Annotated in this window: 37 protein-coding genes; 28 read left to right on the forward strand and 9 right to left on the reverse strand. The window is 55.2% G+C overall.

Annotated features, from left to right (window positions below; all coding sequences use genetic code 11):
* The first annotated feature begins 324 nt into the window (after positions 1 to 324).
* The 5 genes from AC4FIC_RS12045 (at position 325) to AC4FIC_RS12065 (ending at position 8726) form a co-directional block, all read left to right on the forward strand.
* A complete protein-coding gene (locus AC4FIC_RS12045; protein WP_100258753.1) occupies positions 325 to 1134 on the forward strand; it encodes a class II glutamine amidotransferase in 810 nt (269 codons plus the stop codon).
* 179 nt (positions 1135 to 1313) lie between these two features.
* A complete protein-coding gene (locus AC4FIC_RS12050; protein ID WP_273286019.1) occupies positions 1314 to 2975 on the forward strand; it encodes an AMP-binding protein in 1662 nt (553 codons plus the stop codon).
* 192 nt (positions 2976 to 3167) lie between these two features.
* On the forward strand, positions 3168 to 7001 hold the full coding sequence (gene hrpA / locus AC4FIC_RS12055; protein WP_420541403.1) for an ATP-dependent RNA helicase HrpA: 3834 nt from the start codon (positions 3168 to 3170) through the stop codon (positions 6999 to 7001).
* Complete coding sequence (locus tag AC4FIC_RS12060; protein WP_100257489.1) at positions 6998 to 7915, forward strand: alpha/beta fold hydrolase; 918 nt, start codon at positions 6998 to 7000, stop codon at positions 7913 to 7915. The genes hrpA and AC4FIC_RS12060 overlap by 4 nt, the downstream gene beginning before the upstream one ends.
* A gap of 169 nt (positions 7916 to 8084) precedes the next feature.
* A complete protein-coding gene (locus AC4FIC_RS12065) occupies positions 8085 to 8726 on the forward strand; it encodes an SGNH/GDSL hydrolase family protein (RefSeq protein ID WP_100257488.1) in 642 nt (213 codons plus the stop codon).
* Between the two features lie 41 nt (positions 8727 to 8767).
* On the opposite strand, the gene AC4FIC_RS12070 is transcribed toward AC4FIC_RS12065, so the two are convergent.
* Positions 8768 to 9241: a DUF6691 family protein gene (locus AC4FIC_RS12070; protein WP_100257487.1), complete on the reverse strand. Its 474-nt coding sequence runs from the start codon at positions 9239 to 9241 to the stop codon at positions 8768 to 8770.
* Positions 9242 to 9243: 2 nt separating this feature from the next.
* Positions 9244 to 9699 carry a YeeE/YedE family protein gene (locus AC4FIC_RS12075; protein WP_100257486.1) on the reverse strand — a complete coding sequence of 152 codons (456 nt, stop codon included), beginning with the start codon at positions 9697 to 9699 and terminating at the stop codon, positions 9244 to 9246.
* Between the two features lie 358 nt (positions 9700 to 10057).
* Between AC4FIC_RS12075 and rarD the strand changes: the two genes are divergently transcribed.
* On the forward strand, positions 10058 to 10969 hold the full coding sequence (rarD, locus tag AC4FIC_RS12080; protein WP_100257485.1) for an EamA family transporter RarD: 912 nt from the start codon (positions 10058 to 10060) through the stop codon (positions 10967 to 10969).
* 14 nt (positions 10970 to 10983) lie between these two features.
* Here rarD and AC4FIC_RS12085 read toward each other — a convergent pair whose 3' ends face one another.
* Positions 10984 to 12597: a SulP family inorganic anion transporter gene (locus tag AC4FIC_RS12085; protein ID WP_100257484.1), complete on the reverse strand. Its 1614-nt coding sequence runs from the start codon at positions 12595 to 12597 to the stop codon at positions 10984 to 10986.
* Between the two features lie 9 nt (positions 12598 to 12606).
* Positions 12607 to 12933 carry a protein tyrosine phosphatase family protein gene (locus AC4FIC_RS12090; RefSeq protein WP_100257483.1) on the reverse strand — a complete coding sequence of 109 codons (327 nt, stop codon included), beginning with the start codon at positions 12931 to 12933 and terminating at the stop codon, positions 12607 to 12609.
* Positions 12934 to 13138: 205 nt separating this feature from the next.
* On the opposite strand from AC4FIC_RS12090, the gene AC4FIC_RS12095 reads away from it, so the two are divergent.
* Complete coding sequence (locus AC4FIC_RS12095) at positions 13139 to 14005, forward strand: MBL fold metallo-hydrolase (RefSeq protein ID WP_100257482.1); 867 nt, start codon at positions 13139 to 13141, stop codon at positions 14003 to 14005.
* 231 nt (positions 14006 to 14236) lie between these two features.
* On the opposite strand, the gene AC4FIC_RS12100 is transcribed toward AC4FIC_RS12095, so the two are convergent.
* The 3 genes from AC4FIC_RS12100 to AC4FIC_RS12110 form a co-directional block, all read right to left on the reverse strand.
* Positions 14237 to 15121, reverse strand: a complete 885-nt coding sequence (locus tag AC4FIC_RS12100; RefSeq protein WP_100257481.1) for a hypothetical protein — start codon at positions 15119 to 15121, stop codon at positions 14237 to 14239.
* A gap of 64 nt (positions 15122 to 15185) precedes the next feature.
* Positions 15186 to 16250, reverse strand: a complete 1065-nt coding sequence (locus tag AC4FIC_RS12105) for a patatin-like phospholipase family protein (protein ID WP_273286020.1) — start codon at positions 16248 to 16250, stop codon at positions 15186 to 15188.
* A 36-nt stretch (positions 16251 to 16286) separates the two neighbouring features.
* Positions 16287 to 17036, reverse strand: coding sequence for an inositol monophosphatase family protein (locus AC4FIC_RS12110; protein WP_100257479.1), 750 nt, complete (start codon positions 17034 to 17036; stop codon positions 16287 to 16289).
* Between the two features lie 223 nt (positions 17037 to 17259).
* Between AC4FIC_RS12110 and AC4FIC_RS12115 the strand changes: the two genes are divergently transcribed.
* Both AC4FIC_RS12115 and cysE read left to right on the forward strand, forming a co-directional pair.
* Entirely contained in the window at positions 17260 to 18036 is a 777-nt protein-coding gene (locus AC4FIC_RS12115) for an RNA methyltransferase (protein WP_319418045.1), read from the forward strand.
* 1 nt (position 18037) lies between these two features.
* Positions 18038 to 18820, forward strand: a complete 783-nt coding sequence (cysE, locus tag AC4FIC_RS12120) for a serine O-acetyltransferase (RefSeq protein ID WP_100257478.1) — start codon at positions 18038 to 18040, stop codon at positions 18818 to 18820.
* Between the two features lie 37 nt (positions 18821 to 18857).
* Here cysE and AC4FIC_RS12125 read toward each other — a convergent pair whose 3' ends face one another.
* On the reverse strand, positions 18858 to 19736 hold the full coding sequence (locus AC4FIC_RS12125) for a hypothetical protein (protein ID WP_100257477.1): 879 nt from the start codon (positions 19734 to 19736) through the stop codon (positions 18858 to 18860).
* 120 nt (positions 19737 to 19856) lie between these two features.
* Positions 19857 to 21686, reverse strand: coding sequence for an ExeM/NucH family extracellular endonuclease (locus AC4FIC_RS12130; RefSeq protein ID WP_100257476.1), 1830 nt, complete (start codon positions 21684 to 21686; stop codon positions 19857 to 19859).
* Between the two features lie 247 nt (positions 21687 to 21933).
* Between AC4FIC_RS12130 and AC4FIC_RS12135 the strand changes: the two genes are divergently transcribed.
* The 19 genes from AC4FIC_RS12135 to der all read left to right on the forward strand — a co-directional run bounded on the left by AC4FIC_RS12135 (position 21934) and on the right by der (position 40939).
* On the forward strand, positions 21934 to 23418 hold the full coding sequence (locus AC4FIC_RS12135) for a SulP family inorganic anion transporter (RefSeq protein ID WP_100257475.1): 1485 nt from the start codon (positions 21934 to 21936) through the stop codon (positions 23416 to 23418).
* Positions 23418 to 24314: a universal stress protein gene (locus AC4FIC_RS12140; protein WP_100257474.1), complete on the forward strand. Its 897-nt coding sequence runs from the start codon at positions 23418 to 23420 to the stop codon at positions 24312 to 24314. Before AC4FIC_RS12135 ends, AC4FIC_RS12140 begins: the two co-directional genes overlap by 1 nt.
* A 182-nt stretch (positions 24315 to 24496) precedes the next feature.
* Entirely contained in the window at positions 24497 to 24988 is a 492-nt protein-coding gene (gene iscR / locus AC4FIC_RS12145) for a Fe-S cluster assembly transcriptional regulator IscR (protein WP_100257473.1), read from the forward strand.
* Positions 24988 to 26163, forward strand: a complete 1176-nt coding sequence (locus AC4FIC_RS12150) for an aminotransferase class V-fold PLP-dependent enzyme (protein WP_273286022.1) — start codon at positions 24988 to 24990, stop codon at positions 26161 to 26163. The genes iscR and AC4FIC_RS12150 overlap by 1 nt, the downstream gene beginning before the upstream one ends.
* Positions 26160 to 27599: a Fe-S cluster assembly protein SufB gene (sufB, locus tag AC4FIC_RS12155; protein ID WP_100257471.1), complete on the forward strand. Its 1440-nt coding sequence runs from the start codon at positions 26160 to 26162 to the stop codon at positions 27597 to 27599. The genes AC4FIC_RS12150 and sufB overlap by 4 nt, the downstream gene beginning before the upstream one ends.
* Positions 27600 to 27652: 53 nt before the next feature.
* A complete protein-coding gene (gene sufC, locus AC4FIC_RS12160) occupies positions 27653 to 28402 on the forward strand; it encodes a Fe-S cluster assembly ATPase SufC (RefSeq protein WP_100257470.1) in 750 nt (249 codons plus the stop codon).
* Positions 28403 to 29689, forward strand: a complete 1287-nt coding sequence (sufD, locus tag AC4FIC_RS12165; RefSeq protein ID WP_100257469.1) for a Fe-S cluster assembly protein SufD — start codon at positions 28403 to 28405, stop codon at positions 29687 to 29689.
* Positions 29686 to 30906: an aminotransferase class V-fold PLP-dependent enzyme gene (locus AC4FIC_RS12170; protein ID WP_287418517.1), complete on the forward strand. Its 1221-nt coding sequence runs from the start codon at positions 29686 to 29688 to the stop codon at positions 30904 to 30906. Before sufD ends, AC4FIC_RS12170 begins: the two co-directional genes overlap by 4 nt.
* A 36-nt stretch (positions 30907 to 30942) precedes the next feature.
* A complete protein-coding gene (locus tag AC4FIC_RS12175; protein WP_100257467.1) occupies positions 30943 to 31314 on the forward strand; it encodes a HesB/IscA family protein in 372 nt (123 codons plus the stop codon).
* Positions 31314 to 31841, forward strand: coding sequence for a putative Fe-S cluster assembly protein SufT (sufT, locus tag AC4FIC_RS12180; RefSeq protein WP_100257466.1), 528 nt, complete (start codon positions 31314 to 31316; stop codon positions 31839 to 31841). The genes AC4FIC_RS12175 and sufT overlap by 1 nt, the downstream gene beginning before the upstream one ends.
* 40 nt (positions 31842 to 31881) lie before the next feature.
* On the forward strand, positions 31882 to 32313 hold the full coding sequence (locus AC4FIC_RS12185; protein ID WP_100257465.1) for a SufE family protein: 432 nt from the start codon (positions 31882 to 31884) through the stop codon (positions 32311 to 32313).
* A 179-nt stretch (positions 32314 to 32492) separates the two neighbouring features.
* Positions 32493 to 32918 carry a nucleoside-diphosphate kinase gene (gene ndk, locus AC4FIC_RS12190; RefSeq protein ID WP_100257464.1) on the forward strand — a complete coding sequence of 142 codons (426 nt, stop codon included), beginning with the start codon at positions 32493 to 32495 and terminating at the stop codon, positions 32916 to 32918.
* A gap of 168 nt (positions 32919 to 33086) precedes the next feature.
* Positions 33087 to 34247 carry a dual-specificity RNA methyltransferase RlmN gene (gene rlmN, locus AC4FIC_RS12195; protein WP_100257463.1) on the forward strand — a complete coding sequence of 387 codons (1161 nt, stop codon included), beginning with the start codon at positions 33087 to 33089 and terminating at the stop codon, positions 34245 to 34247.
* Positions 34244 to 35038, forward strand: coding sequence for a type IV pilus biogenesis/stability protein PilW (pilW, locus tag AC4FIC_RS12200; RefSeq protein WP_273286024.1), 795 nt, complete (start codon positions 34244 to 34246; stop codon positions 35036 to 35038). Before rlmN ends, pilW begins: the two co-directional genes overlap by 4 nt.
* Complete coding sequence (gene ispG, locus AC4FIC_RS12205) at positions 35035 to 36153, forward strand: flavodoxin-dependent (E)-4-hydroxy-3-methylbut-2-enyl-diphosphate synthase (RefSeq protein WP_100257461.1); 1119 nt, start codon at positions 35035 to 35037, stop codon at positions 36151 to 36153. Before pilW ends, ispG begins: the two co-directional genes overlap by 4 nt.
* 39 nt (positions 36154 to 36192) lie before the next feature.
* Positions 36193 to 37443, forward strand: coding sequence for a histidine--tRNA ligase (gene hisS, locus AC4FIC_RS12210; protein ID WP_227003832.1), 1251 nt, complete (start codon positions 36193 to 36195; stop codon positions 37441 to 37443).
* A 108-nt stretch (positions 37444 to 37551) separates the two neighbouring features.
* The gene (locus tag AC4FIC_RS12215; RefSeq protein WP_158524354.1) at positions 37552 to 38184 is read left to right on the forward strand and encodes a YfgM family protein; all 633 of its coding nucleotides are present in this window, start codon (positions 37552 to 37554) and stop codon (positions 38182 to 38184) included.
* Positions 38185 to 38212: 28 nt separating this feature from the next.
* Positions 38213 to 39343, forward strand: a complete 1131-nt coding sequence (locus AC4FIC_RS12220) for an outer membrane protein assembly factor BamB family protein (protein WP_100257458.1) — start codon at positions 38213 to 38215, stop codon at positions 39341 to 39343.
* A 216-nt stretch (positions 39344 to 39559) separates the two neighbouring features.
* Positions 39560 to 40939: a ribosome biogenesis GTPase Der gene (der, locus tag AC4FIC_RS12225; RefSeq protein WP_100257457.1), complete on the forward strand. Its 1380-nt coding sequence runs from the start codon at positions 39560 to 39562 to the stop codon at positions 40937 to 40939.
* The last annotated feature ends 60 nt before the right edge of the window (positions 40940 to 40999 follow it).

The following is a 40999-nucleotide window of genomic DNA, read 5'->3' on the forward strand; positions in this document are numbered from 1 at the left end:
AGCGGACACCCCAGAAGCGGCGGGCTTAGCAGATATCCCGGAGCTCAACGAAGAAGAAGAGGCGCTCTTTGACATCAGCAGCATCGATGATGATTTGGCCAAGTTGGAACTTGAGATGGATGCTGAGAATGATCCGCCGGCTGCTGACAAGCCAGAATAGAGCGTGGGCTAAGCTTACGGTCCTGGCGGCGATTGCGCGGCCAGCTAGAGATCACCCTCGGCCGCCGGGAATATCGCGAACCTTTTTGGCCACCCTATCGGGTGGCCTTTTGTGTATTTCTCAAACCAATTATCTATACTTTAAAAAAGGCATGGGATCTTGCTATGTGCGAACTGCTGGCCATGAGTGCCAATGTACCCACAGATATTTGTTTTAGCTTTACCGGATTGATTCGTCGCGGTGGTGCAACCGGCCCCCATGGCGATGGCTTTGGTATCTGCTTTTATGAATCGGGTGGTTTGCGCGAATTTAAAGACTATCAAGCCAGTGCCACCTCAGCCATTGCCGAGTTTCTGCGGACTTACCCGATTCAAAGTAAAATTGCCCTGAGCCATATCCGCCAAGCCAATGTCGGTGCGGTTAATTTGCAAAACACCCATCCGTTTCAGCGCGAGCTTTGGGGCCGCGCTTGGACCCTGGCCCATAATGGTCAAATCGACCTTAGCCGCGTACCGCAGGCCAATTTCTATTGCCCAGTAGGCACGACAGACAGTGAAAAAATATTCTGCTGGTTACTCGATAAGCTGCGCGAGCAGGCCACCGAGCAAACCCCATGGAGCGAATTAGCGCAGTTGTTGCAACACTATTGTCAGCAATTGAACCAGTTGGGCGTCTGCAATTTGCTGTTGTCTGACGGCAATGGTCTGTTCGTATTTTGTTCCACCAAGCTGTCTTGGTTATGTCGGCAAGCACCGTTCGGCCCGGCCCATTTGTGCGATCGGGACCTTACCGTGGATTTCTCCTCGGTGACCCACATTGACGATCGGGTAGCCGTCATCGCGACTCAGCCGCTGACCGATAATGAGGATTGGCACGCGATGCAATCGGGCGAGGGACGCCTCTTTTGTGACGGCGTCTCTACCTGGCAGAGCTTAGGGCCATCTGTGGTGCACCCGAAGGGCTCAGGACTTTAGCGCGGCGGGAGTCGTTTATTGAGCCCGGTGGCTCTTTGAATGGTGAGGCTAATTCACTTAAGTGTTGAACTCGACTATGGTAAAGGTGACAATCATAACTCTATTTCAGCCTGCCGGTAGCGCGATTGGGGGCTTGAAAGAAGGTTGCCCAATACAATAAACGCCAGTTAGGAGGCCCCATGTCTGAAGGTTATCTGCACAGCCAATATCCCGGTAAAATGAAGGCGTCGATCGATCCAGACGCTTACGACACCGTACTGGACCTGTTTAACGCCAAGGTAACCCAATATGCCGATAAGGACGCCTTCAGTTGCATGGGTAAGACCCTGACCTTTGGCCAATTGGATCAGCTGTCGGCGCAATTCGCCGCTTACCTGCAAAATGAAACCGACCTCAAACCGGGCGATCGCATCGCCTTGATGATTCCGAATTTGCTGCAATTTCCCATTGCCGCCTGGGGCGCCTTGCGCGCCGGGCTGGTGCTGGTGAACACCAATCCGCTCTATACCGAGCGTGAATTAGAGCATCAAATGAATGACTCCGGTGCCAAAGCCATGGTGGTTTATGCCGGCATGGCGGCGACGGCGCTTAAGGTTCAGTCGCGCACCGCCGTGACGCGCATCATTGTCACTGAGATCGCCGATCAACATCCACCCCTAAAGCGACTCTTGGTCAATACCGTCGTTAAACGGGTCAAGAAAATGGTTCCAGACTACGACAAGACTCGCACCACTTCATGGCGCAGTGCACTGCAAAAAGGTGCGTCGTTTAGCTATCGTCCGGTTCAAAGCGGACACAATGACGCCATCGTATTGCAATACACCGGCGGCACCACCGGCGTCGCCAAGGGCGCCATGCTGACCAATCGCAACCTGATCGCCAACATGTTGCAGTCCTATGAGTTTTTTGGCTTGGCGTTGGAGGACGGCCAGGAAGTGGTGATTTCACCGCTGCCGCTCTACCACATTTATGCCTTTACCGTGCATTGCATGGTCTTTATGTATACCGGCAATCACAGTGTATTGATTCCCAACCCCCGTGATATTCCTGGTTTCGCCAAGGAACTTAGTCGGCATCGGTTTAATTGCTTTGTCGGTTTGAATACCTTGTTTGTCGCTCTGTGCAACAACGAGTCTTTTAATAAACTCGATTTCAGTGCGTTGAAACTGACCGTCTCCGGTGGCATGGCACTGACTCATGCGGCCGCTGAAAAGTGGCACATGGTGACCGGTTGCCAAATCAATGAGGGCTACGGCATGACCGAGTCCAGCCCGGTGGTCAGCTTTAATCCGCCCGGTTTTACCCAGTTGGGGACCATTGGTATTCCGGCACCCAGTACCGAGGTGAAGGTTATTGGTGATGACGGTCAGGATCTGCCCAGCGGTGAACCTGGTGAACTCTGTGTTCGCGGTCCGCAGGTAATGAAGGGTTACTGGCAACGGCCCGACGACACCGCCAAGACCATCGTCGATGATGGCTGGCTCTTGACCGGTGACATTGCCGTGATTCAGGCCGATGGCTACATGAAAATAGTTGATCGTAAAAAAGATATGATTGTCGTGTCCGGTTTCAATGTCTACCCCAACGAAATCGAGGACGTCCTAGCTGGTCACCCGGCCGTGGTGGAAAGTGCCGTGGTGGGTGTGCCGAGCGAGAAAAGCGGCGAAGCCGTCAAGGTCTTCCTGGTCACTAATAACGCCATCAGCGATGACGAACTGATTGCCTTTTGTCGGGAGCATCTGGCTGCCTATAAGGTGCCACGGCTGTTTGAACGGCGCGAATCCTTGCCGAAAACCAACGTCGGCAAGGTGTTACGGCGCGAATTGCGTACCCCTCAGTAAGCATCCTGGCAGTGCTCTGGGCACCGATTAACGCCGAATAGAAAAGACCCTCCGCCCTGGAGGGTTTGTTATTGGGCCCGTGCCCCCTATACTCCCCCCCATTCCATAAATTACTGGTCGTTCATGTCCACTCTGGTCCATATTAAAGACGTCTTATCATCTCTTGATCAATGTTTAGTCAAAGATCGACATGTGCTGCGTTCGCTGTGCAAAAAAGCCAAGGCTCTGCCCGCCGGGGATGCCAGCCGCGCCAAGTTGGACAAGCAAATTGCCGATCGTTTTGCGCAATCGACGCACAAGTTTGCCACCCGGCAGAAACAGGTTCCGGCGATTACACTGGTTGCCGACCTGCCGGTGTCAGAGCAGGGCGATGAAATTCGCCGAGTACTGGACAGCCACCAGGTGGTGGTGATCGCCGGCGAGACCGGCTCGGGCAAGACCACGCAAATTCCCAAACTGTGCTTGCTGGCCGGGCGCGGTCTATCGGGCCTGATTGGTCACACCCAGCCCAGGCGGCTGGCAGCTCGAGCCGTGGCCGAGCGGATCGCTCAGGAGTTGAATACGCCCCTCGGTGGCCTAGTCGGTTATCAGGTGCGCTTTTCCGATCAATCCAGCGAGCAGACGCTGATTAAGTTGATGACCGATGGCATCCTGCTCAATGAGATCCAACAGGATCCCTATCTAAATCGTTACGATACCCTAATCATCGATGAGGCCCACGAACGCAGCCTCAATATTGATTTTCTGCTCGGCTACATCAAACAACTGCTGCCGCGTCGACCGGATTTAAAGGTCATTATTACCTCGGCGACCATCGATGTGGACCGCTTCTCGCGCCATTTCAACGACGCGCCGGTGATTGAAGTGAGCGGTCGGTCGCATCCTGTCGACCTGCTATATCGGCCCATGAGTGCCGAAGAGGAAGACTATTCTGCCGATTTGCCCGGCGCGATCTTGGATGCAGTCAATGAAATTGACCAGCTGGAGCGTGCCGGCCAAACCCATGCGCGCGGGGGCGACATCCTGGTGTTCTTACCCGGTGAACGGGAAATTCGTGAAGCCTTTACCATCCTCAAGCGGGCCGACTTGCGTGGCACCGAATTGCTGCCGCTCTATGCGCGCTTGAGCAACAGCGAGCAGCAACGCATTTTTTCTGGACACAGCGGCCGGCGCATCGTCTTATCGACCAATGTCGCCGAAACCTCGCTGACCGTGCCCGGCATTCACTATGTTATCGACAGTGGCTTGGCGCGCATCAGCCGCTACAGTTACCGCTCGAAGATTCAACGCCTGCCGATTGAACCGGTCGCCCAAGCTTCGGCCAATCAGCGCGCGGGTCGTTGTGGGCGCATCGCGCCGGGCCTGTGCATTCGGCTCTTCAGTGAAGAAGACTACAATGCTCGGCCGGGCTTTACCGATCCGGAAATACTGCGCACCAACCTGGCCTCGGTGATCCTGCAAATGCTGCATATGCGCTTGGGCCTGGTCGAAGACTTTCCCTTTTTGGAAGCCCCCGATCAACGCATGATCAAGGACGGTTACACCCTGCTCAATGAACTGGCGGCGGTCGATGAACGTGGCACCCTGTCGGCCATCGGTAAGGAGCTGGCGCGCTTGCCGGTCGATCCTCGGATTGGCCGTATGGTGATTGCCGCCAATCAGCACAAGGCACTCAATGAAGTATTGATCATCGCCAGTGCCTTGTCGGTGCCCGATCCGAGGGAGCGGCCGCAGGAAAAACAACAAGCCTCGGCCGAAAAACACGCCCAGGATAAGGACAAGGATTCCGATTTTTTGGCCTTCTTAAACCTGTGGCAACGTTACGAAGGCCATCGCCAAGAGTTGTCGGAAAATAAATTACGCAAATTTTGTAAGGAACAGTTCCTCAACTATTTGCGCATGCGCGAATGGCGCGATATTCATCGTCAGCTGCACCTGATGTGCAAGGAGCTGGGCTTTAAACTGAACCAGGAACCGGCCGGTTATGAATCGATCCATCGCGCGTTGGCCTCAGGTTTATTGAGTCATATCGCCAACCACAAGGAAGAGCGGACTTACAACGCCGCGCGCGGCCGGGCCTGTATGATTCACCCGTCCTCGGTCCATGCCCGACGTGGCCCGAAGTGGTTGGTCGCCGCGGAGCTAGTCGAAACCAGCGCGGTCTTTGCTCGGGTGGTCGCTAAGATCGAACCGGCTTGGCTGGAAACCCTGGCCCTGCATTTGGTCAAACGTAATTATTCCGAACCGCATTACGAAAAGAAGGCCGGGCAGGTGACGGCGTTAGAAACCCTATTGCTCTACGGTTTGCCAATAGTGGTCAACCGCACGGTGCAATTCGGTCGCATTGATCCAGTGCTCTCGCGCGAGTTGTTTATTCGCGCCGCGTTGGTGGAAGGAGAACTGGTTACCCGAGCACCATTCTTTAAATACAATCAAGGCTTGCTCGAAGCGGTGTTAGACCTGGAGGATAAGGCTCGGCGTAAAGATATACTGGTCGATGAAGAAACCCTGTTTCAGTTTTATGATGAAAAGATCCCCGCGGACATCGTCAACAGCGTTGGCTTCCACGCCTGGCTTAAAAAACAACCGCAGGATAGCTTGAATTTTGATCCGGATTTTTTAATCTCGGACCGTTCAACTGGCATCAATCGCAACGCCTTTCCCGATACCTTCAGTTTTCAGGGCATGTCTTTGCCGCTCGATTACCGCTTTGAACCGGGCCATCCGGCCGACGGTGTGACCATCAAGGTGCCCGCAGCGGCCCTGTCGCAATTGCCGGAAGGGCGCTTACAGTGGTTAGTGCCTGGTCTGTTAAAAGAAAAGATCACCGCGCTGCTCAAGGGCTTGCCTAAGAGTTATCGCAAGAATTTCGTCCCAGTGCCGAACTATGTAGAGGCATTGATGGCGTCCTTAGCGCCGAGCGATGTTGCCTTGCATAAGGCCATGGCGGAAAAACTGTTCCGCATGACCGGGGTTCGGGTACCAGACGATCAATGGCCGATTGAGAGCATTGGTGAGCACCTGCAGTATCGCTTCGAGGTGGTCGACGATAGCGGCAAGGTGATCACCCAAGGTCGTAATATCGAGCAGATGTTACGACCGGCTAATGAAACCGCTCAGCAACAGGCCAAGCAGAGTTCAGTGCAAGCCGCGCAAATGCAGTCTGCGACGACCTGGCAGTTTGACGACCTACCCGAATTCGAACTGCGTCGGCAGGCCGGCATCGAGGTGAAGATGTATCCGGCCCTGGTCGATAAGGTTAACAGCGTGACCCGGGAAAGCTTTACCGGTGCCCGCTGGTCATCAGAGCAGCATAAATTGGGCCTGTGGCGCTTAGCCTCTTTTTATTGGCAGGAGCCGCTCACCTATCTGGCCAAAAGATTGCCCCAGTTTAGCGAATCGGCCCTGCTGTTTGCGCCCTATGGCAAGGCCGATAGCCTGAAACAGGATATACTGATGGCGGCTGTGCGCCTGAGTCTGCCGTTAGTGGCGGGCAGCTATCCGCGCACCGAGGCCGACTTCAAGGCCTGGTTGGAGCGCCATCGGGGTGAGTTGGTGGCCTGCGGCGAGCGAGTGGCGCGCCAGGCGCATGCCATTCTGTTGGCCCACCACCAAGTGCGTAAGCAACTCAAGGGTAAGATCAGCTTTGCCGCGGCCTTTATTTATGCCGATGTGGCCGGTCAGCTCAACCAGTTGGTGTATCCAAACTTCTTAACGCAGACGGCGCCCACTTGGCGGGATCAATTGATACGCTATCTGCAAGCCGCCGATAAGCGGTTAAACCGTAGCGCCGGCATTCCGGCTGCGGAAAACATGGTGGTCGATGAACTGCACAAATGCTGGCAACGTTACGTCGATCGACAGAAGTCGATGAACGAAACCCAGCAGTTCTCTGCCGAATTGATGGAATATCGTTGGATGATGGAAGAATATCGGGTGTCTCTGTTCGCTCAAACACTGGGCACCCGTTTCCCGATCTCAGCGAAACGCCTCGACAAACAATGGCACAAGGTTATCGCTGAATGACTTCGACGATTCGAGAAGAGCGTTTAAAGGTTCCGACGATCAACGGTGGACAGCTTTTTATGCGCCACCTAGAACACCCCAAGGCCCATGCGGCGGTCTTGATGTTGCATGGTTTGGGCACCAGCGGCGAGACCTTTTTTAAAGAAGACCACGGGCTGGCCAACTATCTCAGCGAAATGGGTGTGGCCTGTTTTGTGCCCGATTTGATCGGCCACGGTGAGAGTTGGCCCCATCTCAGTCGCAATTTGACCCATAGCGTGCACGATATCATTGCCCAGGATCTGTTGCGTGTTATCGACGAGGTTGAGCGACACCTCAAGGGCCGACCGTTATTTTTGCTTGGCCAGGGCTTTGGCTCGGTATTGCTGCTCTCCGCCTATGCCCGGCATGCAAAAATTCGCCAACTTACCCAGGGTTTTGTGCATTTTAACGCTCGGCGCAGTTCAATGATCAGTGGTATCTCACACTCGAGTCTGTCGCGTTTGTTCTGGCGCAAGGTAATGCCATTGTTTGCGGCCATGCGCGGCGACGTGCCGCTGCACTGGACCGCCGAGTTTGATCAACCTGAGGTCAGTAATTTGTACCAGACCTATTTGGCGTGGACCGAAGGCGATTGGATAGACCCGGTCGACGGCTTTGATTATGGCGCCCAATTGCGCTCGTTAAACGTCGCGCCGAGCCTATATTTTGCCGCGCGCAGCAACGGGTATCTGGCCAACACCGGCGACGTGCGAGAATTCATGCGCGAGATTGGGACCCACAACGGTCGCCTGCTTATCTTGGCCAAGGGCGATGGCAATTTGCGTAATTACAATGTGCTATCGATGCTGCAACACGACGATGCCTGGGTAGACCATTTTCCGGTCGTGCTCGACTGGTTGAATGAGCGCATCCTGCTGCAAGACTTAGCATGACCCCGGTACCGATCTGGCCCCCCGATCCAAGGCGTGATGGCCGGATCGGCGCTGGCCAGTTCGCAGCTCACGAGCCAATCCTTTTCGTGCCACCGTTTATTCAACACAGATAACACAGGGGCCTGTTGCTGACCAGCGGTCGATCAATGGATGTAAAGGAGGAAGGGCGATGCCCAAATTGGTTTTTTTAGGCGATTCGGTCACCGATTGTGCGCGTAAGCGGGCAATGCGTTATCAAGGCACTCAAGCGGGATTGGGCACCGGTTGGGTGCGACACCTGAATAAAGACTTGGGCGCAGAGTACAATGGTCTGGTGTGCTGGAATCGCGGATTCTCTGGCTGTCTCAGCGCGCAGCTGATGCAGCAATCGGATTGGTGGCCCGATCAAACCGAGGGTGTGCCCGAGTCGGTTGATCTAACGACGCTGCTGATCGGCATCAATGATATTTGGCACCCCTTCTGGCGCAAGACCCCGCACAATCTGACCCGATCGTTGGCCGGTTTCAGGCGGCTGATCGAGACGGTTCAACTGCGCAGCGAGCGCGTGCTGGTGTGTGAACCCTTTGCCTTGCCCTCAGATCAGGTCACAGCAGACTGGTGGCCACTGCTGCAGGCCCTGTCAGCCGGTCAACGCAGTATCTGCAATGAGTTAGGGGTGCATTGGTGCCCGATGCAAGCAGAGCTGCTGGTCACGGCCGAGGGCCACCCGAGCGATTATCTGGCCGATGGCATTCATCCGACGGACCTGGGACATCGTTGGTTGGCCGGTCGATGGCGCAGCTATACGGCGGATCATAAACTGCTCGCCTGAGCACTGTCAGGGTGCAGAGCGCACCCTAATCCTAGCGAGTCCTAGCCGACACAGGCCTCTTCTGCCGCATGCTCAATATGGCGCGCCGCTTCAATACGGGCGATCACCCATTTGGTCACCAGAGTACCGACAACGTATGCCGCCAAGGAGATCAGAATATCGCTGTTGGCAAAGCTCAGCGAGGTCAGCAACGGTCCGGGGCAGTAACCGGCAATGCCCCAGCCGATGCCGAACAGCACGCCGCCGCCAATGATTTTAGCATCGATTTGAGACTTGGCTGGGACCCGAAATAGATTATCGAACAGGGGTCGCTCGCGTTTCAAGATCAACGGCGTTGCCAACGCATTGATCGCCAAGCCAACCGCCAATACGACCATCAAGGACGGATCCCATGGGCCCAATGGATTTAAGAAGTTGATCACCTTGGCCGGATCAATCATCTGGGCAATGGACAGGCCGAGGCCAAAAATAACGCCCGCTAGTAAGGCAAAAAATAATCGCTGTATACCCAACATACTTAAACCCCTACCAGTTGACGGACAATAAATACGGTTACCAGGCCGGCACCGACAAAACTCAGGGTCGCCGCGAGGGACCGCGTGGTGCCGCGGGCCAGCCCGCAAATACCATGGCCAGAGGTGCAGCCGGTACCGATGGTGGTGCCGACGCCGACCAATAGGCCACCGACTATCAGCCACGGCCAACTGACGGCGGCTTGAATATGGTCGATGCCTTTAAACAAGCCGGTGGTGCTGGTGCCGCTGAGCCATTGATAGATCAGACCACCTAGGATTAGACCGACAACGAAAACAACCCGCCATAGGATTTCGCCACGCACTGGGTAGATAATACCACCGGCGATGCCGGACACGCCGGCAATGCGGCCTTTGGTCAGCAGCAAGAGCAGGGCCGATAAGCCAATGAGAGCGCCGCCTAATGCGGCCGATCCGGGCGTAAAATTAATTATTTCCATACTGCAGGTGTCCATTCATAAGATTAATATAAGATATCTCTAATATTACGGTTTTTATCGTCAATTACAAGCGATTACAGTGAGCAAATTTTTGAGCCTCCGATTGGTCGGTGCGAAACGCCCCTCAATGAGTCGGGTCAGGGGCCAGCTGGCGCTATTTTTGAGCTCAGCGAAAAGATGCTAACCCTTTGCTAAGACGCGCCATAGCCAGCAGCAGAGAGGATGGGCGGTAGATAAGACTAGGTATTTTGCCGTTGTAGGTCATAATGGCCGGCGCGCCCCTTTGTCAGGATGGGATCCGCTCATTGTCTATCTATCCAATCTTAACCTGGCCTTCAATCTTCAGGACAATCAAGCTATGAGAGGCATGTGGTACGCATTGGCGGCTTATGTAATATGGGGCTGTTTTCCGCTGTATTTTCGTTTATTGGTCGGCATCGACGCCATGGAAATACTCTCCTACCGGGTAGTATTTGCCTTTCTGTTAGCCTTTGTACTCTTAGTTATGATGAAGCAATTGGGCGGCTTTGGGCGCTTATTGCGTAACCGAAGGGTCCTGCTGTGGAGTTTTTTGGCGTCAATCCTAATCAGTACCAATTGGTATGTCTTTATCTGGGCGGTGGCCGAGCATCGGGTGCTGGAAACCAGTCTGGGCTACTTTATAACCCCCTTAGTGAGTTTGTTGATTGGCCGATTGGTGCTTAAGGAGCAGATTAACAGCTGGCAATGGTCCGCCGGCGGGGTCGCGGCCTTGGCGATTCTCTTCGAACTCATCGCCATGGGCGGCATACCTTGGGTGTCCTTGGCTTTGGCGCTGAGTTTCGGCTGCTACGGGCTGGTGCGTAAACTGCAGCCCGTAGAAAGTTTGCTTGGGCTTGGTCTGGAAACGCTTTGGGTACTGCCGATAGCAACCTTGGTGATCGGCAACGGAATCATTGACGGTGGCGACAGTCATAGCCTGTGGCAATATACGCTGTTGTTCTCGTCAGGTGTGGTCACTGCGGTGCCATTACTCTTGTTTGCCTCGTCGTTGCGGCGCATCAACCTAGTTGTCGCCGGTTTCATTATGTATGTTAACCCGATGATCCAATTTGTGATTGCCATTTGGGTTCTGAACGAGGCCGTGCCAATGCAGCGTTACCTGACCTTTGGTCTCGTCTGGGTCGCCATGGTGTTGTTTGTGATCGGCTTAGTCACCAAGGCGAGGCAGCTCAAACGGCATACCAAGAACTCATTGGCCGAGCCGCTGCCCATCGCACCACCGCTTTAGGTTTTCTGCAGCTCTTAGCCGCTGGTCTCCGAGACCTTTGATGTGATCAGAGTCTGGGCCAGGCGTTTTTCGCTCCACGGCAGGCGTACCCCCATTTGCCGGGTCAGCAGCTTGAGTTCCGCAGAGGCGCCACTGATCTCAACCACGACGCCGCGCAGGGTGCACTCTGCCAGAAAAGCCAATAAAGCTTGAACCGCGGCGACGCGGCAATGGTGAGCATGACTTAAATCGAGCACCAGATGGTGGGTGTCGCTGAGCAGTTCATTGAGGCGTTCCGGCAGTTGCCGGGCGGCTGCGAAATACAGACTGCCCGAAATCTGAATCAGGCGTGGCTGGGATGGTGCATCCCGATCGCTCGGCGTGCTTAAGCCGCCATTGGCGTCCACCACAAAGGGCATCAATTTCGTCTGACTGGTTTGGAAGAGAAACAGCATGATGCCCAACATCGAACCCAAGAGAATGGCCTCATGAAAGGTCAGCACCAGGGTGCTGATCAGGGTGACCAGAAACAGGATGCGGGTCTGATGGTTGACCGTTAACATCTGTTTGATGGCCGCCGGCTTGAGCATCGATAGGGCGGTGGCAATCAGTAAACCCGAGATAACCGGCAGCGGTATGCTGCGCACGGCTGCTGCACCATAGAGAATAATGGGGATCAGCATCAGGGCGGCCAAAAAGGGTGCCCAGCGAGTGCGGGCACCGCCGAGATCGAGCAATACTGAGCGGGTCAAGGAGGTGCTGGCCGGAAAGCCGCCGATAAAGCTGCCGACCATATTGGCGCAACCCTGACTGCCCAATTCACGCCGCAAGAGGCGGTGTTCTTGACGATTGCGCAGGGTCACAATCAATTCCAGTGAGCCGATAAAGGCAACCGCAAAGCCGGGCACTATGAGCGTTTGAATCATATGCCAGCTGGGCAGCCGATGATTAAAACTCGGCCAACCGTCGGCTACCACCGAGCTGTCACCCACGGTGACCCAGGCGTGGCTAAAGTCGGCCAGGTCAAACCAGACCCAGGCCATGCTGACCACCAACACCAAGAGCGGAATGGGCCAGCGTGGGGCGAACTTATGGCCGAGCACCACCGCCACCAATGCAAGGCTGCCCAGCACCAGGCTGGGGATGTTCAGAGCCGACCCGGTAAAATGGCTCAGCATCCTGACTTCATCGACCACGTTACGCACGCCTTGAAAGGGGGGTCCGAGCAGCTCATCGATTTGCATCAAGGCGATGATCACCGCAGCCCCGGTTGCGAAACCGACCATGACCGCTTCAGGAACAAAGTCGAACAGCCGTTCGGCTTTCAACAGTACTATGACGAGACGAGACAAACCGGCTAAGAAGGCCAGGGTGGCCATCGCGGTGAGCAGTGCCTCGGGTTGGTTGGCCCAGGGGATCAGGGCGGTGAGGATGACCAGGCCGGTGGTATTGGTGGGGCCCACCGTCAGGGCGGGACTCTTACCGAGTACTGCGGCGATTAGGCCGGGGATGGCCGCGGTTACTAGGCCGTACATGGGTGGCAAGCCCGCGAGCATGGCATAGGCCAAACATTGCGGAATACCGACCAGTGCGACCAGTAAAGCGGCATTGAAATCGGCCAGGTGGGGCCGGCCGATCGTTCGCATCATAAGCTGTACTTAGACCGTGGCAGCGTTGTAGAGGATAGAGCTGCGGTTACCCGAGCGGCAATAGGCCAAGACTTTTTTGTTCGCCTGATTCAGTTGCTGGATCTGTTCGACATATTCCGCACTGAAGTTGGCGCCCTGCATCGGCAAAAATAGATAGTCGAGCCCCAAGGTAGCGCACGCCGCGCCGATAACGTCACTGTTAATCTGGCCCGGCTCTTCATCATCGGGTCGATTGCAGACCACAGTATCGAAGCCTAAGGCCTTGGCCTCGTCCAGTTGGCTTGCGCTAATTTGTGGGCTCACCCAATAGTTTTGTGCAATTTGTGTCCAAGTCATACGGTGTTTCTCCAGTGCAAAAGGCCGGTGGGGGGCGCCATCATAAAAAATGCCATCGGTTTTGGATAGCAGTAATCCACTATTCACCGTAGCTTAAATATTAGTCAAGGCTAATTAAGGGTTGATAATGAGCCCAGGGGTCTCTATTATTCAACTTATAAATTAGATATATCTAATATAAGTGCCGCGAGAGGAGACCCACAACATGTCTGAAGCCGTCATCAAAACATTTTTTGACCCGACCAGCTTTACCTACACCCATCTGGTGCAAGACCCCGTGACACGACGGGCAGCCATTATCGATTCGGTGTTAAATTACGATCCCAAATCCGGGCGGACCCGAACCGATGCCGCCGATGAGGTGATTGATTACGTGCGCAGCGAATCGCTGAGTATCGACTGGATTCTGGAAACCCATGTCCATGCCGACCATTTGTCAGCCGCGCACTATCTAAAGTCCCAGCTTGGCGGCCAGACGGGCGTTGGTAATGCTATTAGTTTGGTGCAGGAAACCTTTAAAACGGTCTTTAATGTTGAGCCGACATTCGCCACCGACGGCTCGCAATTCGATGTCCAATTTGCCGACGGCGAGCGCTTCGCCATTGGCGGCCTTGCGGTGACCGTCATGCACACGCCGGGTCATACGCCGGCTTGCGTGTGCTACAACGTCGATGATGAGCACCTGTTCGTCGGCGATACGATCTTTATGCCCGATCAGGGCACGGCGCGTTGTGATTTTCCCGGTGGTGATGCCACGATTTTGTTTAATTCTGTAACCCGTATCCTCAGTCTGCCGGATTCGACTAAGCTCTACATGTGTCATGATTATGGACCCAATGGTCGAGACTATCAGTATTTGACCACCGTCAAAGCCGAGCGCGAGCGCAATATTCATGTCAACCAAACGATTGACCTGGCAACCTTTGTGCAGATGCGCAGCGAGCGCGATGCCACCCTAGATATGCCGACGCTGATCTTACCGGCGGTGCAGATTAATATACGAGCCGGTGAACTGCCGCCGGCCGAAGACAATGGTACGCGCTATATCAAGGTGCCAATCAACGCTATCTAGACGATTTTGGGCGCATTTGCGCCCAACCTGGGCCGACCTTAGGTCCAGCACAACCCTGGTGTCGTAAGCCGGAAAGATCAAAGCCTGAGCACTGTGTGCCAGGCTTTTTTTTTGTTAAGGACAAGGGTTAAGCCAATGCCGCCTCGACCTTGGCATCTGTTTAGGCAAAAAAAACCTCCCGAAAGTGGGAGGTTTTGGCCTAGAGCATTTGGGTCTGTACTCCTATTGTTTTTATTGGAAGCCCAGTTCACTCCATAACCAGAAGTGGCTGCCGCCGGAACTGGTTTCACGCCAGAGTCCGGTCGTGGCAAATTTTAAGTCGACCCAGGAACTGTTATTTTGTAGCCGCACCTGACCCTGATGAGGAAAACTGTGGCCTAGGGCCCAATGCACCGCCGCTTCGGTGGTCAGGTCGGCATCGCTTTGGCCAAAGCCATCATCGAGCCATACCGCACTGCTGCCGGTTAATAGGAAGTCGGTGCTGGTCAGATTGTCCAGTTGTACATTAACCAAGCGGTGCTGTATTAGGCTGTCAGTGGTTTCAATCTGCACCTGGCCGTCCAACCGCGCCGTGATGGAGCTGATTGCACCGGCCCAGTCGTCATACCAACCGGAAAGGTTATAGTTCAGGTCACTATTGACCCAATGCAACTGGCCTCCGGAGCGCAGCGCGCAATCTTTGGCCTGAGCGTTCAGGTTCAGGTCGACAAAGGTATAGCCATCATCATAGCGAGTGGTGTCCGCTTCGGCTTCGGTTTGGGTGTAACCGCCCGCGTCACAGTCCCGATCATCGAATAGGTAGGCATAACTGGTGCGTTCGATCAGGGCCCTATTCAGGGCTCGGCCTTGGGGTGTCGTGACGCTGTCCGGATCAATCAGCATGGCGGGGCTTGCGCTGCCAAGCGCAAAGGGAATTAGTGCAGCCTCGACGAGAAAGGCGGTGCTATAACGGCGCAGGTCGATCGAGTTGTGGTCTGTAATCAGCATATAGGGCCTGACCTGCGGCACCACCTCAACATAGCATCCGGTCAGGGCTAGCGTTGCCAACAGCATTAGGCTGCCGGTCTGCACGGCGTGAATGAGTGTTCGGATCGTTGATTGAGTACGTTCGGTCATGGCTGTCTCCTTTGCACCTATAGTGGCAGAGGCAGGCTGAACGGGATCTGAATGATAGCCGGCTTTATCGGGTCAGAGTTTCGATCGGAATCACTTGATCGAGCGGATTGGCGCTGTGCACCCAGCGATCAAAGGCCTCGGCAATAGCCTGATTGCGATCGACAACCGTCTGCCAATAGCGAATTCGGCTGTCATTATCGAGTCGCTCAAAATCGCGCCGGTCGGGTATTTTCCCGTAGGGCAGGGACGCGACAAATTCTCGGCTGGGGCTGATCATCAGCGTGTGGGAATAGTTGCTGGCGTGGACCTTACGCCACGGCAAGGGCTTGTCGAACCAGCCGGGTTTTAATAGGGGCGAAAAATGAGGATAAAGCACTAGGCCTTGCTCGGGTTTGAACGGCAAATCAAAGTGGTAATCGACCATGCCGCCATCTCGATAGAGGCCCCTTGGTGCGCCGACTGGGTCGCGCACCCCTTCGATGACTATTGGTATGGCGCCACTGGCGAGCAAGGCATCACGATAATTGGCCCGGTTCAGCGGTACCTGATGAGTGCGAAAGTGATCCCATTGAGCGACCGGTAATTGCCCGCCCGGCGACTGAAAAATAACCCGATCAAAGGACCGGGGTAAGCTTCGTCGACTGACCAGATTGCCCACGGCCACGGCGGCGAACGCCAGACCCTGAATCGAGGGCTGTTCCAATTGACTGAGCCCTTTGCAACGGGCCGCCACTATATGCAATTTTTTGAGTTGGTGTTGGTCTAGGTCGTTCGGTTGAATAAAGCTGTCGAGCAGCTGGCGGATTGACTGCGAAATTTCTTGGTGTGACGGACGCGCCGAATAGCGCTGGTTCAGATATTGACTTTCGAGCTGCTCTAGAGCGGCCATCGGCGCCGCACTGGCGTACGCGGCCATCCGCCAAGCCCCGATCGAACTGCCAATTAACTCCAGCTGATGGGGGATGGCGGGGAGCCAGTTTTGCATCAAATAGCGGTCCAAATGACTGAGCACAAACCACTTCGGGCCGCCGGACGCGCCGATAATCGCGCGGATATCGGTCGGCCGGATCCCCGACTGCGCTATATGGCGGTAAGCCTGTTGGCCGGCAAAGATCTCAATCGGTTCCATCGCGCGCCTACTGACCGTCACCGCCATTCAAGACGACTAGCCTTTGCTGAACAGTTGTTTAAACAGACGCGGGCTGGCTGCGAGTAACTCGCCGCGATCCATCTTGATTGGCTTGCCCTCGACATCACCGGTTAAGGCACCGGCTTCTTGCACAATAAGCAGAGCACTGGCTAGGTCGGCTGGTGACATCTGTTGCGCGATGGCCACATTGACCCGGCCGGCCGCGAGATTGATGAAATCATAGAGCGCGCAGCCACTGACGCGGATGTCATAAACAGCATCCTGCCATTTGCTTAGCAAGACCATGTCTTTGGTCGCAAGGGTGCAAGTTGCCTGAGGCAGGGGGACGAATTCGGCGCGCACGCGGCGATCGTTAAAGTGCACACCGCGACCGCGCGAGGCAATCATGTAGTCTTCGGTCATCGGATCGACCAGGGCGACACAATCGATCTTATCTTTGGTGTAGAGGGCGACATTGACTAGGAAGCCGGGGTAGCCGTTACGCAAGTTGTGCTCGCCGGCGGCGACATCGATGACCCAACGCGACTGTCCATCCCAGTCTCGGCTGTCTTCTTTGCCGAGTTGGATGGAGTCGATGTGATGGCGGGTATGGGCGCTGCGGATGACCTTGCGAGCACGCCAGGCGGCATCCTCAATGGCCTTGTCAAAGACTTCCTTGCGGCTCGTTCCTTCTGCAGTTAAAGATGCAATGCTGGTCACTGTGTAGTTCAGCTTTTCAGCAGCGCTTTGGGCTGCACGTAGTGCGATCGTCAATATCGGTTGCATGTTACTCTCTTATACAGGCTTATAAGGGCAAATGACCCATTCTGAACGTCAGAATGACTCGAGTTGGAACGTCGGTCCGCAAGGACTTGTTAAACAGCGCATCGACCGGGGCGACTGTTGGCCTCGATCTGAGAGAATCTACGGATAGATTCAAAGGGCGCGCATGATACACCAGGTTTAGCGTATCATTCAGTCATTAAATGTAATTTGTGGAATTAATTTCGTGGATACGATCGACATCGACTCAGAAATGGCCTTTAGCAACCTAGAACATGTTCGGGTGGTAATGGTGCACACCTCCCATCCGGGCAACATCGGCGCCGCGGCACGGGCCATGAAAACCATGGGTTTTCGACATCTGGTGCTGGTACAGCCGCGTGATTTCCCCTCCGATACGGCCACCGCGATGGCCTCCGGCGCCACCGATTTGCTCGACAGCGCCACGGTGGTTGACAGTTTAGAGGACGCCATTGCCGACTGTGCCCTAGTGGTTGGCGCCTCCGCACGCTCCCGGACCCTGCCGTGGCCCTTAGTAAACCCTCGGGAGATGGCGCAACAGGTGCTGTCGATGCCGTCTGGTAGCCAGATTGCTTTGGTGCTGGGTCGTGAACGCAGTGGCTTGACCAATGACGAATTGGCTCGCTGCCATTGTCATGTCAATATTCCCGCCAACCCCGACTACAGTTCACTCAATGTCGCATCCGCGGTACAGGTCTTGGCTTACGAGTTGCGTATGTCTGCACAGGCCAGCGACGCCAAGCCCAAACCCCATTGGGGCGTGCCATGGGATCAGCCGCCGGCCACCGCGGGCCAGCTGGAAAGTTTATTCCAGCACTGGCAACAGGTCCTGGTTGATATTGATTTCCTCAACCCCCATAACCCCAGAACGCTAATGAGTAAGGTACGGCGCCTAATACTGCGCGCCCAGCCGGATGAGGTTGAAGCCAACATTCTCCGTGGCATGCTCAGTCAAATAGATAAACACCTAAGGAAACCCTGATATGTTTTCAGGCATCAAAGACGATATTCAAAGTTTTTTTAATCGCGATCCGGCTGCCCGAGGCTGGTTTGAGGTCTTGCTTAATTACCCAGGTCTGCATGCCGTTATCATCCACCGCTTATCGCATCGCCTCTGGCGTTGGAATATTAAGACGCTGGCGCGCTGGATATCGCAGCTAGCACGTTGGTTTACCGGCATTGAAATTCATCCGGGTGCAACGATCGGGAAGCGCTTTTTTATCGATCACGGCATGGGCATCGTGATCGGAGAAACCGCTGAGATTGGCGATGATGTCACGGTCTATCAGGGCGTCACCCTAGGTGGCACCAGTTGGCAAAAAGGTAAGCGCCACCCAACCTTGGAAGACGGCGTCATCGTGGGGGCCGGTGCAAAGGTCTTGGGCCCCTTTAAGGTGGGCAAAAATGCGCGCATCGGATCAAACGCCGTGGTCACCAAAGAAGTGCCTGAAGGTGCCACGGTGGTCGGCATCCCCGGTCGTGTGGTGAGATTGAAGGGCGAACGAGCCCAGGGCTTCAGCACCGAGCAAGAAGAATTGGCCAAACGCATGGGCTTCGATGCCTACGGCGTGGCCGAAATGCCCGATATTACCGCCCATGCCATCAAGGCGTTGTTGGACCATGTTAATGCGCAAGACCAGCGTATCGATCGGATGTGCGCGTCGTTGCAAAAAATGGATAAATCCTTCACAACCCCCGAGATGCCGGACCTGAAAGATGAAGATTTCGCCGTTATCGAGGCCTCTGATCAACAAAACAGCGTTTAAGCGCGGGGCTTGCACGGACCTTTGGGCAATACTCGCCTCAACGCGATTGCAGGTCGCGAGTGCCCTGGATCTGCGCGGCGTTTTTGAGTCGACCCGACTGACTCCAATGTTGACGCGGATGAGCCGCATAAAAAGATACCGCCGCGTGACAGGCGATGTCGTAAAGCTGCGGGCCAACAAACCATTGCCGTTTTAGCAATCTTAACTTGGGCGGTATGAGGGCGAATTTTTTCATCTGCCCCAGTGGCCGGGCCACGATGATATCGAGGAAGGGGCGCAGCTGATCCAGATATTGGCCAACGCTGAGCACATCCTGATCGGGGGCTAAGGTTAAGATTTCTCGGTTCAGATAAGCCTGTTTAATTTCTAAGCTGTTGAGTGGCACAAAGTTCTGCACGACCCGCACACCCAACTGAGCATCCAGCCATACCCACTTGGCATGCTGCCGATCAAAATACTCTATGCCCTCATACTGACTGCCCAGCGGTCGCCAACTGCAGTCGCGTGTTCTCAAGGTCGTTAGACGACAGGGGATACCCACCGCTATCATGGCGTGCGCTTGAATAAGGTTATAGTCGCAACGGCTAAATTGCTCGCCATTCAAGGCCCGATTGATCACGCTGAGTGGGTTGTCGCTGTGCGCACAGTGCCCCAGCCGGGGTAACCACAGGCCGTGCACCCAAGCGATCAGGCTTTCAATGCTCTGAGCATCGGACAGGCTGACCCGAGTATGTTGATGCAGATGAAAGCGAGCCGCTAAATTCTTGTGGATCAAGCTCGCGCGCGCCGCGGGTAGGGTGACATCCGACGTTGGATTATACTGAAAGGGGCGTAAGCGCGGATAGATCCGAGTCGACCAGAAGCCGACCGCGTAGGTCAATAAAATCAGAGTCAAGAGTACCGATAAGAGCATCATGGTGAAGCACGTCCCAATGCATTAAAGGCTTATTGTGCCTGCGGCCAATAGGCGTGCCAAATGCAGTGATCGACTCTGTGATCGGCTAGACAAAGTGCCCTAAACTCGGCATCGGCCCTGCTATCGGTTTCGTGCTGGCATGCTCAAGCGAAAATCCAGCACCAATGGATCGTGATCCGATGAGCGGTAGGGGTCAGGAGCGAAATAGGTGTCGATCTGCTCGGTCGATTTATACTCCCGATGGTAATCCAAGACCGACGGCTCATCGCTGTTAATATGCCATTCTTGCGCCAATAGGAGCTTGTCGGCCAATGCGGGCGAGGCCAAGGCGTGATCCAGGCGGCCCGATTGGCCCTGGTAAACATAGGAGTAGCCACCCGGGGTTTGCAGCGCGCTAAAGCCGGCGTTAATCAAATCGACGATCGGATCTTCCTGACTGTAGGCATTGAAATCACCCACCATCAGTACATGCGCAGCCCGGCTGTCGGTCGGGTCGGTCCCTAACCAGAGATTTAACGCCTGGCTGGCCCGGGTGCGACTGAGATTGTAGGCGCCTTGCCCCCTATCGCAGTCGTCCCATTTGGCGCACCGGCCCTGAGCTTTGGACTTCAGGTGTGTGACCACCAGGGTCAGGCGTTCGCTCGAAGACGGGTGGCTAAAGGTTTGCGCCAGGGCGGGCCGATGCAGCGCGTCATTAAAGAGTGCACGGCCGCTGGTGTCGTTGGGTGAGTTGGCGCTGGTCAATAGCCGGGCTCGGTTGATCGGTTGCACGCGCGCCGGTCGATAGAGTAAACCAACGCTGATCGCGTCGCTGCCGATCCGATCGACCCTGGGGTCTATCAGCTGGTAGTGTCGATCCGTCGGCAGCTCCGCATTGAGGGCTCGGCGCAAACTGGCGAGCGCACTGCGCTGCGAGATACCATCGTTTTCGAGCTCCATTAACGCCACTATGTCGGCATCGATCGCCACCAGGGCGGCCAGTAATTTACTCGTTTGACGCGCCAGTTCGACGCCGTCGCTGGCGCCGCGTGGGCTCGGCCAACCGCCCCCCAAACCATCGCCATTAAAGTAATTGCGGACATTCAAGCTGGCGATGCGCAGATCGCTGTTGGGCACTGCTAGCGGTGCGGCGCGGCGCGGGTTGTCCAATTGGAACCTGGGTGGGCTGGTGGGGATCAGGCGATAGGTGTCGAACGCGAAGTGGATTACCCCGGTCAGATGCTGCACCGTGCTGCCGATGCGCAGGCTGTTGGCAGCAGTCAGCCCGGGCGTTGGAAAGGGTACCGGATCTGGATTTTGACGCGTACTGCCATCGTCGACTACTAACTGATTTAACCGATTCGCGTGGCCAATCGCATCGGCGGCGCGTCCGGGGCGGGCGCTATCGGTCGGGATCGACCGGCGGCCCTGGCTGAGCGTAAATTCGCCATAACGGCCGAGTTTGGCGACGTCATTGACGGTTAAACTCGCCGAAAACCGAACCCGCATCCCTTCCATCGCCTCCAAAGATTCAGGGTAGGGCAGCGGCAGGCTCAGGTCGGTGACGGGCGGCAGGGCGCGGTTCGTGGCGCAGCGCTTTAGGTCATCGATACGATGCAACTGGGTCACCCCAAAGTACTCATTGACCCGGCCGCTCAAACGCACCCTATCGCCGACCTCAACCTCGGTGCGGCTGTGGTATACGAAGATGCCCTCGGATGTGTTGGCATCATCATCGGTCGGGTCTTGCTGGAGGAAAAACCCAGCCATGTCATGTTCGGCCTGCAGATCCAGGGTGACCACGGCCTCCACTGTCACGTCTTGCTCGAGTAAGGGTGAGACTAGCCCCGAGCCTTGAATCTGGGCGAGCCGCGTCGCCGGATCACCGCAGGCGGAGGCTCGTTTTTGCTCAGCGTAGCTAAAGCTGGCTATCAGGGTGGCGAGGACCCCTATAAGAAGTTGCTTGAACATATCCATGCCCCGATTGAACTTGGCTGCCTGCCTGCGGATCGATTTGACTGCAAACTATGACAGTCCGTGCGCTCGGCCGTCAACCGGTTGAGCGCGCCGAGCGAGCGAGCGGGCCCGAGCGGGGTCCAACATTGAATTGTCGGCCCCAACTGTGTATTCTCGCCCACTTTTCGCAGCCCTCATAACTTGGATTCCCCCAGTTTGAAGCGTTCCTGAGGCCGAAAAAAGACAGCAATGAGGCAGATATATGTTATTGACCCAAAGCAAAGCCGACTGGTTCGGCAATATACGCGGTGATTTTTTGGCCGGGTTGGTCGTGGCGCTCGCGTTGATTCCGGAAGCCATTGCGTTTTCGGTGATTGCCGGTGTTGATCCCAAGGTCGGTCTCTATGCATCCTTCTGTATCGCTGTGGTGATTTCGATTGTCGGTGGTCGTCCTGGGATGATTTCCGCCGCAACCGGCGCCATGGCACTGTTGATGGTGACCCTGGTTAAGCAGCACGGGCTGGAGTATTTGTTGGCGGCGACCTTGCTAACTGGGGTGTTGCAATTGCTCGCCGGTTATTTACGCCTCGGTGAATTGATGCGCTTTGTATCGCGCTCGGTCGTTACCGGCTTCGTCAACGCCTTGGCGATTCTGATTTTCATGGCGCAATTGCCCGAACTGATCGATGTCAGCTGGGTGGTCTACGCGATGACCGCTGGCGGTCTGGGTATTATCTATTTGTTTCCGCTGATCAATAAAACGCTGCCCTCGCCGTTGATCTGCATCTTGGTGCTCACCGGGCTGGCCATGCTGCTAGGCCTGGATATCCGCACCGTCGGCGACATGGGCGAGTTACCGGATACCTTGCCGATCTTTTTGTGGCCCGATGTTCCGCTCAATCTGGAAACGCTGTTTATTATCCTGCCCTATGCCGCACCGCTGGCCGTCGTCGGCCTGCTCGAGTCGCTTATGACTGCGACCATCGTCGACGATCTAACCGACACCACCAGCGATAAGAACCGTGAATGTAAGGGCCAGGGCATTGCCAATATCGCCTCCGGTCTGGTCGGTGGCATGGCCGGTTGTGCCATGATCGGTCAATCGGTGATCAATGTGAAATCCGGCGGGCGCGGGCGCTTATCGACCTTCGTGGCCGGATTTGTGTTGTTGATTATGGTGGTCTTCCTCAGTGATTGGGTCGCGCGAATACCCATGGCGGCCTTAGTCGCTGTGATGATTATGGTGTCGATCGGAACCTTTAATTGGGCCTCTATCCGTGATTTGAAGCAATATCCGCTCTCGACCAATCTGGTTATGCTTGTTACCGTAGTGGTGGTGGTCTGGACGCACAATTTGGCCTATGGTGTATTCGCTGGCGTTTTGTTGGCGGCGCTGTTTTTTGCCAACAAGATCAGCCACTTTATGTACGTCGATTCGCAGCACGATGAGGCCACGGATCAACGCAGCTATCAGGTTCATGGGCAGCTATTTTTCAACTCTGCCGATAAGTTCAGCAACGCCTTCGATTATAAGGAAGCGGTCAGCCGGGTGACGATAGACGTGTCCCGGGCGCATTTTTGGGATATTACCGCCGTTGCTGCACTGGACAAGGTGGTGCTTAAGTTCCGCCGTGAAGGCACCGAGGTCGAGGTAATCGGTATCAACGAAGCCAGTGAAACCATCATTGACCGCTTCGGCCAACACGACAAGCCGGAAGACATCGATAAAGTACTGGGAGGCCATTGATGAACGACACGAATAATAAGGTGCACCAATCGAGCGACACCGAGCGCAGCTGGACCATCGCCTGTATCGATGGCTCTCACTATAATTCGGCGGTCTGCGATTATGCGGTTTGGTTAAGTCAACGGCTGAACTCCCCCTTTAAGGCGCTGCACGCGATTGAACACAGCGGTGCGATCGCGGTTAGAGACCTGACCGGTGCCATCGGCCTGGGTGCCCAAGAGCACCTGCTCGCGGAACTGACCGATCTGGAGCAACAGCGCAATCGCTTGGAGCTTCAGAAGGGTCGGCAAATGCTCGACACCGTCAAACAACGTGCCGAACTGGCTGGCCTGCCCAACCCGGTCACGGTGCAACGGCACGGCACTCTGATCGAATCGTTGATCGAATTGGAACACGACGCGCGGGTCGTGGTGCTCGGTATTCGTGGCGAGGTCCACGACGCCGACACCGAGCATTTAGGTACCCATTTGGAGTCGCTGGTGCGCTCGATCGCGCGACCGATCTTTGTGGTCAATCGGGAATTTAGCGCACCCACCGCTGCGATGCTGGCCTATGACGGCAGTCCATGTAGCCTCAAGGCGCTCCAGATGGTCGGCTCTAGCCCACTATTCGAACATATCCCGATCCATCTAGTGCATGTCAGTAAGGATCCGGCCAGCGCGCAGGAACTGGTGTTGGCTGCTAAGATCCAGCTAGAGCAGGCCAATCGGCAGGTCTTTAGCGAAATCCTTCAGGGTGATCCGGCCGAGGCTTTGTGCCAATACCAAGCCAGTCATGGCATCGATCTGACGGTCATGGGTGCTTTCAGCCACAATCGTTTGCGTGAGCTGGTGTTTGGCAGCTTCACCATGAAGATGTTGCTCAGCACCCGGCAACCTCTGCTCTTGTTGCGCTAACAAGACCCCTCGATGGCCCACCCACCCAGGGTTGCTCTTTGTCACTTGGGGCTCAAAACAGACGGTTTCTTGCCTCAAGCGAGCCGTCTGCCGAACAGGTCCACGTTTTTATTCGGTTAATAGTTGACTGTTTTACTCAGGTATTTATAATTCCCTCACTCTTAACGCAGTGGACACTCGGGATGAAACTGACAACCAAAGGTCGATATGCCGTTACCGCCATGCTCGACTTGGCATTAAACGAGGAAAGTGGCCCGATCAATCTTGCCGATATTTCCGAGCGCCAGGGCATTTCTCTATCCTATCTAGAACAGTTATTTGCCAAGCTGCGCAAGCAGGGTCTGGTCGCGTCGGTCCGTGGACCGGGCGGCGGGTATCTGCTCGGTCGAGCGCGAGCGCTTATCAGTGTGGCCTCGGTAGTCGACGCCGTCAGCGAGTCGATGGATGCCACCAAGTGTGGCGGCCAGACCGGCTGTCAGCAGGGTGAAGCCTGCCTAACGCATCACCTTTGGCAGGACCTTAGTCAACAAATTCACGGTTTCTTGGATGATATCAGTCTGCAAAATCTGGTCGATCGGAGCGAGATGAAACTCGTTAATGAGCGGCAAAACAGAAAGCTGCAGCTGCGCGTTAGTCAGAGTCAAGAAGCCATCGCCACGACACAGGTCGACTAATGCGCCCACTATATTTTGATTATGCGTCGACCACGCCGGTCGATGGCCCAGTCGCCGAAAAAATGATGGCCTATCTGACCCGAGATGGCGAGTTCGGTAACCCGGCCTCACGCTCTCATATACTCGGTTGGATGGCCGAAGAAGCTGTCGAGGACGCACGCAACGAGGTGGCCGATCTGATTCAAGCCGATAGCCGAGAAATTGTCTGGACCAGCGGGGCCACCGAAGCGAATAACTTGGCCATCAAGGGCGTGGCAGAAAGCTACGCCCCAGCCGAGTGCCATCTGATCACCAGCGCCACAGAACATAAGGCCGTGTTAGACCCCTGTAACTACCTGCACGCCAAAGGCTATCCGCTTTCGATTCTGAAGCCCGATGCCGATGGGGTGATCAGCGTCCAGGCCGTGGCCGCGGCGATCACCGAGCACACTCGTTTGGTGAGTATTATGGCAGTCAATAACGAGACCGGGGTGTGCAACCCCATTGCTGAAATTGGCGCGCTCTGCGCCGCACAGGGTATTTTCTTTCATGTCGATGCGGCCCAGGCCATTGGCAAGATGCCGCTCGATGTGGATTCGGCCCAGATCAGTCTGCTGTCGATGTCAGCTCATAAATTCTATGGACCCAAGGGCATCGGCGCGCTCTATGTGCGCCGCCGCAGCCCACTTGATTTAGTCGCCCAGATTCACGGCGGTGGCCATGAACGGGGTATGCGCTCGGGCACCTTGCCGACCCACCAGATCGTTGGCATCGGGGCCGCGGCCAAGATTCTCAACGCCGGTTTCGCCGAGGAGGCTGAGCGTATTAGCCGCTTGCGTGATCGTTTGCTCAATGCCCTCGTGGAGCTGGGCGATGTCACCATCAACGGTGGCGCGGCACCCCGCGTGCCGGGCCACCTCAATGTGTGTTTTCACGGCGTCGATGGCGAGGCGCTAATGTTGGCGGTGCGCAATCTGGCTCTGTCAACCGGCTCGGCCTGTACCTCGGCCAGCATAGAACCCTCTTTTGTACTAAAAGCCATGGGATTAAGTGATCAGGCGGCACACAGCTCGCTGCGCTTGAGTTTGGGTCGGTTTAGCACCGAAGCCGATGTCGATAGCGCCATCCTTAGTCTCACTGAAGCAGTCAATAGCTTGCGCACTTCGGCAAGCCGCAATAAAAGGCACCAATCATGAGTGAAGAAGTGGAACAGTACCTAAAGTCTGAGTATTCGGCGGGTTTTGTCACCGATGTCGAGTCCATGACCATACCGGCAGGGCTCGACGAAGATGTGGTCCGACTGATTTCGGCCAAAAAGAACGAACCGGAATGGTTGCTCGAATGGCGCCTCAAGGCGTTTCGTGCCTGGATCGAAATGGACGAACCGGACTGGGCCCATGTGACCTATCCAAAGCCCGATTTTCAGGCCCTATCGTATTATTCATCGCCTAAGAGTATGGAAGAGAATCGACCTAAATCGCTCGATGAGGTCGATCCGGAATTATTGGCGACCTACGAGAAGCTGGGCATTCCGACCCATGAACACGCCGCTCTGGCTGGCGTCGCGGTCGATATGGTGTTCGATTCGGTCTCGGTCGGCACCACCTTTCGGCAAAAGCTATTGGATGTGGGGGTGATCTTTTGCCCTATATCCGAGGCGGTGCACGAATATCCGGAGTTGGTGAAAAAATACCTCGGTTCGGTCGTGCCACAGCGCGATAACTTTTATGCCGCGCTGAACTCAGCGGTCTTTTCCGACGGTTCCTTCGTTTACATTCCCAAGGGGGTGCGTTGCCCGATGGAGCTGTCGACTTACTTCCGCATTAATGAAGCCAAGACCGGACAGTTTGAGCGCACCCTGATCATTGCCGATGAAGGCAGCCATGTCAGTTATCTCGAAGGCTGCACCGCACCGATGCGCGATGAAAATCAATTGCACGCCGCGGTGGTGGAGTTGGTGGTGCTCGATGATGCGCAAATCAAATACTCGACCGTGCAAAATTGGTATCCGGGCAATTCAGAAGGCAAGGGCGGTATCTACAATTTCGTCACTAAGCGCGGCATTGCCCATAAGCGCGCGAAGATCAGCTGGACGCAGGTGGAAACCGGCTCGGCAGTGACCTGGAAGTACCCTTCCTGCATCCTCAAAGGGGATGACAGCGTGGGCGAATTCTATTCGGTGGCGCTAACCAGTAACTTCCAGCAGGCCGACACCGGCACCAAGATGATTCACATTGGCAAAAACACCCGCTCGACCATTATTGCCAAGGGCATTAGTGCGTTAAAGAGTCAGAATACCTATAGAGGTCTGGTGAAGATGAATCCGGGCGCGGATGGCGCACGTAACTTTACCCAGTGCGATTCGCTGTTAATCGGCGATCAATGCGGCGCGCACACCTTCCCCTATATCGAAAGCAAAAATCGCTCGGCCGTTGTGGAGCATGAAGCGACCACGTCCAAGGTGAGTGAAGACCAGCTGTTCCTATGTCGTCAACGCGGCATCGATGCTGAAAAAGCTGTATCGATGATCGTCAATGGCTTCTGTAAGGAAGTCTTTAAAGAGCTGCCGATGGAATTTGCCGTCGAAGCAGGCAAGCTGCTGGAAGTTTCATTGGAAGGGGCTGTCGGTTAAATTCCGTTGGCAACACAGAATTTTTTTCACCTAATTATAGGTTCTTGATCCTCATGCTAAGCATCAAAAATTTACATGCAAAGATAGACGATAAAAACATTTTAAAAGGCCTCAACCTGGATATTCGGGCGGGCGAAGTGCATGCCATTATGGGCCCTAATGGCGCCGGCAAGAGCACCCTCGGCAATGTATTGGCTGGTCGCGATGGCTACCAGGTCACAGAGGGCAGCATCCAATTTAATGATCAGGATTTACTGGCGCTCGATGCCGAAGAGCGCGCCCGGCGCGGCGTATTTTTGGCCTTTCAATATCCGGTCGAGATACCGGGTGTGTCCAATATGGAATTCCTCAAGGCCTCAGTCGATGCCATTCGTCGCGCGCGCGACCTGACGCCCTACAGCTCCATTGATTTTATCAAGCTGGCCCGGGAAAAATCGGCCTTGGTGGACCTACCGGCTGATTTTCTCAAGCGCGGTGTCAACGAAGGTTTTTCCGGCGGTGAGAAGAAACGTAATGAGCTGATGCAAATGATGCTGCTCGAGCCGACCCTGTGCATCTTGGATGAAACCGACTCTGGCCTCGATATCGATGCCCTGCAGTTGGTCGCCAAGGGTGTGAATGACCAACGCCGGGCCGATCGCTCCTTTATCATCGTGACCCATTATCAACGGCTGTTGGATTTCATCGTGCCCGATTATGTCCATGTCTTGGCGAACGGCTCGATCGTTAAGTCGGGCGGCCGCGAGCTGGCGCTTGAGTTGGAAAAAGACGGCTATGGCTGGATCGATGAGGAGCACGTATAGGTGACGGTTGCATTGAACACCCTCAGCGCGCGCTCTGCCGTTGCGCAAGCCGCGGCGCCGCAATGGCTTAAAGATTGGCAGCAGCAAGGTCAGGACGATTTCGCCGCCTTGGCTTGGCCGACGCGCAAAACCGAGGCCTGGAAATACACGCCTCTGAAAGCCTTACTCGATGTCACCTGGCAAAAATCCACCGAGTCGACGGATGAACCGGGTATTCGCTTTGAAAACTGGAACGACATCCGCATCGACCTGGTCAACGGTCAGCTCCAAGACCTACCGACTCTGCCGGCGGGCGTCTCGTTGCGCCGTCTGAGCGACTGCTCGGCCGATGAAGGCTTGGCGTTTTTGGCGCGGATCGATGCGGAACGCAATGGTTTTGTCTTCGATTCACTGAATCAAGCCCTACTCGACCAGGCCTATTGGTTGAGCGTCGACGCCGGCGTTAAGGTGTCTGCACCGATCCACCTGAATTACATCAGTCAGGGGGTCGACGCCATTAGCAATATTCAGGTCTTGGTCGATCTAGGCAAGGAATCGCATCTGACGCTGGTGGAAACCTTTAGCCATGGCCCATCAGGCCGCTGCTTTGTGAATCCCAATACCGCGCTCTTTGTCGCCGAATTGGCGCAATTGACGCATTATCACCTGCTGCTGGAAACCGGCGATATCCGCCATATCGGACGAGTCACGGCAACATTAGAGGCCTATGCAGCGCTGAACGCCTTTCATATGGCCGTTGGCGGTCAGATAAAGCGCAAAGATATAGTGGTGCGCCACCGCGGTGAAGGCGCTCGGCTAACCCTCAATGGCGTCTATCTGCCAAAGGGTAACGAGCTGATCGATTACCACACCGTGCTAGAGCATGAGGTGCCGCACTGCCAATCGACTGAGACTTTTCGCGGTATCCTCGCTGATAAGGGCCATGCCGTGTTCAACGGTCGGATTCATATCCACAAGTTGGCGCAAAAATCGGTCGCCGAGTTGCAAAATCGTAACCTGTTGCTCAGCGATACGGCGGAAATCAATACCAAGCCGGAACTGGAAATCTACGCCGATGATGTCCGCTGTGCGCACGGCGCGACCATTGCCCAGCTGGATAAGAATTTGCTGTTCTATTTCCAGGCGCGCGGCATCACCAAAGAAGATGCCGAAATGATGCTTAGCTTTGGTTTTATCAATGAACTGCTCGATGCCCTAGACGATGAGCCGGTGCGCTTACTGTTGCGTCCGCTGCTCGAGGCCTTATTTGCGACCAAGGTGGCGGCGCTATCGGGAGCGGCCTTATGAGCTTTGATGTGCAAGCAATCCGGGCCCAGTTTCCGATCTTAGCCCAGCAAATTAATGGCAATCCGTTGGTTTATCTCGATAACGGCGCCACGACGCAAAAACCCGACGCGGTGATCGATGCCATCAGTAACTTCTATCGGCACGATAACAGCAATGTGCATCGCGGCGCCCATACCCTGAGTGACCGTGCAACGTCGGCCTTTGAACAGGCCCGGGTTGCGGTGCAGGGGCTCTTGAATGCCGGCTCTAGCGACGAGATTATCTGGACCAAGGGCACCACCGAGAGTGTCAATTTGGTTGCCTTTAGCTGGGGTCAGGCCAACCTGAAGCCGGGTGATCGGGTCCTAGTATCGGCCATGGAACACCATGCCAATATAGTACCTTGGCAGCTGGTGTGCGCCAAAACCGGTGCCGAAGTGGTGCCGATTCCGGTCTCCGACGCCGGCGAGCTGGATCTGGAGGCCCTGGATGGCCTGCTCGATGAGCGGGTTAAGTTTGTCTCGATCGTGCACGTCTCCAATGCCTTGGGTACCGTCAACCCGGTCGCCGAGATCATCGCCCGGGCGCACCGGGTTGGTGCCCTGGTCATGGTCGACGGTGCCCAAGCCGTGGCCCATTTTGACCTCGATATGCAGGCGCTGGACTGTGACTTTTACACCTTTTCCGGCCATAAGCTCTTTGGTCCGACGGGCATCGGTGCGCTCTATGGTAAAATGGCCCTGCTCGAGGCCATGCCGCCCTTTATGGGTGGGGGTGAGATGATCGAAACGGTCAGTTTTGAACAGACCACCTTCAATCGGGTGCCCTATAAGTTTGAGCCGGGTACGCCTAACATAGCCGGAGCCGTCGGTTTGGCGGCGGCCATCACCTGGTTCAATGGCTTGGACCGAGCGGCGATGATGGCGCATGAGCAGGCGGTACTGGATTACGCCGTCGAATGTGCGCACAACTATCCCGGCCTCACGCTGATTGGCCAAGCCGACCAGCGTGCCGGGGTGCTAAGCTTTGTGCTCGACGGCAGCCATCCGCACGATGTCGGCACCTTGCTCGACCAGCAGGGCGTTGCGGTGCGCACCGGCAGTCACTGCGCCATGCCGATTATGAGTCGCTTGGGTGTGTCCGGTACGGTTCGAGCCAGCTTTGCGCTCTACAACACCCGAGAAGATGTCGATGCCCTGTTTGCGGCGTTGGACAAGGTAAAATTATTTCTTTTTTGACAGGTCTGTTCGTTAGACCCTGAAGGTAGGCGAATTATGAGCGTACAGTCGTTTGATCCAAAAGCATTGCAAACCCCCAATATCACCATGACCGATGCGGCGGTAGGGCATTTTCGCAAGCAGCTGGCCCAGGCCGACAAGGCCTCGGTGCGGTTGTTTATTCAGGAAAGCGGTTGTTCCGGCTATATGTACAAGATCGATTTCGTCGCCGCGGCAGAGCCGGGCGATCTCAGCCTGGTGATGGCCGATGACGTCACCTTGCATGTCCAGCAAGAGGCTCTGGCGATACTGCAGGGTACCGAGATTGATTTTAAAAAGGATGGCTTGAATCAGTTGATCAAGTTTAACAACCCGAATGTCACCGCCGAGTGTGGCTGTGGCGAGAGCTTTGTTGTGGAGGCTGACTGATGGAACGACAAGTGGTGGTCACCACTCGAGCGGTCAACGCTCGCCTAGTACCCGTTGGCACCCCCATGACCATCCCAGCCGATACCTTTGTTACCCTGACGCAGAGCTTGGGTGGCAACTATACGGTGGTCTATCATGGCAATATGGCGCGTATTGATGGCACCGACGCCGATGCCCTGGGCTTTGAGCCCGAAAAACTGATCTTTACCCCGGTCACCGGCCCCGATGTCGATGAGGCCCAAGTTTGGCAGGCTCTGGCGACAATCTTCGATCCGGAGATTCCGGTTAGCCTAGTGGCCTTGGGTCTGATCTACAAGGTCTCGACTCAAGGCCAAACGGTACTTATCGATATGACGCTGACCGCCCCGGGTTGTGGCATGGGTCCGGTGTTAGTTGATGATGTCAAGTATCGCGTGGCGTTGGTGCCTAATGTGCAGCAGGTTGAGGTCAATCTGGTGTTCGATCCGCCGTGGCATCGCGATATGATGTCCGAAGAGGCGCAGCTTGAAACCGGTATGTTCAGCTAAGTTGATGCCATCCCAGACCCCCCATTTATAGAGGCCCCTTATGAATCCAGTATTCGGCATCGATATCAGCGCAGACGATATCATCGAAAATCTATCCTTCTTCGATTCGTGGGAAGAGCGTTACAAATACATTATTGATCTGGGCAAGGAGCTGCCGCCCATGGCTGACGAGCTGAAGTCGGAGGTGAACTTGGTGCGTGGTTGCCAAAGCCAGGTGTGGTTGGTGCCAGAGCAACAGGACGAGCTGTTTATATTCAAGGTTGATTCCGATGCCCATATCGTCAAGGGCTTGCTGGCGGTGGTTTTGGTCGCCTTCAATGGCAGAAGTGCCCAAGCGATATTGGCCGTCGACATCGAACGGTATTTCACCGCCCTGGACCTGGTGCGTCATCTAAGCCCGTCGCGCGGCAACGGTTTACGCGCCATGGTGAAAAAAATTCAAGATATCGCCACCGCCCGATTGGCCGTATAGCGTTAGACGATCGAGAACTCGCCAGCGTTGCCGCAGCCATGCCCCGGCACTAGGTGCTATACCGGGTCTGGGCTTTTGCTTAGCCCGGACCATTGCCAGACAAAGATAGCCTGGCCGGCGAATTCAACGTACAATGTGGCGCCGAAAAACCCAATAAAAAAACCCCTAGAGAGGCCTAAATGGCAATTGAACGCACTTTTTCTATAGTTAAACCCGATGCCGTAGCCCGTAACCTGGTTGGTGCCATCTATTCTCGCTTTGAAACTGCAGGCTTGAAGATAGTTGCATCTAAGATGCTGTTGTTATCCTCTGAGCAGGCCGAAGGCTTTTACGGGGAACATAAGGAGCGTCCTTTCTTCCCGCACCTGGTCAAGTTCATGATGTCTGGCCCGGTCATGGTCCAGGTCCTTGAAGGCGAGAACGCCATTGCCAAAAACCGTGAAATCATGGGTGCTACTAACCCTGCTGATGCGGCGGCCGGCACCATTCGTCACGATTTCGCCCAGAGCATCGATGCCAACTCGGCGCACGGTTCTGACGCACCAGCGTCTGCGGCCCGTGAAATAGCGTTCTTTTTTAACGAAAATGAAATCTTTTCACGTTAAGTAAAGAACGGGGCAGTCGACAGTTTGTGCTGCCCCTGGATGCTAGAATACAGAGGGAGCTCAGTTTAAGGCTGAGCTCCCTTTTGAGTTTTAAATTTTAGAGCCTTTTGCCGCCATTTGCAGCGAAAGACTTGGCCGGTTTTGGCGCAGTACTATTAGGTAACCTAGATGACACAAACAACACAGAAAATTAACTTGCTCGGCATGGGCCTGAGTTCGCTGGAGCGCTTTTTTACCGAGGAGCTGGGCGAAAAGAGGTTTCGAGCAATACAGGTGTTGAAGTGGATTCATCAACGAGGTGTCGATAACTTCGATGATATGACCGATGTCAGCATGGCGCTGCGCGATAAGTTGAAATTAGTGGCCGAAATAGTGCCGCCAGAAGTGACCTTTAAGCAATATTCTATCGACGGCACGCGCAAATGGGTCATGAAAATGCCCGGTGGCAATGCCGTTGAGACGGTTTACATACCGGAAGAAGGACGCGGCACCCTCTGTGTCTCGTCGCAAATTGGCTGTGCCCTAGACTGTTCTTTTTGCTCGACCGGCAAACAGGGCTTCAATCGGGATTTGAGCTCGGCTGAAATCATTGGCCAACTCTGGGTCGCGGCCCGGTCTTGGGATGAGCCGGGCAAAAAGCGGGATCGGCACGTCACTAACGTGGTCATGATGGGCATGGGCGAACCCCTGCTTAACTTTGATAACGTCGTCGAGTCGATGGGCCTGATGATGGAAGACAACGCCTACGGCCTGTCCAAGCGGCGTGTCACCCTCAGTACCTCCGGTGTGGTGCCAAGAATCTACGATCTGGCCGAGGTCAGCGACGTGTCCCTGGCCCTGTCTCTGCATGCGCCCAATGATGCGTTGCGCAACGAGCTGGTACCGATCAATCGAAAATACGGTATCGCCGAGACGTTGAAGGCGGTGAATGCCTATTTTGAGCGGCTGCCCGATAAGCGGGTCTGTACCATCGAATACACGATGATGAATCACATCAACGATAGTGAGGAATTAGCGACTGAATTGGCCGCGGTATTGCGGGATACGCCCTGCAAGATCAACCTGATACCCTTTAATCCGTTTCCCAATTCCGGCTACGAGCGGCCAAGCAATAACCGCATGCACCGCTTTAAGGATATCCTGCAACAGGCCGGATACAACGTGACCATTCGTAAAACCCGTGGCGATGACATCGATGCCGCCTGTGGTCAGCTGATTGGTCAGGTCTCTGACAAGACTCGGCGTTCGGAACGGTTTATCGAAGCGGTGGAGTTGGGGCAAACCGCTGCCACGGTGGCCACCAAGCGCACCGATCGGAGTGCCGTATGACATCAGCCAGCATTCGGTTACTGATTTCGGCACTGGTCGTGTTCGGTTTAACCGGCTGCGTGACCACGACCGTCAGCTCGTTTGATGCTAAAAAAGACTTAAATAAGGCCGCCCTGACCTACGTTCAGATCGGTTACGGTTACTTCGAACAGGGTGCCAATCAGCAGGCCAAAGAGGCTCTGACCAAGGCTTTGGCGATCGACGACCAGTTACCGGGCGCCCATATGGGCCTGGCCCGGGTCTACGATCGCGAATTGGAATTTAAGCTGGCCGACAGCCATTTCCAAAAAGCGCTGCGTTATGGTGAAAGCACCGAAGGGCATTTTCAATACGGTGTCTATCTCTATAACCGAGGTGACTACAAGGGAGCCTATAAGCAGCTTAACAAGACCCTTGAGGATACGGTCTCGACTCGCCGAGCTCAGGCGTTTGAATATCAGGGCATCGTCGCATCGCGGCTCGACAAGATGGATGTGGCCATTTCCAGCTACAACCGCGCCTTAGCGCTGAATCCCTTGTTAGGCAATAGCTTCTTGGGGCTGGCCAATATCTACTTCGAGCGTCAGGAGCTGAGTACAGCCTATCGCTATTACAACGGCTTCGTCGAGCTTGTGCGCGCGCAGCATGGCCGGCACAATGCCACAACGCTGTGGTTGGGTATTCAATTGGCCAAGGTGGCGCAAGATAAGAACGCGCTGTCGTCGATGACCCTGCAGTTGAAAAATCAATTCCCTCAATCGGTAGAGTATCAAACCTACCTGAGATGGCAGGCGGAGCAAGACGCTGCATGAATAAACGAACTGAAAGCCCGATTAAACGACGAGTTTCGCGCAAGATCTGGGTGGGTAATGTCCCGATCGGCGGGGATGCACCGATTGCGGTGCAATCTATGACCAATACCGACACCGAAGATGTTAACGCCACGGTCGGGCAGATCGAAGCCTTAGTGCATGCCGGTGCCGACCTGGTGCGAGTATCGGTGCCGAGCATGGACGCGGCCGAAGCCTTTGGCAAAATTCGCGCCCGGGTCTCGGTGCCGTTGATTGCCGACATCCATTTTGACCACAAGATCGCGCTGCGAGTCGCCGAATTGGGCGTCGATTGCTTACGCATCAATCCGGGCAATATCGGCCGCGACGACCGGGTTCGGGCTGTGATCGACGCCGCCCGCGATCGTAATATTGCCATCCGCATCGGTGTTAACGCCGGGTCGTTGGAAAAAAGCCTACAACGCAAATACGGCGAACCGACGGCGGAAGCCTTGGTCGAGTCGGCCATGCGCCATATCGACATTCTCGATCGCATGGATTTTCAAAACTTTAAGCTGAGTCTCAAGGCCTCCGACGTCTTTATGACAGTTGCCGCCTACCGCCTGATTGCCAAACAGATCGATCAGCCGTTGCACCTGGGCATTACCGAAGCCGGTGGCCTGCGCAGTGGCACGGTGAAATCGTCGATTGGCTTGGGCATGCTGCTGATGGACGGCATCGGCGATACCCTGCGGGTGTCCTTAGCGGCCGACCCGGTGGAAGAAATCAAGGTCGGCTTTGATATTCTCAAGAGCCTACGCCTGCGCAACAAGGGCATTAACTTTATTGCTTGCCCAAGTTGTTCACGGCAAAACTTCGATGTGATCAGTACGCTCAACGAGCTCGAAAGTCGCCTCGACAATGTCCTGACGCCGCTCGATGTGGCGGTGATCGGGTGTATCGTCAACGGTCCTGGGGAGGCCAAGGAGGTCGACTTGGGTATTACCGGTGGCTCGCCTAGCAACCTGATCTACGTCGATGGCAAGGCCGACCACAAGATTGATAACGGCCAGTTGGTGGATCATTTTGAGCGCTTAATACGGCAAAAAATCGCTGATAAAGAAAAATTCGATTCAACCATTATCGCCAAAATTTAAGGAGATACGCGCTTGACCAGTTTGCAGTCCGTGCGCGGAATGAACGACATATTGCCCAGTGACAGTCCGCTTTGGCAGTATTTAGAAGGCCAGGTAAAAGCCGTGCTGAGTCAGTATGGTTATCGTGAAATCCGCATGCCCATCGTCGAGCCAACCGAGCTGTTTGCGCGCGGCGTGGGCGAGCATACCGATATAGTCGAAAAAGAAATGTATACCTTCAACGACCGCAATGGCGATAGCCTGACCCTGCGGCCGGAAGGCACTGCCGGCTGTGTGCGCGCGGCCCTAGAACACGGTCTACTGTACAATCAGATTCAGCGGCTCTGGTATCAGGGACCGATGTTTCGCTATGAGCGGCCGCAAAAGGGTCGTTATCGACAGTTTTTTCAGATCGGCGTCGAAACCTTTGGCATGGCCGGAGCGGACATAGACGCCGAACTGATATTGTTGACCCATCGGCTCTTTACCCGGCTCGGTGTGCTCGGCTCGTTGACATTGCACATCAATACTCTTGGCAGCAGTGAGGCGAGGGCACGTTACCGCAAGGCCTTGGTTGATTATCTCGAGGGCGTCAAAGACCAGCTCGATGACGACAGTCTGCGCCGTCTCTATGTGAATCCGTTACGGATTCTCGATAGCAAATCGGCCAGCACCCAAAAACTGCTCAACGCCGCGCCGGTGTTCGATGACTACATCGATGACGAGTCGCGGCTGCACTTCGCCGATCTGCGTGCCCGCCTCGACGCGAACGGCATTGCCTACCAGGTGAATCCGCGTCTGGTGCGCGGGCTCGATTACTACACCAAGACCGTCTTCGAATGGATGACCGATGCCCTCGGCGCCCAGGGTACCGTCTGTGGCGGCGGTCGTTATGATGGCCTGGTGCCGATGCTGGGCGGTAAAGAGACCCCAGCGTCCGGTTTTGCCATGGGTATTGAGCGGATACTGCTGTTATTGCAGGCCGTTGATGCGGTGCCGGCCAATATTGAGAAAACCGTGGACCTTTTCCTGGTCGTTGCCGGCGACCAAGCCGACGCCGTCGCGCAGGTGCTGGCCGAACAGATCCGCACTGAAATGCCGGCCGTGCGTCTGCAAATGAATTGCGGCGGCGGCAGCTTTAAGAGCCAGATGAAGAAAGCCGATAAATCCGGTGCCGCGGTGGCCTTGATCCTCGGTGACGATGAAGCGTTGGAAAAAAGGGTCCAAGTCAAAGATTTACACGGAAATATCGCCCAGCAGTCCAGTTCATGGCACGAATTGGCTGAAGTATTAGGCCAACTGGGGCTATAATGCTCCGCTGAATTAATTGTGATTATTAACCCGCGGCCGCAACGCCCGGTTCGAACACTATAAGCCGGGCGCAGTACCGGCATTTTTGGATTTTTGGGAGTATCAAGCGTGTACGAAACCGATCAGGAACAAATTGAAGCCATCAAAGGCTGGTGGAACAAAAACGGCAATTGGGTTATTGGCGGTTGCTTAGCCTTTATCGTGTCTTACATTGGTCTCTACATGTACCAAGATTCTGCCCAAACGCATCGCGTTGCGGGTTCTAAGGCCTATGAGCAGCTGCTCGTTAACCTCACCAGTGAGACGCCCGATAGCGAAGCGCTTACAGCTCAGATCGAGTTGCTGAAAGGCGAATATAAGGATTTGGGCTACGGCGTGATGGCAGCACTGCAAGAAGCCAAGGTGGCCGTTGATGCCGGCAAGCTGGAAAGCGCTTTGCCCGCACTGGACTGGGCCGCTAAAAACGCTGAAGCCGAACTGTTAACCGTTATCCTCTATCGTAAGGCCGTGGTGCAATATGCTCTGGACGATCTCGATGGTGCCTTGACCAGCCTCAATGCGATGAGCGGAACCGGCCATCAGACCCTGAGTTTTGAATTGAAGGGCGACATATTACTGGCCCAGGGTAAGCCTGATGAAGCCCGCAAGGCCTACAAGGCCGCGCTGGATCTGAGCTCCGAGCAGGATATCAACAACCCATATCTGCAGTTGAAACTGGACGACCTAGCCGTTGCTGAATAAGAAATACAGCGTGCGCGTTCTGAGTTCAATGTTAATACTTTTGACTCTGACCGCCTGTGCAAACAGCGGGATTAAGGAAGCGCCCGTTGCCATGCCAGCCCAGTTGCCGAGTGCGGCCGAACTTCGGGTCGACTGGTGGCATCTATTGGGTGATGAGCAGGGCCGCAGGGCCTTTGGTCAGCTGCGGCCAAGCGTTTATGGCGCTACGGCCTATGTGCCCTTGGCCTCTGGTCAGGTAGTTGAGCTCGACGCAGCAGGCACGATTGTGCGCCAAACGCAGGTGAGCGACAGTTTGTCGGCGCCGCTTGCGGTCGATGCGCAACAGATGGTGGCGATCACCGGTGACGGCTTGGCGCTCTTGTTGGACCGAGACTATCAGCAGCTGTGGGCCTTTAAATTGAATGCTCTGGCAACGGAGCCGGCCCTACTGACGCCCGATCGAGTATTTATTCAAACCATCGACGGCCGACTCAGCGCCATCGAGCGCATCACCGGTCGGCTGTTGTGGGTCTTTCAAGACGCTGAGCCCGATTTGACATTAACCGGCACCAGCGGCCCGGAACTGATTCGCACGAGCAGTGGCGAGGCCGTAGTGACCGGTCTGGCCAATGGCAAGATCGTGGCGCTCAGCACGGTCGATGGGTCGGTGATTTGGGAATACCGCCTCGCCCGCGCCAGCGGTAAAACCGACATCAGCCGTTTGGTCGATGTCGATGCTCATGTTACGTTGATCGATGACCGCCTGTTTGTGACCGGTTATCAGGGTGATCTAGTCGCTATTGAAACCGCCACCGGTCGGGTCCTGCAAGCAACGGGCTTTTCATCCTACCGGGCCATTCAAACGGACGGCCAATGGTTGTTTGGTGTGAATGCTCAGAGCCATGTGGTGGCCCTAGATCCGCTCGATCTATCGATTATATGGACCGCCACCGATTTTGAATATCGTCAATTGAGTGAGCTGTTAGTTCAGGATGGTGCACTCTACGCAGCCGATAGGCAGGGGTTTTTGCACGTCTTAGACAGTCAGACAGGGCAATGGTTGACCTCACGTCATATCGATTGGCGCGGCACTAATAGCGACCCAGTCGCCTTTGCCGATGGCGTGTTGTTGCAAGGTTACAGCACTCGGGTTAAGTCACTGCAACTGATACGGCCCTGATAGCACGGACAATTTAAGACCCAAGCTGCGACCCTCGCCGAGTGTGAGCGCCGCAGATTTTGAGTAACCGCACTAGCGCGGAGCTCAACCAATATAGCCCACTGTGGCGGTAAAATTGCCGCTCAGATGCTGATCGTTAATTGTACAGATAAGACTGTCGCTAAACGGTATCCAGTCTACAATGACTCTACTAACTATTAAGACGATTTTTTTAAAATGACCCCAGTAATAGCATTAGTCGGTCGACCCAATGTCGGCAAATCTACCCTTTTTAATCGGTTTACCCGTTCGCGTGATGCGTTGGTCGCCGATTTCTCTGGGCTCACCCGCGATCGAAAGTACGGCGATGGCCGCCTGGAGGACCGCCCCTTTATCGTTATCGACACCGGCGGCGTCAGCGGTTATGAGGAAGGGCTCGATGCCGAAATGGCCAAACAGAGTTTCGTGGCCATAGACGAAGCCGATATTGTTATGTTTCTGGTTGACGGCATGGCCGGTATCTCTGGCGACGACCAGTTTCTGGCCGATCATCTGCGCAAAGCAAACAAGCCCATCATTGTCGTGGTCAATAAGACCGATGGTCGGGATCCCGATATAGCTGCGGCCGATTTCTTTGAATTGGGTCTGGGCGAACCGGTGCCGATTTCTGCATCGAACAACCATGGTGTGCGCAGCCTGCTGGAAGACACGCTGGCGATGTTTCCGGCTCCGGAGGATCTGGGCGATCCGTTGGAATCCGATTCCATCCGTTTGGCCATCATCGGTCGACCCAATGTCGGAAAATCGACCCTGGTCAACCGTCTACTCGGTGAAGAGCGCGTTGTGGTCTTTGATCAGCCCGGCACCACCATGGATTCAATCTATATTCCCTATGAGCGGCATGGTAAACAATACATGTTGATCGATACCGCCGGTGTCCGCCGTCGTAAGAATATTACCGAAGCGGTCGAGAAATTCTCCATCGTGAAAACCCTGCAGGCAATTCAGGACGGCAACGTTGTCGTGCTGTTGATCGACGCCCAGGTGGGCCTGGTGGATCAAGACATGCACATGCTCGGCTTCGCTCTGGAATCGGGCCGCGCCTTGGTGATTGCGGTCAATAAGTGGGATGGCCTGTCGGAAGATCAGAAAGAGAAGGTGCGCGTTGCGATCGATCGTAAGCTGCCGTTCTTAGACTGGGCCGATATCCATTTTATTTCCGCCAAACATGGTACTAACGTTGGCCATCTCTATGAGTCGATCGACGAAGCCTATACCGGCGCGCGCAGTAAGTGGAGCACTAATCAGCTGACCACTCTGATGCAGGGTGTGTCCGAGATGCACCAGCCGCCCTTGGTCGGTGGACGCCGCATCAAGTTGCGCTATGCTCACCAAGGTGGCTCGAACCCGCCGATTATCGTGATACACGGTAATCAGATCGACAAGCTTCCCGGCAGTTATAAACGGTACCTGGAAAATGCTTTCCGTAAGGCACTGCGCGTGCGCGGTACGCCGATTCGGTTCCATTTCCGGGTCAATGAAAACCCCTATGATGATGTCGCCAAAGGTCGTCGAACTAATGATTCGAAGAAACATAAGGGGCGTTACTCTAACTAAGCGCTGAGTAGCTGAGGTCAGAGTTGCAGATAAAAAAGCCATCGTTGATGGCTTTTTTTT

It is taken from the genome of Reinekea sp. (assembly GCF_982785585.1).

Coding starts and splice junctions, on each gene's coding strand:
- AC4FIC_RS12140 (WP_100257474.1), top strand. CDS start 23,418: ATGAACGACACGAATAATAAGGTGCACCAATCGAGCGACACCGAGCGC.
- AC4FIC_RS12095 (WP_100257482.1), top strand. CDS start 13,139: ATGTCTGAAGCCGTCATCAAAACATTTTTTGACCCGACCAGCTTTACC.
- AC4FIC_RS12185 (WP_100257465.1), top strand. CDS start 31,882: ATGAATCCAGTATTCGGCATCGATATCAGCGCAGACGATATCATCGAA.
- AC4FIC_RS12090 (WP_100257483.1), bottom strand. CDS start 12,933: ATGACTTGGACACAAATTGCACAAAACTATTGGGTGAGCCCACAAATT.
- ndk (WP_100257464.1), top strand. CDS start 32,493: ATGGCAATTGAACGCACTTTTTCTATAGTTAAACCCGATGCCGTAGCC.
- AC4FIC_RS12100 (WP_100257481.1), bottom strand. CDS start 15,121: ATGACCGAACGTACTCAATCAACGATCCGAACACTCATTCACGCCGTG.
- AC4FIC_RS12175 (WP_100257467.1), top strand. CDS start 30,943: ATGAGCGTACAGTCGTTTGATCCAAAAGCATTGCAAACCCCCAATATC.
- rlmN (WP_100257463.1), top strand. CDS start 33,087: ATGACACAAACAACACAGAAAATTAACTTGCTCGGCATGGGCCTGAGT.
- der (WP_100257457.1), top strand. CDS start 39,560: ATGACCCCAGTAATAGCATTAGTCGGTCGACCCAATGTCGGCAAATCT.
- AC4FIC_RS12050 (WP_273286019.1), top strand. CDS start 1,314: ATGTCTGAAGGTTATCTGCACAGCCAATATCCCGGTAAAATGAAGGCG.
- AC4FIC_RS12075 (WP_100257486.1), bottom strand. CDS start 9,699: ATGGAAATAATTAATTTTACGCCCGGATCGGCCGCATTAGGCGGCGCT.
- ispG (WP_100257461.1), top strand. CDS start 35,035: ATGAATAAACGAACTGAAAGCCCGATTAAACGACGAGTTTCGCGCAAG.
- AC4FIC_RS12135 (WP_100257475.1), top strand. CDS start 21,934: ATGTTATTGACCCAAAGCAAAGCCGACTGGTTCGGCAATATACGCGGT.
- sufT (WP_100257466.1), top strand. CDS start 31,314: ATGGAACGACAAGTGGTGGTCACCACTCGAGCGGTCAACGCTCGCCTA.
- AC4FIC_RS12220 (WP_100257458.1), top strand. CDS start 38,213: ATGTTAATACTTTTGACTCTGACCGCCTGTGCAAACAGCGGGATTAAG.
- iscR (WP_100257473.1), top strand. CDS start 24,497: ATGAAACTGACAACCAAAGGTCGATATGCCGTTACCGCCATGCTCGAC.
- AC4FIC_RS12130 (WP_100257476.1), bottom strand. CDS start 21,686: ATGTTCAAGCAACTTCTTATAGGGGTCCTCGCCACCCTGATAGCCAGC.
- AC4FIC_RS12110 (WP_100257479.1), bottom strand. CDS start 17,036: ATGCAACCGATATTGACGATCGCACTACGTGCAGCCCAAAGCGCTGCT.
- AC4FIC_RS12060 (WP_100257489.1), top strand. CDS start 6,998: ATGACTTCGACGATTCGAGAAGAGCGTTTAAAGGTTCCGACGATCAAC.
- AC4FIC_RS12125 (WP_100257477.1), bottom strand. CDS start 19,736: ATGATGCTCTTATCGGTACTCTTGACTCTGATTTTATTGACCTACGCG.
- AC4FIC_RS12105 (WP_273286020.1), bottom strand. CDS start 16,250: ATGGAACCGATTGAGATCTTTGCCGGCCAACAGGCTTACCGCCATATA.
- sufB (WP_100257471.1), top strand. CDS start 26,160: ATGAGTGAAGAAGTGGAACAGTACCTAAAGTCTGAGTATTCGGCGGGT.
- pilW (WP_273286024.1), top strand. CDS start 34,244: ATGACATCAGCCAGCATTCGGTTACTGATTTCGGCACTGGTCGTGTTC.
- AC4FIC_RS12085 (WP_100257484.1), bottom strand. CDS start 12,597: ATGATGCGAACGATCGGCCGGCCCCACCTGGCCGATTTCAATGCCGCT.
- AC4FIC_RS12065 (WP_100257488.1), top strand. CDS start 8,085: ATGCCCAAATTGGTTTTTTTAGGCGATTCGGTCACCGATTGTGCGCGT.
- cysE (WP_100257478.1), top strand. CDS start 18,038: ATGTTTTCAGGCATCAAAGACGATATTCAAAGTTTTTTTAATCGCGAT.
- AC4FIC_RS12150 (WP_273286022.1), top strand. CDS start 24,988: ATGCGCCCACTATATTTTGATTATGCGTCGACCACGCCGGTCGATGGC.
- sufC (WP_100257470.1), top strand. CDS start 27,653: ATGCTAAGCATCAAAAATTTACATGCAAAGATAGACGATAAAAACATT.
- hisS (WP_227003832.1), top strand. CDS start 36,193: ATGAACGACATATTGCCCAGTGACAGTCCGCTTTGGCAGTATTTAGAA.
- AC4FIC_RS12170 (WP_287418517.1), top strand. CDS start 29,686: ATGAGCTTTGATGTGCAAGCAATCCGGGCCCAGTTTCCGATCTTAGCC.
- rarD (WP_100257485.1), top strand. CDS start 10,058: ATGAGAGGCATGTGGTACGCATTGGCGGCTTATGTAATATGGGGCTGT.
- AC4FIC_RS12070 (WP_100257487.1), bottom strand. CDS start 9,241: ATGTTGGGTATACAGCGATTATTTTTTGCCTTACTAGCGGGCGTTATT.
- AC4FIC_RS12045 (WP_100258753.1), top strand. CDS start 325: ATGTGCGAACTGCTGGCCATGAGTGCCAATGTACCCACAGATATTTGT.